This window comes from Alicyclobacillus mali NBRC 102425, from assembly GCF_001570745.1.
Classification (GTDB): Bacteria; Bacillota; Bacilli; order Alicyclobacillales; family Alicyclobacillaceae; genus Alicyclobacillus; species Alicyclobacillus mali.
In genome coordinates, this window is record NZ_BCSG01000001.1 from 57,672 (window position 1) to 113,408 (window position 55,737).

Consider the following 55,737-nt stretch of genomic DNA (forward strand, 5'->3'; position numbering starts at 1 on the left):
TGCCTTCCGCCGCCCGCTTGAATTCGCCTGCCTCCTTGCTCTTTGGCGAATAGGCGATGACAAGCTGATCGGTTGCGAGCGTCGCGTACCACTTGGCGGCGTAGCCGTTGGACGCGCCCATCAGGTCGTTGACGTCGACGGACGGCGATGCGCTGATCAACACGTCGGGATTGGCGAGCTTAGACGTGATCATGTGCGCAAGCTCTGCGGAGCCGGCGCCTTCTCCTTGAAAATCGACGTGAAGCGCCTGATCCACCTTGGGGCGGATCACCTGCTCCATCACATGGGTCATGGAGCCTGCGTACAGCACGGAGAGAGGTACAGCTTTTGTTTCGGCTGTGGAGGCAGCTCCGCCTGTCGCGGCGTTTTGTGTGGTCTGTGTGTTGGACGGCGTCGTGCAACCCGTGGCTGTGACCGCGAGCGCCGCGAGTGCCCCGCTTAACCAGATACGTTTGGAAACACGCATGTTTATCCCCCTAGGTTTCGCGATTTCCGCGCCTGAATGCGGGCGCCGGTCTGAGAAACGTCGTACGGTCCAAATGCGGCGAGATCGCGTCGGAACGCATCTGACGCCAACAGTTCGAAGACCTGTTGAACACCAGGATGTCTAGCGACACCGCGTGGAATGACAAGCCAGGTCATCTCTTCGCGAATCGGCAAGAAATCCACATCGCGCGTCGCCACAGCTTCATGGGCAATCCCGACATCCGCCCCTCCAAACGCGACCGCCTCCACCACCTCGCGGTGCGTGCGCGCTTCAAGTGTGTACCCCTCAATTTCACCCGGACTCAACCCTTCGCTTCGGATAGCCTCATCGACGAGGGCCCGGGCTCCTGCGCCAGGCGGTCGATTGACAAGGCGGGGTCGCGCGTCGCGAAAGCCCGCTTCGATCTGCCAGCGCTTTGGATTTCGGCGGGGCACCACCCAACCCATGCGCCATTGGCCAAGCGCTACGAGAAAGCAGTCCTTTCCTTCTGCGAGTGCGAGAAGGTCCTCTTCCGTGCCATGGACGCTCGCGATGTGGGTCTGTCTCGCCTCAAGTTCATCCATCGCATCCTGGTTTGTCGCGAAGAAATGGACCGCTTCCCAGGTGCGGCTCCGGCGATTCACCCAGGCGGCTAGCAGCGAGAGCGCTGGATCGCATCCCGACAAAAAGACGCGCGCCATCCCAATGTCGGGCATGTTCATCCAGTCAGTGCGCCCGCTCTCGTCGCGCAAGCCGTCTGCAGGAACAGGTGAAGAAGAGTCCTCGAGCGATCTCGCCACGCGCGCGCCCGCGACCTCCGCGACCGCCACGCGTTCCACGCGCAAGCGACTCGGCCTCGCGGTGCAAGCCGCATTTTGCTCCGGATCAAAGAGCGACTCAACCGTGGTTCCGAGCACTTTGGCGAGGCGAAGGGCGACATGCGTCGAAGGGCTGACTTTTCCCTGTTCAATGAGGCCCAATGCCTGGGGCGTAATGCCCACCTGGCGCGCGAGTTCCGACTTTGTCCATCCGGCGTGTTCTCGCAGGGCCTTCACGGCATTTGGGAATTTCACGGGCATCGCCTGCCTCACGGATGAATGGATGAAAGGATATTTTCAAGATAGATCATATTGAGCCAAAACGAAAGGATATTTTCGAACTGCGTCGTCGATCGCACGGTATAAAAGCGATATCGAATGAAAATCATTTGGTTCATCAATGAAAGCGTTGACATGGCGCGCGTGTTCACGTATCATGGCGGTGTTCAAGTTTGTGTAACCGTTTTATGAAACTGTTGCACAAGGAGGTGACGCAGCTTGCGAGCGACCATCCGCGACGTCGCCAGGGCGGCGGGGGTGTCTGCCGCGACCGTGTCTCGTGCCTTGAATCGGCCGGATTTGGTCGATCCGGAGACCCTCGAGCGCGTGCGAAAGGCAATGGAAGAGATGTCGTATCAGCCGAACGCCATTGCTCGGGGGCTTTCTTTCAGGCGAAGCGACACGCTGGGGCTCATCGTGCCCGGCATCACGGACTTCTTCTTCAATGAGCTCTACAAGGGCATTGACCGCGCCAGCCAGCATCACGGGATGAAGGTTTTGCTGTACGACTCTGAGCATTCCCGCGAACGGGCGTTTGAGGGCTTTTCCATCCTCAGCGGCTATCAGGTTTCGGGCATCATCTTCACCAGCAAACTGGTGACGGAGGACTACGATCCCATTCTTCAGCGGCTGGACATCCCGGTCGTCCTGACGCTGACGCAGAGCGCCGCGAAAACGCCTCTGACCGCTTTTCGCATCGATGAAGTGCGCGCCATGTTTGACGTCGTGGCATACCTGGTGTCCAGGGGGCATCGGCAAATTGCGATGATCGCTGGCAAGCTATGGGACGACCGGACAGGCGAATTGCGCTTGGAAGGATACCGCGAGGGGCTTCGACATTTCGGAATCGAGTATTGGGATGCGCGCGTGGAATTCGGTCAATATCGCTTTGACGACGGCTATCAGGCCATGCAGCGTTTGCTGGACCGCATGCACGACGCACCCTTCACGGCTGTGTGCACCGCCTCGGATGAGATGGCGCTCGGTGCGATACGCTGCTTGAACGATCACGGCTACCGCGTTCCCGAGGACATTTCGGTGATGGGTTTTGACGATTTACCCATTGCACGCATGGTGACGCCAAGGCTCACCACGGTCGCTCAGCCGTTTCTCGAAATCGGTGCAGAGGCTGTCAAATGGCTCATCCGGGCGTCGTCACAAGCTCCATCGCCTTCCGACATTGGGGATTACCTTTTGCCTCATCGCCTGGTGGAGCGCGAATCCGTGCGTTCCATTTCGTGAACATTCAACGCAACATTTTGGGGGTATGTGCAGATGAAGAACAAGGTCAAGCGTTGGACAAGTGTGGGACTGGCGAGTTCGGCAGTTGCGGCGTTGGTGGTTGGGTGCGGGCAGGCAAACAACGCGGCAGGCACGGCGAACGCGAATGGTAGCGCGTCCACCGTGGCGTCGTCGGGGGCCACGGTGAGTGTGGCAGGCGTGCGGATTGCGAAGCCGGCGCATCTCGTGAATTATAAGGACGCCTCTGGCACGATTGTCTGGGCGGAGTCATTCACCACGGGTCCGACGGCGAGCGAGCTGGTTTCGGCTTTTGAGAAGAAGTATCCGAAGATCAAAGTGAAGTTGCAGGTTCAGCCCTCGAACACAGATACGAACCGCGCGGATCTGACGGCGTCCATCAGCGGTGGCTCGTCGACGCCCGACGTGTACATGGGAGATGTGATTTGGCCTGCGCAGTTTGCTCACAGCCAGCTCGCGGCGCCTCTCTCGGATTACCTGCCTACGTCCTTCTGGACGCGGTTTTCGAACGGGTTGGTTGCCGGAGCCACTTACAATGGCAAGGTCTACGCTGAGCCGTTGTTTGCGGACACCGCGTTCCTGTACTACCGCAAAGACCTGTTGGCGAAATATCACCTGCCAGTTCCAAAGACTTGGCAGCAGCTGCAGACGGACGCCTCTTATATCGTGAAGCACGGTGGAGCGAAATATGGGTTCGTATGGCAGGGCGCCGACTACGAAGGTCTGACGTGCGACTTCGACGAATACTTGGCCGACGCAGGCGGCAGCGTGTTGACCAACGGCAAGGCCTCCTTGAATACGGCCGCTGCCAAACAGGCTCTCAGTTTCATGAGGGGACTCATCACGTCCGGTGTGTCGCCCCAATCGGTGGACACTTTCCAAGAACCGCAGTCTGAAAACGTCTTCACACAAGGGAATGCTGTATTCCTTCGCAACTGGTCCTATGCGTGGTCCGACTCTCAGAACCCAACAAGCTCCAAGGTCGTGGGCAAAGTCGGTGTGGTGCCCCTTCCGACTTTTGCTGGGCACGGCTCGAGTGGCTACAGCACAGTTGGTGGCTGGGATCTGTATCTGAACCCGCACACCAAAAATCTGGCCGCTGCGCTGCAGTTCATTGATTGGATGACGAGTCCGCAGGCTCAGGAAATCTTGGCGGCCAATTCGGAGATGCCCACCATCAAGGCCGTGGCGGACAGCCCATCGCTGGCGAAGTACAGCCCGGTGTTTGCGCTGTTGCCGAAGGTGAAATTTGTTTCGCGGCCCGCTCAGACGCCGAACTATCCGTCTGTCTCCAGGGCGATTTACGACAACGTCAACGCGGCTCTGGCGGGCAGCGTATCCGTATCTCAAGCGCTGCAAAATGCGAATCAGCAGATCCAACAGGCGCTGAATGGCAGTGGTTCGGGCGGACTCTAATCGGGATCATGGCGGGCGGCTAACCGCCCGCCGCCTTGTTTCGCTTCAAGGCGTGCAGCTGTTCGGAGGCAAGGGATCCGGTGGACTTTGTACAACGACCGAGAAGGGGGGCGCGAGCGCATGTCTAAGGCAATGGAAGAACATGTATCATTTCGAGCTGACCACGGTGGAGCGAGCGTCGTACGCCACGACGTTCGAGCGGGCTTTGGGATGTTGACGCCAGCCGGCATCGTCATCCTGGCGGTGACCATTTTCCCCATTCTGTACTCGGTCTGGATGAGTTTCAACAACATTCAGCTGACCGAGAACGGGTTTCAGTTCACGTTCAACGGCGTACAAAACTACGCCGACGTCTACTCGGCGCCCCTGTTCTGGCACAGTGTGTGGTTCACCGTGTATTACTCCATCGTCACGGTTGCCATCGAACTGTTCTTAGGGTTGCTGATTGCACTGGCCATCCAGAACGTGGAAAAGCTCAAGAGCGTCTCCATTGTGGTCATGCTCATTCCTTGGTCGCTCATCACGGTCATCTCGGCTGAGATGTGGAGTTACATCTATAACGGCGTGTACGGCGTTCTGAATGCCATCCTGCAAGGGATGGGCTTCATCCACAATTCCATCAACTGGACCGGCGAACCGTTCACGGCTGTGATTGCACTCATGGCAGCTGATATTTGGAAGACAACGCCGTTTGTGGTCATCATCCTGTTGAGCGGGCTGCAGATGATTCCGAAGGACTACTATGAAGCGGCGCGCATCGATGGTGCGAATGGGTGGCAGACCTTTTGGAATGTCACCTTTCCACAGTTGCGCGGCAGCATCGCCATCGCAGGCCTGTTCCGGATTCTGCAAGCGTTCGGCATCTTCGATCTGCCATTTGTCCTCACACAGGGCGGGCCTGGTTCGACGACGACGTCTCTCGCCATGCTCGGCGAGGAGACGCTGTTCACAAACCTTCACTTTGGCCTCGGAGCAGCTGTGGCCGTGAGTACGGTGATTCTTATCTTGGGGGCTTGTGTGATATTCCTGTCCGCCTTTCGCGGGATGGTCGGGGAGGAAGCGCAATGAAAAAGCCACTCTATCAGCGCGTCATTGGCTATGTCGTGCTCGTCTTCTTTCTCGTCGTGATCCTGCTGCCATTTTACTGGATGTTCGTCACGTCGTTCGAGCCCAACTCTGACATCAGCGCCTATCCGCCGGCGTATTTTCCGCACCAATGGACGCTGTCCCATTATGCAGAGGCTTTTGGGCAATTTCACTTTGGGCGATATATTCTGAACAGCGTCATTGTAGCCATCACATCGACCTTCTTTGTCCTTCTTTTCGGATCGATGGCCGGATTTTCTATCGCGCGTTTGCCCATCAAAGGCAAGCAGCCCATGCTCATCTTCCTGCTCATCATCTCGGTGTTTCCGCCCCTCGTCGTGATCACGCCGCTGTACATGTTGCTTCGCGACGTGGGCTGGCTCGACTCGTACCAGGCGCTCATCATTCCATACACCGCCTTCAACTTGCCGTTTGCCATCTGGATTTTGCGCAACTACTTTCTGCAGGTGCCGGGCGCGTTGTTTGAGGCTGCCAAAATGGACGGGGCGTCCGTCTTCATGTCGTATTGGCGAATTTTCCTTCCCCTTACCACGCCAGGGCTCTTTACCGCGGCCGTGTTCACGTTTGTCGCATGTTGGACCGAGTTTTTCATGGCGCTCGTCTTCAATCCCGATAACACCATGCGCACCATTCCGGTTGGCATTGCGCTGTTCAGCGGGCAGTACACGGTGCCGTACGGCACCATCTTCGCGGGCTCCGTGGTGTCAATTGTGCCGATTGTCATTCTTGTGGTCATCTTCCGCCGCTGGATTGTGTCGGGCTTGACGCAGGGCGCTGTCAAGGGATAAGTTGACCTCATTCATCATGCATCATGGCGGTGGGGGATTTCCGATGTACGATGTCGTCGCCGTTGGAGAAGTGTTGATCGATTTCAGCGTGGTGTCGTCGGGAGGCATGCCTCAGATGTTCGGCTCCGCGGGCGGCGCGCCCGCCAATGTCCTTGCCGCTGTGTGCAAGCTCGGCGGCCGATGCAGGATGGTGGCGGGCGTCGGCGATGACCCGTTCGGCGACTTCGTCCGCCGTGCGCTCAAGGCTGTCGGCATCGACGACAGTGGCGTGATACAGGTTGGGGCTCGGACCACGCTTGCGTTTGTCCACATTGCGCCCGACGGCGAGCGCTCGTTTTCTTTCGAGCGCGATCCCGGCGCAGACACACAGATCCAAGCTGAACACATGCGTTCCTCGTGGTTTGACGATGCGAAAGTTGTCCATTTCGGCTCCCTCGCGCTTTCGCACGAGCCCGCGCGTTCCGCCGCCTACCGCGCGCTTGAACTCGCCCGGCAACACCAGAGAGTCGTCACGTTCGACGTCAATTACCGACCGGCGCTGTGGGCGGATCCCCGCGCAGCCGTGAACCAGGCCCTCCGAGTGATCGCGCTTTCCGATGTCGTGAAGTGCTCTGAGGAGGAACTCCACCTGCTCACCGGGCTTCGTCACCCCGACGAGGCCCTGCTTCAGTTGGCACGGGAGTTTCCGGGCACGCGCTTTTTGGGCACGCTGGGTCGCGATGGTTCCCTGGCCGTGATGCAAGGCCAATGCCGCCACATTCCCAGCATTTCGGTCGAAGCGGTCGACACAACCGCCGCCGGTGACGCGTTTTTTGGCGCTCTCTTGTACCAACTGACGAGAGAGGCGGACCCTGACGACGTGCGCGCGCGCCTGCAGGACGATGTTTTCTGGACGAAAGCACTCCGGTTCGCGAACACCGCGGGTGCGCTTGCAGCGACGCGCCGAGGCGCCATCGATGCCCTTCCCACGCTTTCCGACATTCTGGAACATATGCCTGCTTGACACGTCGTCGCAAGAGAAGGTATAAAGGAGCAAAATGTCCAGAAACGTCAGGCGAGGCTCCTCTGGGGCACCGGCGACAGAGTCAGGGAGGATGCGTGGCAAATGCGGATACCCATTGGCCTCTTGGGCTGTGGCACCGTTGGCGCAGGCGTGGTATCGCTGGTGCGCAGAAGGGCGGATCGCGTCGCGGACATGACCGGTCTTTGCCCTGTGGTTCAGAAAATTCTCGTGCGCGATCCGCACAAGGATCGCGGCGTGCATTTTGAGCATGAGCAGCTCACGACGTCCGCTGAGGACATCCTGGGCGATCCCGACATTCAGATTGTGGTGGAGACCATCGGCGGAATCGAGCCCGCGCGCACCTATATCCTCGAGGCGCTGACGCGCAAGAAGCACGTCGTCACGGCGAACAAGGACCTCATTGCGCTGCATGGTCCGGAAATCCTGCAGACGGCGGCGGCGAACGGCGTGAGCATCCTGTTCGAAGCGTCGGTCGGGGGCGCCATCCCTTTGCTCGGACCGCTGCAGGAAAACCTTACGGCGAACGAGGTCACGGATCTCAAGGGCATCATCAATGGGACGACGAACTTCATTCTGTCGAAAATGACGGAAGAGGGCCTCGACTTCGACGAGGCGCTGGCGCTGGCACAGGGGTTGGGCTACGCGGAGGCGGATCCGTCGAGCGATGTCGACGGGCTTGATGCCGCCCGCAAACTCGTCATTCTGGCCTCGATTGCGTTCCACACCGAGGTGCATCTGTCGGACGTGCGCGTCGAAGGCATTCGACACGTGACGGCGAGCGACGTGCGATACGCAGACGAGGCAGGGTATGTCATCAAGCTCTTGGCCGATGGGCGAGATCGGAATGGGCGACTCTCGCTGTCCGTCCGCCCGACGCTCATCCCCAAGAGCCATCCGCTGGCCCATGTGTCGGACGCGTTCAACGCGCTCTTCGTTCGCGGAGACGCGGCGGGGGACCTCATGTTTTTCGGGCGCGGCGCTGGTCGCATGCCCACGGCGAGTGCCGTCGTAGGCGATATCATCGCGCTCGTGCGGAACCTGAAGCTCGGCGTCGTTACCAGTTGGCCGTACGCGCTCGCGGGCAGCCGCAAGCCGGTGGTCGATTTCGAGGACGATCTCTACAAGTTCTACTTCCGGCTCCTCGCCGCCGATCAGCCAGGTGTGTTTGCGCAGGTGGCGCACCTGTTCGGCGAACTGCGGGTGAGCATGGAGACGGTGCTGCAGAAGCGCGTCGCAGGCGGGCAGGCCGAGATTGTCATCGTGTCGCATGAAATCCCGGGCAGACTAGCGCACGATTTGGCGACGCGGCTGCGGTCGATGCCGCATATTGCGGTGGAGGCCGTCATGCCTGTCGAGCCGGTGAATGAGTAGCGGGTGCTTTCGCACCCGCTTTTTTTCGAGGGCCCGCCGTATCAGCGTTGCTACCCTTTTCAAAATCTATTTGCAAGCGGTTTCATTTGTTGGGCAGGGCGCTCGGCAATTGACAGCGCGGGCCAGGCGTACTACAATGACGAGCAAGTCATCCAATTCGCGTGACAATTCGAGTGCTTCAGGCACTTGAGTTGGCGGTTTTATTTTGACGGAATATTTCGTCAATCGATCTTTGCCAACCGAAGGACACGCGAGAGAGAAACTCGCCGTTCGGGCGAGAGAGGGGCGTTGGACGTGGCATCACAGGTGTTTCTTGACGGCGAATTTATTTCCAGCGACGCTGCCAGCGTCTCAGTGTTCGATCACGGCCTCCTTTACGGCGATGGCGTGTTCGAAGGGATCCGCGCATATGACGGGACGGTATTCCGTCTCAAACAGCACATGGACCGGCTGTATCGCTCGGCCAAGTCCATTCTCCTCGACATTCCCTACGCGAAGGACGAACTGACGGATCTCGTATGTGAGACGGTACGGCGCAATCATCTGACCTCAGCGTACATCCGCCTCGTGGTCACCCGCGGCAGTGGAGACCTGGGGTTGAATCCATACAACTGCGCGAAGGCCCGCGTCTTTATTATTGCGGAACAGCTCTCGATGTTTCCGAAGGCGCTGTATGAACAGGGGATTCAGGCCATCACGGCAGCGACCAGGCGCATGCGCAGCGACGTGCTGAATCCGAAAATCAAGTCGCTCAATTATCTCAACAATATTCTGATTAAAATGGAAGCCATGAACGCGGGCGCGAACGAAGCGATTGTGCTGAATCACGAAGGCTATGTGGTGGAGGGCTCGGGAGAGAACATCTTTATCGTGCGCGATGGGGTGCTGTTCACCCCGCCGGCTTACCTCGGTGCTCTCGAAGGCATCACGCGCCAAGCGGTCATCGATTTGGCCCCGTCCCTTGGCCTTGAGGTGAAGGAGGAGCCGTTTACGCAGCACGACGTGTATGTCGCGGACGAGGTGTTCTTGACGGGCACCGCCGCGGAAATCGTGCCCGTCGTAGGAGTGGATCGGCGCGTCGTCGGCGAGGGCGTTCCCGGCCCTCTGACGAAGCGGGTGCACGCGGCGTTTCAGGACATCGTGCGCGCTGATGGCGTGCGCATTGAAGGAGCTCACGTCTGACCGCCGCGGCCGTTTCAGCGGGGCGCCCGTGGCGGAAGGTGTTCACCTGATGTTTCGAGCGTGTAGCGTGTCGAGAAAAGATAGAAAACGAGGTCTTTTGAAAGAGATAGACAAGGTTTTGCGAGGAGTGGCAAACTCATGCGAAGCGACATGATCAAAAAGGGCGTGGACCGGGCGCCGCACCGCGCCCTGCTCTACGCCACGGGCGTCAAGCCCAGGGATTTGACCAAACCGTTCATCGGCGTGTGCAACTCGTACGTCGACATTGTCCCGGGCCACGTTCATCTCCGCGAATTTTCGGAAGTCGTGAAAGACGCCATCCGTCAGGCAGGTGGCGTCCCGTTCGAATTCAACACCATCGGCGTGGATGACGGGATCGCCATGGGGCACATCGGTATGCGGTATTCGCTCGCAAGCCGCGAGCTCATCGCCGATTCAGCCGAGACGATGATCAACGCCCACTGGTTCGACGGCGTCTTTTTCATCCCGAACTGCGACAAGATCACGCCTGGCATGCTGATGGCAGCCGTGCGCTGCAACGTGCCGGCCGTGTTCGTCTCGGGTGGCCCCATGGAAGCCGGCAGATCGCGCTCGGGACGTCCGCTCTCTCTCAGTTCGGTCTTCGAAGGCGTGGGCCAGTACATGAGCGGGCAGATTTCCGAGGATGACCTGCTGGATCTGGAGCGGAACGCGTGTCCCACGTGCGGCTCGTGTTCCGGCATGTTCACCGCGAACTCCATGAACTGCATCATGGAAATGTTGGGCATCGCACTCCCCGGCAACGGCACGCTCGTCGCCACGTCCAAGGAGCGGCACGAGCTCATCTATGAAGCCGCCAGACACCTCATTCGCATGGTCGAACAGGACATTCGGCCGCGCGACATCATCACCCGCGAAGCCATTGACGACGCGTTTGCGCTTGATATGGCAATGGGCGGATCAACCAACACGGTTCTGCACCTGATGGCCATCGCACACGAGGCGGGTATCGACTATTCCCTGAGTGATATCAACGAAATTGCCAAAAGAGTGCCCTATCTCGCGAAAATCAGCCCTGCGTCGGAGTACAGCATCCAGGACGTGCACCGCGCTGGGGGCGTCTCGGCCATCATCCGGGAGCTGTGCGAACACACCGAGGCAGTCCACCGAGATCGCATCACGGTGACGGGCAAGACGCTGTACGAGCAGGTCAAGGACGCGAAGATCCTCGACGAGCGAGTCATCCGCCCGGCGTCCAACCCGTACAGCCGGGAAGGCGGACTGTCCATCCTGTTTGGCAATCTCGCTCCGGACGGCGCGGTGCTGAAAGTCGGTGCGGTCGATCCCGACATTCAGCGGTTCGTCGGGCGGGCCATCTGCTTCAATTCGCAGGACGAGGCGATGGAGGGCATCAACAGCGGCAAGGTGCAACCGGGTCATGTCGTGGTCATTCGCTATGAAGGACCGAAGGGCGGGCCGGGCATGCCCGAGATGCTCGCGCCCACGTCGTCCATCGTGGGCCGGGGCCTCGGCCGCGAGGTGGCCCTCATCACGGATGGGAGGTTTTCGGGAGCCACGCGAGGGATTTGCGTCGGCCACATCTCGCCCGAGGCCGGCGTGGGTGGCCCGATTTCGCTCATCGAGGACGGGGACGAGATCGAGATCGATATTCCGAATCGCACCATCACCCTGAAGGTTTCGGACGAGGAACTGGCGGCGCGCAGGGAGCGTTATCAGCCCCCCGCGAAAGAAAAGCTCACCGGCTACCTCGCTCGATATCAGAAGCTGGTCACGTCGGCGAACACCGGTGCCGTTCTGACTGTGGATGCATGAGAACCCTTGTGGAGAGGAGGAGACGCGATGCCTGGAATGTCGAAACCGGCAGATGACGAGACGCTGACGCGCTCGGGAGAAGGCGGAGCCATGTGGATGAAAGGTGCCGACATGGTCGTAGAGGCGCTGCGCAGGGAACAGGTCGAGGTCATCTTCGGGTATCCCGGTGGGGCGGTGCTGCCGCTGTACGACGCGCTCTACCAATGTGGTATTCGCCACGTGTTGACACGCCATGAGCAAGGCGCCATTCACGCTGCGGAGGGCTACGCTCGCGTAACGGGAAAGCCGGGCGTCGTGATTGCCACAAGCGGGCCAGGGGCCACCAACCTTGTCACCGGCTTGGCCGACGCGATGATGGACAGCATTCCGCTCGTCGCCATCACGGGTCAGGTGGCAAAGACGGTGATTGGCACCGACGCGTTTCAGGAGACGTCCATCATCGGGATCTCGACGCCCATCACCAAGCACAATTATCAAATTCGGCACGCGTCGGAGATTCCGAAGGTCTTCAAAGAAGCGTTCCACATCGCAAACTCGGGCCGCAAAGGGCCTGTGCTGATCGATATTCCCAAGGATGTTTCGGGGGAAGAGGCGTGGTTCGCGTATGACGATCCGCCGCAGCTGCCGGGTTATCAGCCGACGGTCGTGCCTCACCACATGCAGATTCGGAAGCTGATGCACGGCCTGCAACACGCGAAGCGGCCGGTGGTGCTGGCGGGAGCGGGCATATTGCATGCCAGGGCGACCGACAAACTGCTGGCCTTCGTCGAAAAGTACCAGCTTCCCGTCGTGCAGACGCTGCTGGGACTCGGCGGCTTTCCGGCGTCTCACGCGCTCTGCCTCGGCATGGGCGGTATGCACGGAAGCGCAGCAGCCAACAAGGCGCTGTACGAGACGGACTTTCTCATCAATCTCGGCGCCCGATTCGATGATCGGCTGACGGGCAAGTTGGAGCACTTCGCGCCACACGCAGTGGTGGCGCACATCGACATCGATCCGGCCGAGATCGGCAAAAACGTCCCGACCGACATACCGGTGGTGGGCGACGTCGGTGAGGCGCTCGCCATGATGCTCAGCATCGACGTTCCGGCGCCGGACGCCGCCGCGTGGCGCGAGGAACTGCTGCGGGTGAAGCGGGAGCTTCCGTTTTGGTGGGTGCAAGATGGAGACCGGATCAAGCCGCAGCGGCTCATCGCCGAGATCGCGCGGATTACCAAAGGGGACGCGGTGGTCACGACGGACGTCGGTCAACACCAGATGTGGGCCGCGCAGTTCTTTCCGTTGAACCGGCCGGATCGGTGGGTGACATCCGGTGGTTTGGGCACGATGGGCTTCGGGTTGCCGGCCGCCATCGGTGCGCACTTCGGACGGCCGGATAAGCTCGTGGTGGCCATTCTGGGCGACGCGGGGTTCCAGATGACATTGCAGGAGCTTGCCGTGATCGGCGAATACCAGTTGCCCATCAAGGTCGTGATCGTCAACAACAGCGCACTCGGCATGGTGAGGCAGTGGCAGGAGATGTTCCACGGCGAGCGGTACTCGGAGTCGCTGTTGCCGTGGCAGCCTGACTTCGTCAAGTTGGGCGAGGCGTATCGCATCCCCTCGGCGCGCGTCGAGCGTGACGAGGAGCTGGCCTCTGCGCTTGAGGCGTTTCTCAGCGAGCCGGGTCCGGGTCTGTTGGAGTGCGTGGTGGATCCCAACGAGAACGTGTATCCGATGGTCGCGCCAGGCACCGGAATCCACCAGATGGTGGGGGTGAAACCATGACGCCCGTTCTGTCGGTGCTTGTGCACAACAAACCCGGGGTTCTCAACCGCATCACCGCGCTGTTCATGCGCAAGGGGTTCAACATCCAGAGCCTCACCGTCTGCATTACGGAAAACCCGGAGATTTCGCGCATGACGATTGTCATGAGCGACATGGACGAGGCTGCGCTGGAGCAGGTGATGAAGCAGCTTCACAAGCAGATCGACGTGCTGAAGGTGACCGATCTCACGGATCAGGCGATGGTCGCGCGAGATCTGGCGCTCATCCGCGTGTCGAGTCCCATCGCCGAGCGGGCGATCATCCATTCGCTCATTGAGCCGTTCCGGGCGAACGTCGTCGACGTCGGGCGCGAGACGGTGACGGTGCAGGTGACCGGGGACGCGGAGAAGATCGACGCGCTCATCGCGCTGCTCCGTCCGTATGGGATTCGCGAACTTGCGCGCACGGGGCTGACGGCACTGCAGCGCGAGGCGGCGTCTTCAGCGGATCCGAAGCGCGCCGGAGAGGCGCAGGTCCTCCACATCTGATTTGACTCCCTGGAGGTAGGCGGGGCGCTGAGCCCCGCCAGAAAATTCAATGGCAGCGTGATGCTTTGCCACAATCCCTACATAGGTGAGGAGTGAATGTTCATGGAAAAAATCTACTATGATGCGGACATCTCGATTCAGCCGCTGGCGGACAAGCGCATTGCCGTCATTGGCTACGGCTCTCAAGGACACGCGCACGCGCAAAACCTCCGGGACAGCGGTTTTGACGTCGTGATCGGGCTTCGGCCTGGTTCGTCCTGGGCCAAAGCGGAGGCCGATGGGTTTCGGGTCATGGCGGTCGGCGAGGCGGTGGAAGAATCGGATGTCATCATGATCCTGTTGCCGGACGAGCGGCAGCCGGCCGTCTATGAGCGGGAAATCCGCCCGTATCTCACAGCGGGCAAGGCGCTCGCGTTTGCCCACGGGTTCAACATTCACTTCTCTCAGATTCAGCCGCCGAAAGACGTGGACGTGTTCATGGTGGCGCCGAAGGGCCCGGGACATCTCGTGCGCCGCGTGTATGAAGCAGGGGGCGGTGTGCCGGCACTCATCGCTGTGCATCAGGATGCGAGCGGTCAAGCGAAGGACCTCGCGCTCGCGTATGCGCGCGGCATCGGCGCGGGGCGGGCCGGAATCCTCACTACCAGCTTCCGCGAGGAGACCGAGACGGATCTGTTCGGCGAGCAGGCGGTTCTCTGCGGAGGGCTGTCCGCGCTCATCAAGGCGGGCTTCGAGACGCTGGTGGAGGCCGGATACCAGCCGGAGATTGCGTACTTTGAGTGCCTGCACGAGATGAAGCTCATCGTCGACCTCATCTACGAAGGCGGCTTGGAGTACATGCGGTATTCCATCTCGGACACGGCCCAGTGGGGCGACTTCACATCCGGCCCGCGCGTCATCAATGAGGAGACGAAGAAGGAGATGCGCCGCATCCTCGCCGACATTCAAAGCGGCGCTTTCGCGAAGAGCTGGATTCTTGAGAACCAGGCCAACCGGCCGATGTTCAACGCCATCAACCGGCGCGAACTGGAGCATCCCATTGAGGTGGTGGGACGCAAGCTGCGCAGCATGATGCCGTTCATCAAAGCGAAGCGCCCAGGGGACGATCGCGTCCCGGCCACCGCGGATCGGGCGTGATCGCGCGGCGTCTCAAGACAGGGCGGGCGCAGCGTGTGCCCGCCTCTGCACTCTGCAAGACCGGATGAAAGGGACGGATGGCATGACAAAGAACATCGCGATCTTGCCTGGAGATGGCATTGGACGGGAAGTGACGGCGGAGGCGGTCAAGCTGGTCCAAATCGTTGCCGCGAGCCGGGGAGAGACGTGGAATCTCGAGGAGGGACTGATCGGCGGCGCCGCGTTGGACCAGACCGGCTCGCCCTTGCCGGACGAGACCTTGCGGCTCTGCCAGGCCGCGGACGCCGTTTTGCTCGGCGCAGTGGGCGGACCGAAGTGGGACCATCTGCCCGGCGACAAGCGCCCGGAGGCAGGTCTGCTCGGCATTCGCAAGGCGCTTGAAGTGTACGCAAATCTTCGACCCATTCAGACGTGGCCGGGGTTGTTGCTCGCTTCGCCGCTCAAGCCGGAGCTTGTCGAGGGCGTGGACTTCATCATCGTCCGCGAGTTGACGGGAGGGCTCTATTTCGGCCAGCCAAAGGCGCGCCTCGATGGCGGCGAGGCGGTGGTGGACACGCTTCATTACACCCGCGCCGAGATTCGCCGCGTGGTAAAGATGGCCTTTGAACTCGCCAAAGGCAGGCGGGGGCGCCTGACATCGGTCGACAAGGCGAACGTGCTCGAGTCAAGCCGCGTGTGGCGCGAGGTGGTCGAGGAGGTCGCGGCAGCGTATCCCGGCGTTTCGGTGGAGCACCTGCTGGTGGACAATGCCGCGATGCAGATCATCACGCGGCCGAAGACGTTCGACGTCATCGTGACGGAGAACATGTTCGGCGACATCTTGAGCGACGAGGCGGCCGTCATCACGGGATCCATCGGCATGCTGCCGTCGGCGAGCCTGGGTGAAGCGGGGCCCGGCCTGTACGAGCCGGTGCACGGGTCTGCGCCGGATATCGCCGGACAGGGCCTCGCCAATCCGTTGGCGACGTTCCTTTCCGTGGCGCTCATGATGCGCCATTCTCTGCACTTTCCCGAGGCTGCGGACGCCATCGAGCAGGCGGTGCATGGCGTCATTGAGCAGGGCATTCGCACGCGCGATCTCGCCCGGAGTGGCGAAGCATTTGTCAGGACGGCGGAAGTGAGCGCTATGGTTTGCGAAGACGTGAAAAGGAGGCTCGCTTGATGGGGAAGACGTTGTTCGAAAAAGTCTGGGACGCGCACGTGGTCAAGGAACTGCCCGATGGACAGACGCTTCTCTACATTGACCTGCATCTCGTCCACGAGGTGACGTCGCCTCAAGCGTTTGCCGGACTTCGCTTCGCGGGGCGCAAGGTGCGCGGGCCCGAGTTGACGTTTGCGACCATGGATCACAACGTGCCGACGGTGAATCCGAAGGATGTCCGGGACGCCATCGCGCGCAAGCAGATTGAGACGCTGGAACAGAACTGCCGCGAATTTGGCGTTCAACTCGCGGGGCTCGACAGTCCTTTCCAGGGAATTGTGCACGTCATCGGTCCGGAGCTTGGGCTCACCATGCCGGGGAAGACGATTGTCTGCGGCGACAGCCACACGTCGACGCATGGCGCGTTCGGCGCGCTTGCCTTTGGTATTGGCACGAGCGAGGTAGAACACGTGCTGGCCACGCAGTGCCTCTGGCAGAGCCGGCCGAAGACCATGCGCATTCAGCTGAATGGCTCGCTTCAACCGGGCGTCACCGCCAAGGACGTGATCTTGGGCCTCATTGCGAAATATGGCGTGAATTTCGGCACAGGTCACGTCGTGGAGTACGCGGGAAGCCTGATCCCCGAGCTCAGCATGGAGCAGCGGATGACCATCTGCAACATGTCCATCGAGTTCGGCGCCCGTGCGGGCATGATGGCGCCGGACGAGACCACCATCGCCTATGTGCAGGGCCGGCGCTATGCGCCGAAGGGCGCGGATTGGGAGGCGTGCGTCGCCGCGTGGCGGGACCTAAAGTCCGATCCCGACGCCGTCTTTGACGTCGACGTTGTCTTGGATGTGAATGATCTCGAGCCGCAGGTGACATGGGGAACCAATCCCGGGCAGGGGGTCGGCATCAGCGGCGCCGTGCCGGATCCGAAGGACGCGAAGTCCGAGGAGGAGGCGCTGGCCATCCGCCAGGCGCTTGAGTACATGGACCTGAAGCCGGGAACCAAAATCTCGGAGATCCCCATCCAGCACGTGTTCATCGGGTCGTGCACCAATGCACGCATCGAGGATCTGCGCTTGGCCGCGAGCATCGTCAAGGGCAGGCGCGTCGCGGATGGCGTGCGCGCGGTGGTGGTGCCGGGATCGAAGCAGGTGAAGCAGCAGGCAGAGGCTGAGGGACTTCACGAGATCTTCCTCGAAGCAGGCTTCGAATGGCGTGAGCCTGGCTGCAGCGCATGCCTCGGCATGAATCCCGACATCATCCCGGCCGGTGAGCGGTGCGCATCGACGTCCAACCGCAACTTCGAAGGCAGGCAGGGCAAGGGCGCCCGCACGCATCTCGTCAGCCCAGCCATGGCGGCCGCCGCGGCCCTCGCCGGGCACTTCGTCGACGTGCGCGAGTTGACCTCGGAAGGAGTGACGGCGTGATGGAGCCCATGGTCAAGCACGAAGGTCTCGTGGCCTGCATGAACCGCGTCAACGTGGACACGGACCAAATCATCCCCAAGCAATTTCTCAAGCGGATCGAGCGCGACGGGTTCGGCGAGTTTCTGTTCTTTGACTGGCGGTACCTGCCGGACGGATCGCCCAATCCTGAGTTTGAACTGAACCGGCCGGAAGCCCAGGGCGCGACCATCCTGCTCGTCGACGACAACTTCGGCTGCGGATCGTCCCGCGAACACGCGGTATGGGCGCTTCGCGACTACGGGTTTCGGGTCATCCTCGCCCCGTCGTTCGCCGACATCTTCTACAACAACTGCTTCAAAAACGGGCTTCTTCCCATTCGCATCCCGCGCGATCTCTACAAGCAACTCTCGGAGGCCCACGCGCGCGGCGAATGGCGGCGGATGACGGTGGATCTGGAGCAGCAGACGGTCGCGACCGAGCACGGCGTGAACCTCTCCTTCGAGATCGATCCGCACAAGCGGCACATGCTGCTGCATGGACTGGACGACATCGGCATCACGCTTCAGTACGAGGCCGAGATCGCCGCGTACGAGACTTCGCGCCGTCCGTATCAGCTCGTCTACGCGTAAACAAGGAATGCCTCGTCGGCCGCCGGGTATCGCCGCCCGGCGGCCGTCTGTTTGCGCGCGCCTCGCCCTGTGATACACTACCCGCGGAGAGCGAGGGACGTTCGTTCATGACGCCAATTGCGGAACAAGTGACCGAAATGATTCGCTGGATCTTTTCCTCTTATAGCCGCGTGCCGCGCGAGCTTAGGCAGGGGTTCGATCGCGACGTGCGCCACCCCGAGTGGACGAGGCGGCTGCTCGACGCGATGGGCCGGCCGGACGAGCGCGTATACAACGTCGCCGTGACCGGAAGCAAAGGGAAGGGCTCACACGCCATCCTCACCGCCGCCATTCTTCAGCAGATGGGCGTGCGCGTCGGACTCTTCACGAGCCCTCACTTGATCGATTTTCTCGAGCGAATTCGGCTGCAGGGCATGCCGATTGCGGAAGAGGACTTTGTCCGCGTCGGCGGAATGGTCCGTGAGGCTGCGTCGGCGCTTCCCGTGCCGGAGGATCAATATATCGGCCCCGTGGGGCTCGTGGCCGCCATGGCCGCCAGATGGTACGAGGAACAGGGCGTCGAGGCCGCCGTGTACGAACTCGGCCGCGGCGCGCGCCACGACGACGTCAACCAGGTGGTGCATCGCGGGGCCATCATCGCGCCCATCTTCGGCGAACACCTGGACAGGCTGGGGCCCAGTTGGGAAGATGTCGTGATCGCCAAAATGGGCATCCTGACAGAACACGCGGCGTGGGCGTCGTTAAGTTTGCAGCCGCCGCTGTCGCGCAAGGTGATGGCGCCCTTTTTGACGGCGTTTCGCGCCAAAGGCGGCGAGGTGTATGAAGTCGGCAACGACCTCGAGTGGTCCCTCGACGACGCCCGCACGCGCGTGCAGGTCCGCGGCCCCGGCTTCATCGCGGACATCCAGGTGGATGAGCGTCTCGTGCCGTACGCAGACAACCTTGCCGCTTCCGCCGCTGCGGCGCATCGGGTGTTGCGCGATCTCGGCCGACCGGTGCAGGACATCGCCGTGGATCTGCGCGGCCTCGTGCTGATTGGGCGGCTGCAGCGCGTGCGGCGCGAGCCGGACGTCGTGATCGACGGAGCCATCCACAGCCTGAGCGCGGCGTACGTGCGCCGATTCGCCGAAGCCTGGCGCGCGCGGCGAGGTGAGGGCGGCCGCATTCATCTCGTCCTGTCCCTGCCCGACGACAAGGACGCCGAAGGCGTGATACGCGAACTCGGGCCCATCGCGCATCGCATCCTGTTCACCGAGACCACGAACCCAGCGCTCCATTTCACGCGGGATCTGGTTTCGCTCGCGGCGGCGCTCGGCTATGCCGCGTCCCGCGAAGCCAATCCAGACGACGCCATTCGCTCAGCCCTTGGGGCGGCGTCGCGGGACGATCTCGTCCTCCTCGTCGGCACCCAGTCGTTCGTGGGGGATGCGCTGCGCCACTTCGATGTGCCCACGGGACCCATCTGGACGCGGGCTGGAGAGGATGGCCCACCGTGTTGACGCAACTGCTTTTTATTGGCCTCGGAATCGGACTCGACAACGGACTGGCCGCCGTCGGGCTTGGCGCGTCTGGGCTCACCCGCCGCGCGCAGTGGCGCGTCGCCATCCTCTTTGCCATCTTCGAGGCGTGGATGCCCGTCCTTGGCATCTGGGTGGGGCGCGAGGTGGCGAGCGTGCTCGGCCGAAGCGCGCACATCGCAGGCATCGCCATCTTGGCGCTGCTCGGCCTGTACAGCCTGTTCAAGCGGCGCGAGGAAGAGGACGAACTGGAGGCCGTAGAGCGTGCCCGCGGTCTGCAGATCATTCTGCTCGCCATCGCGCTGTCCATCGACAACCTCACGGTTGGCTTCAGCCTCGGCATGATGCGCGCTCCGCTCGCCGTCGCCGGGATCGTGTTTGGCACCGTGAGCTTTCTTCTCACCGTCGCTGGGCTCGAGGCGGGGCGCTTCCTCGCCTCACGCCTGGAGAAGCTGCCGGCGGAGCGGTTGACGGGCCTTGTGCTCCTCGCCGTCGCTGGATGGATGGCCGCCATGGCATGACAGCCCGCGTATCCTTGTCTTGCCGAAACTTGACGGTTTTTGAGCGCACCGACGGATGTAGTATAATGACCGAGTACAAAATACGGCATTGGGCGATCTCGCTGAGACCCAGGGGATGCGGGCGAGATCGCGAGGGACGAGGAGGTTCTGCTGATGGCAGCGGAAACGACATTCAAAGCCGGGTTGGAAGACGTGGTGTCCAACACGTCCGAAATCTGCTTCTTGGATGGAAAACAGGGGCGCCTTCTGTACTACGGGTATGATATTCACGATCTCGTCGACGGCGGCGCGTCCTTCGAAGAGGTCGTGTACCTTCTATGGCACGGCGAACTGCCGAATCAGTCGCAGCTGAAAGCGTTCACCGAGGAGCTCGCAGGGGAGCGGGCGCTCGCGGAGCCCGTGCTCGACCTTTTGAAACGGTTGCCGAAGGACGCGAATGCAATGGCGGTCCTTCGCACGGCGGTTTCGTTCCTCGGTTTGTACGATCCCGATGACGGAGACGAAAGCCTTGAGGCCAACTACCGGAAAGCGGCGCGTCTCGTCGCGAAAATCCCGACCATCGTCACCTCGTTCGAGCGCATCCGTCAGGGGCTGGATCCCGTGCAGCCGGATCCTTCGCTGAGCGCCGCTGCGAACTTCTTCTATCTCCTCCGCGGCACCAAGCCCTCGGAATTCGAGGAGAAAGCCTTCAATACTGCACTTATCCTGCACGCAGATCACGAATTGAATGCCTCGACGTTCTCGGCGCGCGTCACGGCCGGCACACTGTCCGACATGTATTCCGCCATCACGTCGGCCATCGGGACGCTCAAGGGGCCTCTGCACGGCGGCGCCAACGAGCAGGTGATGCGCATGTTGCTTGAAATTGGCGATCCCGCCAAGGCCATTGCCTGGATCGACGAGGCGCTCGCGCAGAAGAAGAAAATCATGGGCTTTGGCCATCGCGTGTACCGGACGGAAGATCCGCGCGCGACACATCTTCGGCAGCTCAGCAGGCAGTCGGGCGAGCTGAAGGGCGAAACCAAATGGTTCGAGATGTCACAGTCCATCGAGAACCACATTCTTGAAGTCAAGGGCCTGCATGCGAATGTGGACTTTTACTCCGCGTCACTGTATTATTCGCTCGGCATTCCGACACACCTGTACACGCCCATTTTCGCGTGCAGTCGCATCTCGGGATGGACGGCACACGTTCTTGAGCAGTACAAGAACAATCGACTCATCCGTCCCCGGGCCGAGTACGTCGGGCCGACGGATCGCAAGTTTGTTCCGCTCAGCGAGCGCTGATGGGGTCTCTTCAAGGCCTGGTCTGCGGCGCGCCCCCCTCAGGGGTGCGCCGTTTTCGGTGCGCCCGGCATGGCGCCGCATTTTGGAACGCCGGGAGCCGTGCCATCGCTTTCGCTCCTTGGCTCGAATTCGCAGCGGGCGCCCCGCTCTCCCGGGGCATGCTATTGCCAGGGAGGGATGCATCATGGCGAGAAGCAATCGCCTGTTGCTTGGGCAAGCTTCGCGAGCGCTGCAGGACATGAAGTATGAGATTGCCGGAGAACTCGGCATCACGCCGCCTGCGGACGGCTACTGGGGGTTCGTCTCTTCATACGAGAACGGTTCCATCGGTGGAAGTATTACCAAAAAACTTGTCCGCTATGCGCAGGAGCGTTTGGCGCAGGGCGGATCAGATGCCGTCTGAGGCAATTCTCGCGCAAAGGGCTGGGGCGCAGACTCCAGCCCTTTTCATCGTGCTCGGCCTTCGCAAAAACAACACCCCGCGCGTGCGGGGTGTTGGCGAACCGATGCGGTTCATCAGTGGACGATGTTGTTCTGGGCCTCGGTTGGCGCGGAAATTTTGCTGAGCGCCGCGCCAGCCTCGTTGACGTGAATGTCGACTGTGGCGAGATCGCCAATGGAAAGGATTCCGCACAGATCGCCGCGCTCGTCCACGATGGGCAGGCGCCGGATCTGGTGTTGCGCCATGAGATCCGCGGCTTCGTGCGCATCCATATCGGGCCGCCCAGTGATGACGGATTTGGTCATACAATCCTCAACTCGGCAGTCGAACTTGCCCTGTGCCACGGCCTTCAGCACGATGTCGCGATCTGTCACAATGCCCACCACGCGCCGATGTTCGCACACGGGAACGGATCCGCAGTTTTCCCGTTTCATGGCCTGCGCGGCCTTCTGGATGGAGTCCGTGGCCTCGCAGCACGCGACGTCGGTGGTCATGATCTGCTGAACCTTCATGCCCAATCCCTCCTCGGTGTCATCGGTTCACACGCGGTAGTATGTCCCGTGATCGGCGCCGACGAAGGATCATGAGGTGGTGGATCGATGGGACGAGCGCCAGTCCAGCACGGCCTTGACCGCCGTACCGATGCCCCAAATGGCCACGAGTTCCCGAATCAGCAAATCCAGCGGTTGCTGAGATCCCATGGTGCGGAGGACGGCATGCGGAAGCCCCATCCACGGCGACAGGGACCAAGCGAAGGAGAGAATCCCGATGCAGAGAAGTGCAAGCACGCTGGTGCGCGTGCGGCGGCGGGCGGCCCAGACGGCCCAGACACCCAGCGCGAGATACAGGTACGCTTCCACGGACGTAAAGCGAAAGTAAGCGCCGATGTCCCGACTCAAGGTGCCTGCCGCGCCAAGCGCCGCGTAAAGCCACCCGACGATTCGACAAACCCATCTCGGTTTCAACGAGGGGCACCTCACTTCACCCGTTTGTCCCATGTGTATGCCGGCGCGAAACCTGCCATGTCCTTCGATGTCGGTTCAAGGGCCCATGTGGTATCTTAACTACGTGACTTGCTCGGGAGGGGTTGTCGTTGGCCATCACGTCGGAAAAGCGGACAGGCCGACGCGTCGGCGTCGTGGTGGGCATCGCGTGCGTTCTCGCGGCGATTCTGGTGTTTGCGCTCGCCGTGTGGCGATCGCGCAGTTCCATGCCTGTGGTGCAAACGGCGCCCGTTGCGCTTCAGCGCATTCAGCGGGTCACGCTCGCCTCGGGCACGGTCCGCCCGGTGGCCCGTCAGATCGTGAATTTGGACAATCTGCCGGCTCCCGTCGAGCGCGTGCTGGTGCACGTGGGGCAGCGCGTTCAAACCGGACAGCCGCTTCTTCAGTTGAGCACCGCTTCCGCGGCGGCCAGCGTGCAGGCTGCGCAATCGGCGCTCCAAGACGCTGAATCGGCGTACCAACGTGTGCTGGCGCAGTACAACCAGGCGCCGACGGCGCTGAAGGCGCTCTTTCTTCCGCAGCTGAACGCCGCGGAGGCTTCTGTGGCATCCGCCAGAAGTCAACTCGCTCAGGCAGAGGCCAGCAAGGCGCAGTTGACCATCACCGCGACGCTCGCTGGCGTTGTGCTCATCGCGAATCCGAACGGCGTGGACGCGGACGGGAATCAGACGCCCGTCGTCGAGGTGGCTTCCCCAGCGAAGGACGTCGTCATGGACCTCTCGGAAGTCGACGCGGCCCAGATCAAGCTCGGCATGACGGCCACCATGCAAACGGATGCCTATCCCAACCAGACGTTTACAGGTACCGTGACGTCCATCGCGCCGTATGCTGAACTCTCCTCAAGCGGAGCGCCGATCGTGGAGGTCACCGTGCAGCCGCGCGGATCGTTCCCGGTGCCTTACGGGTACCAACTCACGTGCCGCATCCTCAGCCGCTCGCCGTCGCCCGTGCCCACGGTGCCCTACAGCGCCATTGTGCAGAACGGCACCGGCTATGCGGTGTACCAGTGGCGAAATGGGCGCGTGTACTTGGTATCGGTCAAGCTTGGTCTTACGAGCGATACCGCGGTGCAGGTTCTGTCCGGGGTAACGACTGGCGATCGCGTCGTGATCAACCCGCCAGACAATTTGGTGAACGGAGAGGCAGTGCGCACATCATGATTCGCCTCTTGGGTGTGACGAAATCATATACGGTGGGTGACCAGGTCGTTCCTGTGCTGAAGGGCATCGACCTCGAGGTCCACAAAGGCGAGTTTGTCGCGGTCATGGGTCCCTCTGGCAGTGGAAAATCGACCCTCATGCACATCGTCGGACTCCTGGACCGGCCCACGGCAGGCGAATATGAATTGAACGGCGCGTCGGTGCTTCAACTGCCGCCGAACCATCTTGCACGCCTGCGCAATCAGAACATCGGATTTGTGTTTCAGAATTTTCATCTCATCCCGCGCATGTCCGCCTTGCGAAACGTGGAGCTGCCCATGGTTTACGCCGGCGTTCCTCGCGCGAAGCGGCGAGCGCGAGCCATGGAATTGCTCGAGATGGTCGGCATGGTCAATCGCGCGCACCACCTTCCCAATGAGCTGTCGGGCGGGCAGCGGCAGCGCGTCGCCATCGCCCGGGCGCTCGCGAACGATCCCGCCATTTTGCTCGCCGATGAACCCACCGGCGCGCTTGACCAGCAGACGGGTGGCGAGATCCTTCGTATTCTCCGGGATCTCAACGCGGCTGGCCGAACGGTGATGGTCATCACGCATGACCGGAACGTGGCGCAAGCCGGCCAGCGGATTGTTCACATCGTGGACGGCGAGATGGTTCGTGAGGAGGTGCTTCATGAACCTCGATGAGACGCTTCGCATGGCTTTTGCATCGCTGGCGTCCAACAAGACCAGAGCGTTCCTCACGATGCTCGGCATCTGGATCGGCGTGGCATCCATCCTCGCCATCGTGGCAATCGGCAACGGGGGCAAGGCGCTCGTCATCGGGGCCATCTCAAGCGGAAGCCAGCGGAACGTCATTCAAATTGTGCCGCGCGAGCTCGTGGCGCCGGGCCTGCCACAGCCAGGGCAGGTTCTGTCCATCGACGATTCTGATCTCGCCATCGCCGCGTCGTTCTCCGGTGTGGAGAGCGTGAATGAGACTTTTTATGGCACGGCCATCGTGCAGAGTGGGGACAAGTCAGACAATGTGACCCTGTTCGCGGGCCCTGCCGACTTGGACAGTCTCGCCCGTTTTGTCGTGGTGCGTGGCCGTATGTTCACGCCGGAGGATGTCTTGTCCCACCGGAACGTCGCGGTCATCAGTCAGTCGCTCGCGAATAAGCTGTTTGGGAGCGGAAATCCGCTCGGCGCCGTCATCACACTGTCAGGTGTGCCGCTCGAGGTCATCGGCGTGGCGCAGCCGGAGCAGGCGAGCCTGTACTCGCTTGTGATGGGGAGTGACAATTTGTACATACCCGATACCACGTGCGAGGATATCTTCCCCAACTGGACGGCGTCCGAGATGGATGTGGTCGCAAAGCCGGGGATCAATGTCCAGAGTCTGGCGAATCGAATCGTGCTTGCGCTCAATATTCATGCAGGAGACCCCTCCGCGTTCGCCGATTCATCCGGCCTCCTTGCGAGTGTCGCCGCTTTGATCGGAAAGGTGACCACGATTCTGACCGCCGTGATCGGCGCGGTGGCAGGTATTGCGCTGCTGGTCGGCGGGGTGGGCGTCATGAATATCATGCTGGTCTCGGTCACAGAGCGAACGCAGGAGATTGGCATTCGCGTCTCGCTCGGTGCTAAAAAACGTGACATCGTATTTCAGTTTCTGGTCGAGTCGATGGCCATCACGTCGTTGGGAGGCGTCGCCGGCATTGCCACCGGACTCGCCGTGGGCGTTCTCGTGCGCGTGTTCACAGGCATCCCTGCTTCTGTACCTTGGCCAGTCGGCGTGTTGGCATTTGTCTTTTCGGCGTCCATTGGCATCGTCTGCGGGCTGTATCCGGCTTTGAAGGCCGCAAACCTGAATCCGATCGACGCCCTCAGGTACGAATAAGTTGCGCGCTGTTTGTACCTATCTGGGCTGTCCAGTATACTGGTTGCAGAGAGTGTGAAGATAGGCGACATCGAGGTTCTGCTTGATAAGGATGGTTGCGGATGCGCTTGGGGTTGAACATCGAGTACGACGGAAAGAATTACGATGTGTTGGAACTGCCCAACGAGGCGTTTGTCTGCCTCCTGCCGTGCATGACGCCGGAGCAGTACAATCGGATCAACCGGCGTTTTGAAGACGTTTGGCCGGATGTGACGGTTCGCAGAAATCACATTCTCGCGTTCACGGCGGAGCGTGTCCATACGCCCGTGGACTACGTCTTTCTGTATCGAGGGCCGTTCTGGTTCGACGACGAGGATTTGGACCGGTACATTCAGGCGCACACCATGCAGGGTTACCGCCCCTGTTGATAGAGTTGGGGGAAATCGGTTGGCTTCGGAGCGCACCGTGATTGTATTTTTTGCGGGGAATGAGGTCGGCGGCGCAGCGACGCACCTTGTGACTTGGGCGAAGGCGCTGAAGGGTGCGGATCTGGATTACCGCTACCGCTTTGTCAGCCTGGGCGACGGGCCGCTCGCGGAGGAATTGCGCCAGTTGGGCATGTGGCACGGCGCGGTGGCAGGGACGGCTGGGGCAGTGCGCGATTTGGCTCGTGAGCTTCGACGTGAGCGAGCGTGGATTCTCCACTCGCACGGACCGCGCATGAACATTCTCGCTTCGTTTGCCGCTTCACGCGGAGGTGCGCTTTGGACGGCCACGATTCACAGCCATCCGCGCTACGACTTTGAGGGGCATCGCTTGAAAGCGTCTCTGTTCCCCACCCTCCATCTTTGGCGGCTCGCGCATGCGCGCGGCCTCTTCGTTGTGCAGCCTGCCCTCGGGGACGTTCTTCCTTGCAAAACCATCCTAGAGGTACCGAATGCGTTTTTTCCGCGATCACCCCGGGTTTCTCGGGAGATGTGCGCAGCCGAGTGGCGAAACCGGCTAGGCCTGGCGCCGGAATCTAGGCTCATCGGCATTGCCGCGCGACTGGACCCGGTGAAACAGATTGACGTGGCCATCGCCGCAGTGGCGCGCCTGGCAGAGTTAGACGTCCATCTTCTTATCGCCGGCGAGGGGCGAGATCGCGCGAGATTAGAAGCTGCGGCGGAGCGCTTTGGGGTGCGCAATCGGGTGCACTTCCTGGGACATTTGCAGGATGTGCGCCAGCTGTATTGCGGAGTTGACGTGCACGTTCTACCCTCGAAAAGCGAGGGAGCTCCCACCTCCATCTTGGAGGCTGGTTACTACGGGGCTGCGAACATCGGGGCGGACGTGCCGGGTATTCGCCGAATGTTGCTCGACGGAGAAGCCGGGGTGTTGGTGCCCTCCGGCGATGCTGAGGCTCTGGCGCACGCGCTGCGAGGACTTCTCGCCGATCCCGCCGCACGAGCGTCCTATGTGGAACGTTTTCAGCGGCTCGTGCTTCCGAACTACACGCCGGAGCGCATGGTGGTCGCATATGAGCGCGGGTACACAGTCCTTGAGGAAGATGCGGTGCGAAGCGGCTGGAGGCTTCCGGCGAACTTTGAACAGACGAGGTGACATGCACGATGTGGCGACGTCAGCGCGTGTGGCGCGTTCGCTTCTTACCTCCGACGCCATACGGCGATCCCGCTCCGGCCGGCTGGTCCTTTCTGCTCGTCACGGTGTTTTGGTATCTCATCGTCGAGACCATCACGGGCAAGTCGACGTTTGGACTCCTGCGCGCGGGCGCGCTATTCCCGCCGCTCGTGACACATGGCCAGTGGTTTCGCATCCTGAGCACGATGTTTGTCCATTTGAGCCTTTGGCACATTCTTGTGAATATGATCTCGCTGTGGACCTTGTTCGTTGTGGAGCGGGCGTTGTCCACACCTGTGTTCATCTCGTTGTACGTCATCTCGGGGGCCGTTGGGAGTCTTCTGACGCTGCCCATTACTCCTGATCAGGTGTCGGCTGGCGCGTCGGGCGCCATTTTTGGCCTGTTTGGCGCGATGCTGACGCTCGCACTCATGGGCATGTTCCCGCCATATGTCCGCAACCAGTTGCTGATGGTGCTCGCGGTCAATGTCGTGATCGATATCTTGAATCTGGGGACCATTGGCTGGATGGCGCACTTGGGCGGGCTTGCGACTGGAATGGCCTTGACGTATGGATTTGCGAAGTGGCTCCGAAACCCACGGTTTTGGACGGTGCTCGCCTGGATATGCAGCTTGGCCTGTGGACTCAGCCTGGTGTGGGATCTGGTCACGCCGTTGCCACTGTCCTGGTGAGGCATTCAATTCCTGATTGCAAATTGTCTAGGGAGGCCGTATACTACTCATCGTAATGTTGACCTGGCGGACGGCGCATGATGTCCACGTGCGCCATGGCGAGTGCAGTCAACTGCAAATGGAAGAGGACTTACACTTAAAGGGTTAGGACCTCTGAGGACTAACTTTCCCCCGTGGTGTAAGTGCGATTCCACATGCCTTTTTCTCAAGAACGGCATGGCCGATTTGTCTGTAAAGGGGGACTTTTTTCATGGACACGATGGGGCGTCACGTCATTGCAGAGCTTTGGGAGTGTGATCCGGAGCGTCTGAACGACGTTCACGGGATCGAGCGCGCCATGGTGACCGCGGCGTTGGAGGCGGGCGCGGAGGTTCGCGAAGTCGCGTTCCATAAGTTCGCGCCGCAGGGCGTCAGCGGCGTCGTCATCATTTCGGAGTCGCATCTTACGATTCACAGTTTTCCCGAGCATGGCTACGCGAGTATCGATGTGTATACCTGCGGGGACCGCATCGATCCGAATGTGGCGTGCGACTACATCACGAAGTACCTGGGCGCGAAGCGCCTTGAAGCAATAGAGCTTCCTCGCGGCGTAGGCCAGATACAGGTGCACGATGTAAAGGTGCGCGCGTTTTAAGGCAGGGGAGTCCGCTCGGAACGAGGGGCGCCGGTAAATGCAACCGGCGCCCCTGTACGTTTTTCGGCTACGTGCACCAATTATTCATTTCGGCTGGGCACGGGGGAGTCTGCAAACACGCGCTCGTGATGCGTCGGAATGCGTCGATCCAGCAGGATGTTCCCGTTGCCCGCGTCCACAATGACCAAGTACTTATCCTCGTCGTCGCGCGCGATGGCCATATAGACTAAGTTTGTGCGGATGTTGCGGAGCTGGATGTCCTCGATCTTGCAGCCGGGGTGTTCGGATGCCACGGCCTTGCGCGCCTGCGCTTCCGTGCACTTGGCGTACTTCTGCAGCTTTTTCGTGTAGGCATCGTGGCTGGCCTCATATGCCTCTCGCAGGATCTCGCGCGAGACCTGAACGCTTGAGTGAATTTCGAACTGATGGGAAGGCCCGTTGACCGGCGCGTTCGGCTCAGAGGATTCGATTGCCGGAGCGGCGAGCACATGGGCGGGCACTTGCCACCAACCCGCCGAAATGAGGCAAGCGGCCGCAGTTGCGGTCAGTATCCATCGCTTCAACACGATCCACTCCTCCGTCTGTGGGTGACGAGCATAGGATATCCAGTTTGATTTAATTCATGCATAAATGGAATTTTTATATTGGTTGGTGTGCGCTTCCCGCAACAGAAGGCCTGAAATATGACTTGCGTGATGGCACGAAGCACTGTATAATCAATCTCGTGCGTTGCGGGGCCGTAGCTCAAAGGGAGAGCACTACGCTGGCAGCGTAGGGGTTGTGGGTTCGAGTCCCATCGGCTCCACCATCTGGTGTACGGCGGCTCGGTAGCTCAGTCGGTAGAGCAGAGGACTGAAAATCCTCGTGTCGGCGGTTCGATTCCGTCCCGAGCCACCAGGTGTGCGGAAGTAGCTCAGGGGTAGAGCATCGCCTTGCCAAGGCGAGGGCCGCGGGTTCGAATCCCGTCTTCCGCTCCAGGGCATTCGCTGCAAAAACCCGGGCGGGGCGAGTCTCTGTCCGGGTTGTGCAGCCTCAAGGCGCCGTAGCCAAGTGGTAAGGCAGAGGTCTGCAAAACCTTCACCGCCGGTTCGAATCCGGCCGGCGCCTCCAGTTGAAAAAGCTTGTTGTGACGCGGCTCGCGAGGTTTTCGCGGCCGCGTCTTTTGCTGTTGGCGATGGTCTCACAGTTCGGATCCGGGACGGATATGTGCTATACTCTTTTCAGTGATTTCCGAATCCTTGAGGTAAGTAGAAAGGGCGGGCGCCGGTTGCGGAGGCATCAATGGACGATCCTATCGGAGCGAATCGCATATCGCAATCCGTGGATTCAGGTGGTCGAGTACGATGTGCTTCGGCCGGATGGACAGCCTGGCCTGTATGGCGTGATGGACGCCGGGCACAACGCTGGCGTCGTGGCGGTGGATGAGCAGAATCGCGTGGCGCTCCTCCGCGAATTCGTGTTTCCGGTAAATCAATTTCTTTGGCAGATTCCAAGTGGTCAATTTCGGGACGAAGCTCCTGAGGAGGCTGCGGCCCGCGAATTGCGTGAAGAAACGGGTATCGTCGCTGGCTCGTGGATGGCTCTGGGCATGGCGCATCTAAGCGCAGGCATCTCGACGCAGGAGACCCATCTGTTTCTCGCTCGGGACTTATCCGTGGGAGAATCGGACCGCGAACCGACGGAAACGATGACGCTCTCATGGGTTCCGTTGCTCGACGCAGTTCAGATGTGTCTGCGTGGGGACATCACGGACGCCGTAAGCGTGATGGCTCTCCTGAAGGCGTTCCTGTGCATGAACCCAAATGGCTTGGAACGGAGGTGAGAGGATGAGGTTGCCGCACGACGAGATCGAACGACGGTTGGCGGGATTGCCCGGTTGGCAGCACGAGGATCAGTTCATCCGCAAGCGATTTGGATTCTCGTCGTTTGCGGATGCGGTGTCGTTCGTCAACCGAGTGGCGGAGATCGCCGAGCGTCGAAACCACCATCCCTTTATTTCAATCGACTACAAGTATGTCACACTGCGTTTCACGACCTGGCATGCGGGCGGTCTGACGTCTGAGGATTTTGACGAGGCCGAAGAAATCGAGCGCCTCTACGCCTCGAAGGAGACGACGTGAGAGCGCGGAGCGCCGTCACGTCGCCGCGTCACTTGAGCCTGAGGATCTTTCCGCTGTCGTTCTGGGGAGCGGGGGTCTTCGGCGCAAGGGCACTTGCCATGTCATCCGTGACGTCCTTGAGCGCTTCATAGCACTGCTCCATGGGGACAGAGGAATCCCACATGACGTCGCAATGGCCGTCGTCGTAGACAATCACGCTAATCACGTATTGAATGTCGCTCATGACGTGATAACGCTCCTTTCTTCGTTGGGGCGAGATCGCCTGCAATCATTGTACCCCGGGATGAGAGGAAATGAAACCAGCGCATGCAGAGCCAGCTAGACTTGTGCCACGGGCAAGCGCTTTCGAACAAGGAGGGAACTGGCGTGCTCCTGGGTTGTTATGTGGGGCCTCGAGAGCTTCGCTTTATCCGCGAGGCCGGTTTTGACTATGCCGAACTGAATGCGAAGGTGACGAAACCGTCGATGCCTGACGCGGAATGGCAGGCCGTGCGCGATGAACTCCTGCGCAACCAGGTTCCGCTTCTCGCGTTCAATCGCCTGTTCCCGCCGGACATGGCCATCGTGGGCCCGAACGTGGACATGGACGAGATCGCGCGGTACTTGGCCATCGCCTTTGCGCGAATGGCCGATCTCGGTGGTCAACACGTCGGCTTTGGGGCAGGCAAGAATCGCCGTGTGCCGGACGGTTTTCCGCCGGACGAGGCGCGCGCGCAACTGGCTCATGTGGTGCGGATGGCGGGCGATCTCGCCGCAGCGCACGGGATGTGGGTGCATTTCGAATTTTTCAATCGCGCCGAGACCAATCTCATGAACACGGTGGAAGAAGCGCTGACGTTTATTCGTGATCTCGCGCACCATCGCGTCGATCTGCTCGTCGATTTCTATCATCTCGTGCAAAATGGCGAGCCTGTGAGTGAGCTGGCCAAGGCTCGCGGTTGCATCGGCTACGTGCACGTCGCGGACGAGCAGCGGAGGTGGCCGGGCAGTGGCTCGCTGCCGGTGCGAGAATGGTTCGCGGCGCTGCGGGACATGGACTATCGGGGCCCCATCTCCATTGAGTGCAATTTTGCAGATCCAATTCCTGAGCTGAGGCAAGCGGGCGAGGCCATCCGGAGACTCAGCTATTCGGGGGGCTCAGTGCGCTAGATGTCGGGCGGGCGGCCTTCGGGAGGGCCTGCCCGCTGTGTATGAACTCGAGGACGGATGAAGGAACGGACACAGAGGAGGATGGTTTAGATGCGAACCATGACACTTGGTTGCACTCACCTGGAGGTTCCGGTCGTCGGTATCGGCTGCATGCGCATCAATGGCCTCAGTCAAGCGGAAGCGGAGCGATACATCCAGACCGCGCTTGAACTCGGCGCGAATTTTTTCGATCACGCCGACATCTATGGAGGCGGCGAATGTGAAGCGAGATTCGCCGAGGCGATTCACATGAACGACGACGTCCGCGAGCGCATCATTCTGCAATCGAAGTGTGGCATCCGCAAAGGGATGTACGACTTTTCAAAGGAGCACATTCTTGAGGCGGTGGACGGGAGCCTGCGCCGCCTGCGCACGGATTACCTTGACGTGCTCCTGTTGCATCGGCCGGATGCGCTGGTGGAGCCGGAGGAGGTTGCGGAGGCGTTCGAAATCCTGCAGACGACAGGCAAGGTTCGTTATTTCGGAGTCTCCAATCACAAACCGATGCAAATTGAGTTGCTGAAAAAGTTTGTCCATCAACCTATTGTGGCCAATCAATTGCAGCTCAGCATTACGAACGCCACCATGATCGCGCAGGGCATGAACCTCAACATGGGAAACGAATGGGCGGTCGATCGCGACGAAAGTGTGCTCGACTACTGCAGAATCCACGACATCACGATTCAGCCTTGGTCTCCGTTTCTGCATGGTTTCTTCGAAGGCGTCTTTTTGGACAATCCAAAGTTTCCGGAGTTGAACCGGAAGCTGGACGAGGTGGCATTGCGCCACGGCGTGTCGAACGTAACCATTGCCATCGCTTGGTTGCTCCGCCATCCGGCGAAGATGCAGCCCATTGTCGGCACCATGAACGTGGATCGTCTGCGCGCGTCGTGTCAAGCGGCAGACATCCAGCTCACAAGGCAGGAGTGGTACGAAATTTACCTCGCTGCGGGGTACCAATTGCCTTGAAGGGTGAGTTGCAAGACGCGGGACCGGGTGAAAGCGCCGGTCCCTTTTCATTTGCGCTACTAACTATCTTGGTTTGCCTCATCGAGACCCAGCGCCCGCGGCTCCACTTGTCACGTCCTTTCAAACGTGTTCAAAGTCGCGTCGTCGCTTGTCTTTCTTTGTTCAAATTGCTATATTCGGAGGCGGTCGCGCGATGGCAATGTCGCTGTCGAGGTGTTCACAAGGATAGCGATGAGCACGCACATGGGCTGCCATGGCCGGGCGCATACTGACATGTGTGGACCCGACGATGAGGTGTGGTCACGAGTCCATGGAGGCGACTTGAAATCGCTATCTGAACAAAGTCAGTTTTAGGAGGTGCATCGGGTGCACGCGCTATTTCATGCGAACGCCGTGGACTACATCATCATTCTGGTCTACTTCGCTTTTGTCCTCGGCGTCGGATTCGTCCTTCGTAACCGCGTTCGCACTGGAGAGGATTTCTTTTTGTCTGGCCGCTCCATCCCGGCCTGGATTACCGGTTTGGCGTTTCTATCCGCCAACCTCGGGGCGCTCGAGATTCTCGGCATGACCGCGAGCGGCGCCGAATATGGCATGCTCACGACTCACTTTTACTGGATCGGCGCGATCCCGGCCATGCTGTTTCTCGGCCTGTACATGATGCCGTTTTACTATGTCTCGAAGGTGCGCTCGGTACCTGAGTTCTTGAAACTCCGGTACAATGAGGCGACTCGCGCGCTGAATGCCATCGCGTTTGCCGTGATGACCGTTTTGACTTCGGGCATCAGTCTGTATTCCATGGCATTGATCTTCCAAATCCTGATTGGTTGGTCCTTTGACACCAGCGTTCTCGTGTCGGCGCTTGTGGTCCTGATTTACGTGGGCTTGGGCGGTCTGACGTCTTCCATCTTCAACGAAGTCGTGCAGTTCTTCTTAATCTGGGCTGGTCTGCTGCCGATTCCGCTCATCGGATTGCACAATCTGGGCGGATGGCAGGGAATGATGTCCCGGCTGCCAGCAGGGTTCGGGCATCTGTGGGCAAACCTCGGTTCTCCTTCGCACAACCCGATGGGAATTGGCTGGCTCGGTGTGGTGCTCGGCCTCGGCTTCGTGCTCTCATTTGGGTACTGGACGACAGACTTTCTGGTCGTTCAGCGAACGCTCGCGGCAAAAGACTTGCGTGCGGCTCAATTGACGCCGATTTACGCAGCCTTTTTCAAGATGATCGTGCCGATTCTCGTCATCATTCCAGGGTTGATCGCGCTTGCGCTGTTCCCGAAGATCGGGCACACGCCAAACATGAGCTACAATCTGGCGTTACCGTTGCTCATCGCCAAATACTATCCGCCTGGCATGCTCGGCCTCGGTCTGACCGCGATGTTGGCCAGTTTTATGAGCGGAATGGCTGGTAACGTCACCGCGTTTACGACGGTTTGGACGTATGACATTTACCAGGCATACATTAAGAAGGATGCGCCGGACAAGCACTATGTGAACATGGGTCGCTGGGCCGTCATTGTTGGCGTTATCATCAGTATTGGCACCGCCTACTTTGCGGCCGGTTTTCCGAGCGTTATGGACTACATGCAGACCCTGTTCTCGTTCTTCAACGCGCCGCTGTTCGCGACGTTCTTGTTGGGGATGTTCTGGAAAAAGGCCACGCCCTGGGGCGGCTTCTGGGGACTGCTCGCAGGTATCGCCAGTGCGTTTGCCATGTACTTCTTCCTTCCAGCGCATATGTTCTCGAGTCCGGATGCAGGAAACTTCTGGCGTGCATGGTGGGCTTGGGTGATCACGGTGGCCGTGACAGTGCTGGTCAGCCTCGTAACCAAGAGCAAGCGCCCGGAAGAGCTGGAGGGCCTGGTGTATGGTCTCAGCAAGCGCCCCGACTACAGCGGCTATCCGTGGTATAAGCGCCCGGGCTACCTGGCGGCCATCGTGTTCGTGATCCTGGTGGGCCTGAATATCGCGTTCTGGTGATCCATCCCGGGGGAGATGATGATGAAATGAATCGCTTCTTGGACCTACGGTTCATGATCGGCATCCTGTTCATCGTGTACGGCGTCGTGCTCGGCGTGTATGGCGCCGTGGCCGACCCGCACACGCCTAGCTTGCACACGAACATCGATCTCTGGTGGGGCGTACTTTGTTTGCTGTTTGGCATCGTGTTTCTCATCGCCTCATTGGCGAAGCCGAGCGAGTGATCGCTCTGTGCGAGCGTTTGGGACAGCCTGGTTTGGGCCGGCTGTCCTTTTTATTTTCGCTCGCCGCAGTTGCTGCTGGGACTTCGTGGCTTTGTCCGGAGATCCGGGTTTTTGTATCATGGGGAGGGTATGCTTCAAGGGAGGGCTTCCAAATTGAACGAGATTCGAGTGACCGTCTGGAATGAGTTCCGCCATGAGCAGAGAGATGAGGTCGTCCGCGAGGTGTACCCGGATGGGATTCACGCGGCCATTGCGAAACCGCTATCCGACGCCGGAATGCAAGTTCGCACCGCGACGCTGGATGAGCCGGATCACGGCCTGACAGAGGATGTGCTGAATGATACCGACGTGCTCGTGTGGTGGGGGCATGTAGCGCATCACGAGGTGCAAGACGCCGTCGTGGATCGCGTGATCCGCCGCGTGCAAGCCGGGATGGGACTTGTCGTGTTGCACTCTGGGCACTTTTCGAAGGTGTTCCGAGGACTGATGGGCACGTCCTGTGACCTCCGCTGGCGCGAAGAAGACGAGAAGGAGCGCCTGTTCATCATCGATCCGACGCATCCCATCGCCGATGGATTGCCGCCGTATTTCGAACTTCCTCGCGAGGAAACGTACGGTGAACACTTCGACGTTCCGGTGCCTGACGAGATCGTGTTCCTGTCGTGGTTTTCGGGAGGAGACGTGTTTCGCTCAGGCGTTACGTACCGGAGAGGCCGTGGGAAAATCTTTTACTTCCGACCTGGCCACGAGACCTATCCGACCTATCACGATGCGAACATTCAGCGGGTGATTGTAAACGCTTGTCGCTGGGCTGCACCCACACGCGGGCCTGTCCCGGTCTATGGTCATGCGCCAAGCCTCGAGGGCGCACGCTAAGGAGTTGATGGATACACGTGGTGGTCATGGCACTGGCGATTTTTCTCCTGACCTTGGTGCTGGTGGTGTGGCGCCCCTGGGGCCTTCCTGTCGGGTGGAGCGCGCTTATTGGCGCGCTCTTGGCCCTGGCCGCTGGGGTGGTTGGGCTGCACGACGTGTGGACCGTGTGGAACATCGTCTGGGACGCCACGCTCACGTTCGTAGGCATTCTGGTGGTGTCCAGCGTGCTAGACGCCTCGGGATTCTTCGAGTGGGCCGCCTTGACCATCGCGCACAGGGCCGGGGGCCGGGGGCGTCTCGCATTTGTTTTGATTCTGGCACTTGGATTCATGGTTTCGGCATTCTTTTCGAACGACGGCGCCGCGCTGATTTTGACGCCCATCGTCCTGGAGAAAATGAAGAGATTGCAATTTTCCGCTCGGCAAATGGTTCCGTTTTTGCTCGCAGGAGGCTTCATCGCGGACTCCACGTCCATCCCGCTTGTCATCAGCAATCTCGTCAATATTATCTCTGCCGATTACTATCACCTGGGCTTCTTGCGGTACGCGCTGCGTATGGTTGTCCCGGACCTGGTGTCGTTCGGGGCGAGTCTTGCTGTCACGTATCTGTATTTTCGCCGCCAAATCCCAGATACGTACGATGCAGATGTTCTGCCTGCCCCTTCCACAGCGATCCGCGATCGGTCTATGTTTATCTTTTCCTGGTGCATGCTAGCTGTGATGACGCTGGGCTACGTTGCAAGCGAAATTGCGCACGTGCCGGTGTCGGCCGTCGAAGGCACCGTAGCGATTGCGTTTCTCGTCGCGGGTTGGCGAACGCGGACGGCGAACCCACGGCGCGTCCTGCGGGAAGCGCCGTGGTCGATCGTCGTGTTCTCCGTCGGCATGTATCTGGTGGTGTACGGGCTGGAACGCGCCCATCTAATTAATTGGCTGACCCACCTTGTGCAGTTCACGGTACACGCGGGACTTTTCTGGGGCGTGATGGCCATGGGTGTGCTGTCGGCCTGTTTGTCCTGTGTGACCAACAATTTGCCCAGCGTGATGCTCGGCCTGCTCGCCATCCAACACACTGGTTTACCCACTTCCGATCAGGTGGCGCTTGCACTCGCGAACGTGGTCGGGTGCGATCTCGGGCCGAAGATGACGCCCATCGGTTCGCTGGCCACATTGCTCTGGCTACACGTCCTGGAGTCTCGCGGTGTACGGGTCACCGTGCCCGACTTCATGCGGGCGGGACTTGCGTTCACGTGGCCCACGCTCCTGTCGGTGTTGGCGAGCATGTATGGATGGCTTTGGCTGGTCCGCCACCTAGCGTGAGTTCTCGGTCGGTCCGTCGATGTGAGCCAACACGCTGCGACTCACGTCGTCCAGCTCGCGCAGCTCGTCTTCGCTCAGGCCGAGGTCGACGGCTCGCACGTTTTCCTCGAGATGTGCGATGTTTTGCGTCCCGACGATTGCGCTCGTGATGCCGGGTTGTTGAAGAATCCACGCGATGGCCACCTCGGCCGGCTTCACCCCATGGCGATCCGCGATTCGTTTGACGCAACAGACAAGAGGTGTCTCTGCTTCGAGGTGCTCAGGCTTGAACAGGCGGCGTCCCTGGCGAAAATCGTTCGGCGAAAGCGCCACGCCATCGAGATGATAAGCCCCCGTCAGGATGCCCTTTGCCACGGACGAGTACGTGAGCACCCCAATGCCGTGATCGAGACAATACGGGAGCACGTCGGCTTCGATGCGGCGCTCCAAGAGACTGTATTCTGGCTGAATGCAGTCGACGGTGGTGTAGCTCATCGCAGCTTCGAGCAGGTCGCGCGAGAAATTTGACACCGCGACACTGCGGATCACGCCCTCGTCTCGCAACTCGGCGAAGGTGGACATGGTTTCCGACAGAGGAATGTCGTGATTCGGCCAATGAACGTAATAAATATCGATGTAGTCTGTTCGCAAACGTTTGAGGCTTTGTTCGGCGACGCGGAGAATGTCGTCTCTACGGAGGTGGCTGGGAGAAACCTTGGTAGCGATCACGCACTCCTTTCGCACCCCTTCGAGCGCCAGTCCCACCAGTTCTTCAGAGTGTCCCTGCCCATATCCTTCTGCTGTGTCGAACGACTGGATGCCGAGCTCAAACGCGCGCTGCAGAGCTTGAATGTTGACCTCATCATCCTTTTTCTCCCACTGACCACCACCCAGTTCCCAGCAGCCGAACGTGATCTCAGAGATTCGAATGCCATTGGACAATTGACGGTATTTCATGTGCTTCGGATCCTCCTCTCATGGTCATCACGATTAAAACGTTTTCAACAAAAACGGTTAGAATCCTTCTACGTTATGCACATAACGTTCGCCGGAGCCTCGAATGACTCTTGGTTCTAGCAATTTTCAAGGAAGACGGTTTAGACTGAAGCTGAAGGAACCAACGAACTGATGACAATGTTTCGAGGGAGATGTGAACCATGGGGGCAAAGAAAGGCGCTTCTCGGAGGCCGCGCCGGTGGCGGTGGATGGGGGCCCTCGTGATTTTCGGGGGCGTCGGCGCGGCTTGGACGCACGCCCATGTGGTCCACGGCGCAACTGCACAGTCTGGGGACGTGGTGCTCGCGACGGAGACGACTTTGCCGACGGGCACGCAGACCTCGGAAAACTGGGGTGGTTACATTGACACGCCGGCCGGATCGCAGCCATACACGAGCGTGACGGGAAGCTGGACGGTCCCGAGCCTCACAGGCCGCGACGGCGCGATGGCCGCACAGTGGATTGGCCTCGGAGGTGTGCAGACGCAGGATTTGTTGCAGATTGGGACGTTGGAACAGATCGAAAATGGTCAGACGCAGGTGCAAGTCTTCTGGGAGAAGCTACCTGCTGCTGCAAATACGGTGATGACCGTGCCGACCGGGTCCCAAATCTCCGCGTCCATTCGAGCGGAAAGCGGCTCCACCTGGGTGTTGAGCTTGCAAGCGTTGACGCCATCAGGCCAAACGCTTTCCAAGAGCATCTCGGTGAATCTATCCAACGTGTACGCGGAAAACATCGGCACTTCGGCTGAATGGATCAGCGAAGATCCTTCCACCATGCGGGGAGGGTTGTACCCGCTCGCCGATTCCAGTGCGGTGCAGTTCACAAACGCGACAGTGAATGGGCAGCCTCTGAACGCGTCTTCGAATGAGGTTCAGCCGGTTGCCATGGTGGACGTCAATGGGGATATTCGCATCGCGCCATCGTCCATCGGGTCGGACGGCGAATCCTTTACGACCACAACTTATGCCGAAGCGTCATCCCAGACTTGGCCCGGTGCGAGCGGTGGCTGGACGACTTCGACGGGCACGTCCACGCCATTTCCCGGGGCATCGGGATTCCCGTTCCCAGCCGGGCAGAATTGGAGCGTGGGGAGTGGGGGCGGCGGTTTGCCCAGCCAGACCACCTGGTCGATTTCGATTCCGGGCGATTCATCTGGGTGGACTCAGTTCGTGTGGCCGCAGGGGCACCATCGTTGGTCCATCGACATTCCGATGGGAAACGGCACGAGCATCGCGGTTCAACTGTCTTGGGGCTGGTAATGAGAACAGGCGGCTGGGTGCAGCCGCCTGTTTGTATCTGAGCGCAGTGCTTTAGGACGCTTGCTCGCGCATGTCGAAAAAGACCGCAATGGTCGCTGCGATGAAGAACACAATCCCGGGAGGAATATACGACCACTTCGCAAAGAGAAACCCGAGCACGCCGCACGCGTAAAGCAGGGCGCCTGCGCTTTTCGGGTGACGCCTGGCAAACAGCGAAATCACGATGCCGACCGCAGATACCGCGATGGCGCCGTACGCATGCCAATCGGCGCTGGGTGTGTAACCTTGCTGAGAGACCACATCGAGCAGTGTTTCTAACACGCCGATCATGCCGGCCACAATGCCGAGCAACATCGTGATCATCGGCTCATTCTCCTCACTTCTCGCATCGGGGCGAGTCTCCTGTCCGATGCCAAAATGATGACATAAAAAAAGCCCATGTCGCAACATGGGCTTTTGAGCCGTTGATTAATATTTCACGACATTCGCTGCCTGAGGACCCTTGGGCCCCTCAACGATGTCGAACGTCACGCGTTGCCCTTCGTCCAGCGTCTTAAAGCCATGGCCTTGGATGGCGCTGTAGTGAACGAACACGTCGTCCCCGTTCTCCACCTGAATGAAACCGTAGCCCTTCTCCGAATTGAACCACTTGACTGTACCTTCGTACATCCGAAATTCCTCCATGGTGCTTACCAGAAGCACTTGCTTTAGATTCCGAACTCCCGTGCGTTGACGCTGAACGAAAAAACCAACCGCTCGACCCGTTGAGGCCGCACGATCGGCTTCAAAGATCCAGACTTCCATCGTATGGAGTTCGGTGTTGAGGCTATTATACACCCTGCAGTCGGCATGTCAAGCGTCCTGATCCGAAAAGTTTTGAACGCCTCATTTTCGCGGCGAAGGCGTTGAAGTGGAACGCCTGTAAATCACTTTTCGGATGATACCCCGGCCAGACGCCCCAGACTACGTGTGAAATCCACTGGGAGGGATGAAACATGAAGATCGATGTGAAATGCACCGTGTCAAACTGCCTGTTTTGGCACGAAGGCGACGAGTGCGCGGCTCCATCCATCATGGTTTCTGTGGGGCAAGCTGAAAAATCGTCGTTTCGAGAAGAATTCGGCCAGGATTTTGCCGTCGCCGAGCGGTTGAGCCAAGCTCGATCGTCCAGTGAGACCTGCTGCGAGACCTTTAAACCAAGACGGCGCTTGGACCCATGAGACGATAGGCGACATGTGCATGAGGGCTCCTGTATAATGTAGACCAGAGACTGGCTAAACCTCCCTCGCGCTGCGAGGGAGGGTGGAGGCTGACTGGGTGACTCGCCTATACGAGCTGTGCGAACGTTTGGTCGCGGAGATGCGCGCGTGGCAGGTGGGATATGCACTGGTTTTTGCCGCATTCTCGACGTTCGCCAATCTGTTTGACGGAGGACAGGTGCTGTGGATTGCCGAGACATATCTCGGGCTCAGCGCCTTGAGTTTGTTGGTGCTATTGCCCTCCCTTCGCCGTGCGCTGTTTCACACGTGGGATCCTCTGCGCTCCCGCATCCTCATGCGGCGTCCTCTTGCACGTATGGCCACGCGATGCTACTTGTACGTTTGGACTCCTTTTGCATTCATGGGCTGTTTAGAATTGACTGCGGATGCGGCGAGCGTGGCCCTGCGTTTCAACCAGACCAACGTGGCGTCGCATGTGACATGGGTTGACTACGCCGTGAGCGTGGTGGCTGGTCTTGAAGAGATGTGGCGTTGGAGCTGCGTGATTGCCGTGATCGCCATTCTCCGCATGATCCTGCGGCGTTGGTGGAACGTGCCAGCCGTGCGGCTCGGGACGCTGTTTGTGGCCATTCTGCTCAGCGCTCTGGCCTTTGGCAGCGGGCATATCCTGGAATTCGCTCATGAGCGCCTGCAAGCGTGGTATATGTTCAGCTGCTTGGGCCTCGTTCTGGCGATCATGGCCATCCTCACCGGGCGCATCCTGCTCGTGATGGCCGTGCATACGCTATACGATGCTTGGGTGACGTGGCTGTCTACCCAGAACACCTTCATCGCCGGCGTGCTGACGGTGGCATCGTTCGTCGCATTGCTGTGCTGGATAGGACTCGCGCTCATTCGCAGACAATTCGGCTTTCGCCCGCCCCGCGCATGTCGCGTACCCGTTTCGCTCACGGAAGTCAGTACGCGCCACCTTCTGGCATTTGAACGCGAACGAGAGCAAATTTCGAGAGTGTTTCACCGGCGGGTGTACTGTTCGATCCGACACATCGGCACAACCACCATCGAGGGCGCGATCGCCAACGATGCGATTGACATCTTGGTATTGTTGCGGCGGTCTGCCTTGCACCATGAGGAGTGGCATGATTTGGAGAATTTCGGATACCAGTTCTGCGGCACCGCCGGCGTGAAGGGTCGCCTGCTTTGGATGCGCTCGGCGGACGAAGCTTGGCCCGCGGTCCATTTGCAGATCGTGAAATCAGGAAATCGTTATAGTCGAAGTGCCATTGCGTGGACACAGCGGCTGCAGAGCCAGCAAGATGTGTTGCAGTACTGGGAGTCTGAGAAAGAGCGGTGGGTCCGACAGTTGCATCGCAAGACGCTTGATCAATATATGGAGGGCAAGCGGACACTTTATGCTCCATGGCGCCGCAAGGTGCGGTCGCAAAGATGGAGGTGAGGCGCATGGCCAAGCGGTACTATTACGTGTACTCGGGATCGGACGACGAGGATACGACCAATCTCGAGGGGTTTGATATTCCGATTAACGAAGGTGACGCAAAGCGGATCGCTCGATTGGTCAATCTATATGAAGAGCACATCCTCTCCATGTTGGATGAGGAGTATCAGCGCAAGACCAAGTGGTCGGACAAGCTGGCGGATCGGATGGCGGCGTTCGGAGGCAGTTGGGCTTTCATCATCATGTTCGCGACGCTACTTGTTGCATGGATGGTGTGGAATGCCGTACCGGGCACGAGATCACTTCACTTCGATCCGCCGCCGTTTATTCTCTTGAACTTGTGCCTATCGTTTCTCGCCGCCTTTCAGGCGCCCATCATCATGATGAGTCAGAACCGTCAGGCTGCGCGAGACAAGCATGAAGCCATCATCGACTTCGCGATTAACTACAAGGCTGAACAGGAAATCGACGATATGCAGAGCCACCTTCACCGCATTGAGGGGAAGCTGCTGCAGCTTGAGCGGCTGATCAAGCGCTTGGATGCGGCCATTTCAGAGCAGCACGAGCAGAAGGAACGGGACGTAAGCGACGGCTCGCGGGAAGAAGGAACTGATTAAAAAGTGGAGAATTCAGAACAAGAAGACACGTCGGCCCAAGGAGCGGGATGGGCATGGAACCTTCCGCAGACCGTCGAGCATTTGACGAAGCCGTGTGGGACTTGTTGACGGTTCTTGAACCTGTGTTCGAGTGCCGCCGCGAGGTGGAGGCCACCCTGCAAGACCTCTGGTCCGTGTGGGAAAGGCTCGCTCCTCTCGCTGTCTCCGTGCGAGAAGGTGGCCAAACCGTTTCCAGCGCATCGAGCGCTCTGCGGAAAATGGCGGTCGCGGTGAGTGTGGAAATTAGCCGTCATCATCTTGACGACGACATGCTCGCCTCGGTCGCTCGAGAGCTGTGGACCTGGTCTGAGCGGATGGCCGAGTCGTCGCGTTGGATGTCCAATGTGTTGGCGAAAGTGCAGCAGACCGTAGCTCAAATGCAGGATGTGCTGAGGGTGCTGCGGGAACAGAGCGAGCAGGAGTTGGAGGCGGTGGACGAACTTCTGCTTCACGCGGAACGCCTTCAGGCGATGTTTGAAAAACAACGAGGACCATCCGGTTCTCAGACGCATCGCGACTCGCCTTTCAGAAGTTGAGGGCATGTGATATCGGTGATCCACAGGTAGGGGAGGGCTTTTGCTGTGCAAACGCGCACGGTGACCATGTGCGTTCAAAGGATCATGTGAGCCGAAACGGGCTTGCGCATTTTGGCCGAGCGTCGGATAATGGATACGCATTCTGCATGCGTCGGGATGGCGGAACAGGCAGACGCAGCAGACTTAAAATCTGCTGGGGGTATCCCCGTGCGGGTTCGAGTCCCGCTCCCGGCATCTCTTATGCAGCGCGGGTTTCCGGGTATTCCGGGAACCCGCGTTGATTTCTTTCAAAGCGCTAATTTCTTTCAAAACTCTTTCGATCATCGCCTAAAATGCCGCGTCCCCCGCCGTACCTGGGTCTTCGCGTTCCTTGCGACGGCGCTCCAGCCGCTCTCGCACCATTTGCATGGCGATCGCGTCATCCAAATACCCTGCAGGAAACAAATAATCCGGAATCGCGTCCGTGGCGAGAAGAAAGTACAGGATGCCGCTCGCCAGAATTCGCCGTTCATCTTCGGGTGTTTCGGGGTGAGAAAACAGGTCGTAGATGTCGTCGAGATCGCGCAGGAAATCTCCAATCCCCTGAATTTGCCCCCGTTTTACGTGGTATTTTTCCGCAATCAGTTGTCGACCCTCGTCGGTTTGTGCGTATGCCTCATATTTCTCCAGTTCGCGCTCGATCTCTTCACGCAACACATCCCAGTGCGCCAGCCCAAGATACTCGAAGAATGTGTTCATCGCCGTCTGCCTCGCCTCACCTTCGGGAATGGCCAGCGGCTCAGGGGTCATTGGCAGACCAGCGGCTTCCGCCAAGGTGATGGGCGAGACCCCCAGAGCGTCCGCGATGCGCCGCAGATAATCCACATTCACCCGCTGTTTTCCCGCAATCATCTTCGAAATGGTGCTGACGCTGATGCCAGTGACCGCGGCGAGTTGACGCATCGACATAGAGCGGAGTTTCAGCAGAGACTTCACGGTTTCTTCTAACTGCCCCACCTGTCTCACCTTCCCGCGCGTATCGAACGGTGCGGCCGTGATGTTTCACCTGTTTCGAAATTCGCAACGGATCGCGGCACGCGCTGTTGCTGCTGTGCATACGATACGTCGGCGAGCATTTCGATGAACCCTTTTGATGCAGTGTATGCGGGGCCACGAACGGGGGTTGACCATCATGGATATGAGCTCTGCAACTTCTCGCGCAGAGGCGAGATCGGGGAGTGACGCGAAACACCAGCATGTGGCGTCGGCGAGTTCAAAACGAGGACTGCGTCGATACTTGTGGACGTTCTGGGTGCTGTTGGGGCCTGGCTTTCTCGCGGCTCTGGCCGATAATGACGCGGGTGGTGTCATTTCGTACACGGCAACGGGTGTTCAGTTTGGTGTCGGATTCTTTGTGCCACTGGTCCTGTGCCTTGCTGTGCTCACGTTCACGGTTCAAGAAATGAGCATGCGCCTGAGCGCCGTCACACAACAGGGATTTTCCCGGCTTGCGCATCAGCGATACGGAAGGTTCTGGGGCGTGTATCACGTGGCGACCCTCGCCTTCGAAAACTTGTTGACCCTCATCACCGAATTCATTGGCATGACCGAGGGGCTTGTGATGATAGGAATTCCCATGTGGATCGCTGACATCCTGTGCTTGCTGTTTGTGCTCACGTTTGTCGTTTTCACCGGCTACTTTACCAAGGAACGCATCGCGCTCATTATCGGGGCGCTGAACATCGTGTTCTTAGTGGTCGCCTTCATGACGCATCCAAGTTTGCAAGCTCTCGGGCAGGCATTTACCACGTGGAATGTCCCGACATCACTCAGAGGAGACGTCATTTGGTTTGCCATCGCGACCGTCGGAAATGCAATCGCACCTTGGATGATTTTCTTCCAGGGGAGTGGCGCGATCGACAAGGGCGTCAGTGCACGCGAGTTGCGGCTTGGTCGGATCGATACGGCGTTCGGCTGTCTGGTTCAGGTGGTCATCGCGGCGGCAATCATTGTATGTGGTGCATCTTTGTATGGCCACATTCACGATGTGAGCAGCCTTGGCCCTTCGGACATCGTCCGCGGTTTGCAGCACACGGTGGGACGGGTGGGCGCCTTCCTGTTTGGCATTGGCCTGTTTGACGCGGGCTTCCTGGCTTCCATCACGGTTTCGCTATCGTCATCCTGGAGCATTGCGGAACTGTTTGGCTGGTCCAAGAGCCTCAATGACAGGGTACGGCAAGCGCCCAGATTCTATGCCATCTATGCCGGGAGTCTGGTGATCGCGGCGCTGGCGATATTGATTCCGCACCTGCCGCTCAATTGGATTTCCATCGTTACGCAAGTCATCGGAGGAGTTCTGATGACGCCTCTCCTCATCTTTCTCGTTCTCATGACGAGCGACAAGAGGCTCATGGGGCCATACCGAACGAGGCTGTGGGGGAGAATTTGGGGATGGTCCATGGTGGCGCTGCTCGTTGCATTGACGCTCGCGACACTCGTGCAGACCTTCGTTCCGTGGTGATCCCGCCCGAGAACCTCCGTCGATTTCGTCCGGCTGGTATGGCATGTTTCGGCCACTTGAGCATAGAACGTTTTCTTGTCTCTCGACGCTCTTGACAGTTGCCGTGGTGAGTGGTACAAAGACATAGGAACTGAGGAAGCGGGCATTTGTACGATGAACCGCTTCGCGCGAGCAGCATACGATACGAGTGAAAATGCGTTCCTCGTTAGGCGAGGCTACTATACGAACATAAGCCACTGCCCGGAAACGTGGAGACACGCCAATGGGTAGAACAGGTATGGCCGGCTTAAGGCTTTACCTAACGTGGCTGGGACATCCCTACGTCGTATAGTGCCAAAGCTCAACTAGGGGGATGAGCATAGGGTTGTGCCCATGCCCCCTGGTGAGCCAGGGGGCATTTTGTTGAAGCCGTGATGTTAACCGTGGGGAGGTGATGGGTATGGACAGTCCGTCGAGTAGTCGCTCCATGTGTGCGATGATTCCGCAGGAAACGGGCAGTCGTACGGGTTTCTATCGACTTCAATATCTTGGGGCGTGGGGACTTCCTGCCCATCGCCCGTCCAGGGGTGATGATCATGGCTCGCAACGCCAACGTGTACGCAACCAAGAATCTGCATGAACTGGAGCGCGAGCTTCGCGCTAAGGATATGGCCCGTGTGGCCCGCCTATACAACAAGCGGGGCGTCTGGGCTCGGCTTCGCCTCCTTTTGGTTCTGATTGGCCCCGGCGTCTTGACAATGATTGCCGACAACGACGCGGGCGGCGTCATTACGTATGCACAGACCGGGGCTACGTACGGAATCGGATTTTTCATTCCCTCGCTCATCATCGCCGGCTTCATCGCCTATGTCGTTCAAGAAATGACGGTTCGACTGGGCGCCGTGACGCGACGTGGTCATGCCGAGATGATCTGGGGCAGGTATGGCGCGTTTTGGGGCTGGTTCTCGCTGGTCGATCTCGTCGTGGCGAACGTGCTCACGCTCGTGACCGAATTCATCGGTATCAAAATCGGGATGGGCGTGTTTGGCGTACCGGGGTGGATCAGCGAGCCCATCGCGCTGGCCGTTGACGTCTTCGCGCTGCTGGTGCTGCGGTACTACACGTGGGAGCGCATCGCGCTGTGGATTGCAGCTGGGAACCTCATCTTCATTCCGCTGATGTTCATGGCGAAGCCGCATTGGTCGGCCGTGGCCGATGCGTTTGTGAACTGGAAGGTTCCCGGAGGCTTCACCGCATCGTTCTTGTTCATCGTACTTGCGAACTTTGGAACGACCATTGCACCTTGGATGTTGTTCTTCCAACAGTCGTCCGTCGTGGACAAGGGCTTGACCGAGCGGGACATCCGTCACGGCCAGTTGGATACGGCGCTTGGTACGTTGGCGATGATCGTGGTGGCCTGTGCTATCATCGTTCTCACGGGCACGGTCATGCATGGCTCTCATGGCGTGAATCTGGATATCACAGGGATTCTGACCCTGCTGGGCGCGAAAATCGGGCCGATCGGCGAGCGCCTGTTTGCTCTCGGACTCGTCGAAGCAGGTCTCATCGCGGCCATTGCGCTCACGGCAAGCACATCGTGGGCCATGGGTGAAGCCTTCCACTGGCCCAAGAGCATCAACATGCCGGCGAGACTGGCCTGGAAGTTTTATGTTCCCGGTATCGCGAGCGCTGTGATTGCGGCGGGCATCGTGCTGATTCCGCACGCCCCGCTCGGCTTCTTGAACATGATTGTGCAGGTCATCGCGTCCATCTTTATGCCTGCGGCCCTGATGTTCCTGATGCTTCTGCTCAATGACCGCGAAGTGATGGGCGATCACGTCAATCGCACATGGCAGAACGTATCTGGCTTCGCAATCATCGGCCTCTTGGTGGTGCTGAACGGCTTGTATGGGCTCACGGTGATCTTTCCGAATCTGTTCTGAGCAAGGAGGGATGAGCGATGAAGCGGAAGCACGGTGTCGTTGTCAACCTCACATCTGGCGCGCCAATCTCGCCATCGGAACCGCTGCCGCGCGCTCAGGTGAAGGGATGGGTCAAGGCGGTCTTTTGGGGGCTGCGTGTCTACATCGCCATCATGCTGGTGCTTGTGGTGATTGGTTTGGCCAAAGGCAGTTTCTGAAGCGCGCGTTGCACATGCGGCAAAGGAGCGGAGCGCTCATGTCACCACACAGTCGATAGGCCTGCTTCCCAGCTTGAGATGCTTGGAAGCAGGCCTTTCGTATGTTTCATCGGCTCTTGTGCCGTAGGCGTTCGTGACGGCCGCGTTCGTGGGCTCGCGGCCCGTTGCCGTGCAAGACGGCGGAGCGGGTAGCGAGTAAGGCACCGACGGCAGCTGCGCCCAAGATCCATTTCATCGCTGGGACCTCCCCGCATTGATACCCTTACAACTTTCCCAGGAGACACTTAGTTTCCTTGATGCAAAACTTTGCTTCAACATATGCGCTCGGTATGCGCATGGTGTTGGGGAGCAGGCCACCCGTCATCTGGCATGGGATTTTCGGTGGTCTGCAAGCGCCGGTTTTCGAGGCTTCTTCAAGCTGAGCCTGGTATCGTTAGAACTGCGGAACCCCCCTGAAACCCCCTGAACATTCTTCACCACCGCGCAGGCGGTGGCACTTTTTTTCTTCAGGAACCTCACGCGCTTGTCTTGCTCTGCTGTGTCACGTCAAAAAATTTCAATGGACTTTCAAGCAAAATTGCGTATGATACATTTTGAACCCTTCCATTCCCCCTGGGTTTCATTGTGGGCCGCCGTGGCGATACGGCGGTTTTTTCTGTTTCAAGAGGTGGTGCGGTCGGGCAGCAGCCAATAGATGAGGAGACCCGCAACGGTTGCGATGGCGATTCCGTTTTGGGGCGCGCCAATTCCGATGATGAAAATCACCGCAACCACGATGAGATTTTTCGTCTTCGTCAAGTCCACCTTGGCCTCAATCATGTGTCGGATGCCCATCGCGGCAATCATGCCGTACAAGAGGATTCCGACGCCACCCACGACGGCCGGCGGGATGGATTGAATCACCGCACTCACCTTTCCGATAAGCCCGAGAAGGATGGCGATCACGGCTGCTCCTTGGATAATCCGGCTTGAGAAGTTGCGCGTCATCGCGAGTACGCCGAGATTCTCGGCGTACGTGGTTTCCGCAGGGCCGCCGAGGAGCGCCGAAATGAGGGTTGCGAGCCCGTTGCCGAAAAGAATGGACCCAAACCCAGGATCGCGCGTCACGTCACGTTCGATGATCTCGTTCAACACGAACATGTGTCCAAGGTCCTCGACCATGGTCACAAGCGCGATGGGCGCCATGCTCGCAATGGCAGCCAGACTCCACTCTGGCGCATGGAAGGTCGGCAATTGAATCCACATCGTGTGAGCGGCGGCTTGTCCAAGGTGGACAAAGCCGCGGGCGAGGGCGTACACGTATCCGATGACGATCCCGACGAGGATGGGAATGATCCGCAGGGAGCGCGGTCCTGCAATTGCACACGCGACGGCAGCGGCCAAGGTCACGATGGCCACGTCCCAGTGGGTCGACGCATCCACCGTGACCGCTGTGGTGGCCAGGGACAGGCCGATGATCGACACGACGGGCCCCACCACCACCGAGGGGATGGCGCGCCGGACGCGATCGAACCCAACGATGCGAACGATGAGGGCAAAGAGGAAGTATACCACGGACACGCTCACGAGTCCCGTGACCGCTTGTCCGGGCGCGTGATGACGCGTGACGTACAGCGTGAGCGGCGCGATGAAGGCGAAGGAAGACCCCAGGTATGCAGGAACTTTGCCGCGCGTGATGGCGTGGAACAGCAGCGTGCCCAAGCCGCTCGCCACGAGTGTGGCCCCAGGGCTCAACCCCGTCAGAATCGGCACGAGCACCGTCGCGCCAAACATGGCAAACACGTGTTGCACGGACAATGGAAGCTTTCGCAGGAAAGCGTTCAACGGAATGACCCCCTGTTCCATAGATGGATGAGTTCGCATGTACTGCGCGGTCCGTGGCAAGTATAACCACGATCTCGCCAAAACTCAAAGGAGCGTGATGGGGTGCGCTTTGGCGTCACGGCGGTGTCCATGTTGGCAGTCGTCGTTCTCACAGGCTGCGATACCATCAGTGAGCACGGTGGGAACTTCCTCGGGGAGAGCGCCAACCAGTCGGTGAATGGCTCCGCGGTCGCATCCGGTTCGAACCGGACCGATCTCGGCAACCGCATGCTGGGAAGCGACAATGGGGAGACGGGTAACGCGATCGGAGGGAGCCAGCATCAGCCCACAAGCGACAGCGGTACATCGCGTGGTTAGGTGACGGAAGACAGAACCCCCGCCCAAAGACTTCGTCCGGGCGGGGGTTCTGTCTTCGAACTTACTGCGGGTTGGTCATGATGAGCGTGGCAGACTTCAGAAGCACGCGGTTCGGCAAACGGAGTGCGTCGACCACGAGTTCGGCCACATCTTCCGGCTGCATCTGATGGTCTTCGTCTCCCAACTTGAGCCCAACGTTTCTGGCGAGCTCTGTGTTCACCGTGCTCGGCAACAGGGCCATGACGCGGATGTTGTGCTTGCGTACCTCATACATGAGCGATTCCGTGAAGCCGAGCAGGCCGAACTTTGATGCGGAATACGCCGATGTCGTGGCGGAGCCCTTCTCGCCCGCCGTCGAGCTGACGTTGACGATGTGGCCACGATTGCGCTGTATCATATGCGGCAAAATGGCGTGCGTCGCGTAATACGTGCCAAGAAGGTTGACGCGGACGATGCGCTCCCATTCTTCCACGGGCATGTCCACGACGGTGCCGAAGCTTGCGATGCCCGCATTGTTGATGAGAACATCGACTTGGCCCAGTTGGTTCTGCAGGTGTTGGACGGCCGATTCAATGGACGGCCGATCGGCAATGTCTGCCGCCTGCGTGTAGACCGAGACCCCGTACGTGTTGCGGATGCTGTCCGCGACACGATCCAAATCGCTTTCCGTGCGAGCGATGAGCCCGAGGCTCACGCCTTCCTTCGCCAAGTGTTCCGCGATGGCCTTGCCGATTCCTTTGCCAGCGCCCGTGACGATGGCAGTCCATCCCCTGAGCGATTGTGCCATGCCTGATTCCCTCCTAGGTGTGTCTCGTATGTCTTTCGGTGCGACCTCATTATAGAAGATGCGTAAGCCTCTTTCAAAAAGGGAGCGGCCTGCAGATGTGCCTTCGCCTCGTGTCAACGCCTGCACCGTGAACGCGCATGTGACATACACGAGAACATGGCGAAGGAGGTGATACGGGATGAAGCTATGGAACACCTTGGTCCAATTGGCTCAGACGAAGCGGCTCACCACCCTGATCATCGGTCTACTGGCGTCGGCCAAGCTCATCACGGACGCTCTCGGCCTTCCTTTTATCAGCGACCCTGAGATCAACGCCATCGCCAACGCGGTGGCATCGGTCATCACCGTGATCGCCATCTTTATGACGCACAGCAAATCGACGTCATCGTCGAGCGGCAGCGCATCCGGCGGGAGTTCAGGCACTTCCACAACTGTCTCCGAGGCGGGAGCTTCTGGGACTGCCGCAGGGGACGAAATCTCGCATCCTGTTCAGTCGCCGCAACAGGCGTCCGACGGGTTCGCGCGGCCCCCGGAATCCTGACGTGGAGCCCGCGGCGCGCGTCTGGTAGAATCGAAGGGCACCGATAGCCTGGAGGAATGTCAAATGCCAGAGCGCGTCGTCACCACGCTTGAAGTTCGCTGGGGAGAGTGCGATCCGGCCGGGATCGTGTATCATCCGTCGTACATCGACTGGTTCTCCATCGCTCGCATGCATTTTCTGAAGGAAAATGGCATTCGCTACATGGCCGACTTTCACGATCGCGGCGTCACCGTCGTGGTGACCGATGTCGCGTGCCACTATCAAAAGGCGTTGCGCGCTGAAGATACGGCGCACGTGACCGCGAGGCTGGTGGAAATAAGCCGAACGAGGCTTACCTTCCGGTACGAGGTCACAGATGGGTGTGGCGACCTGTGTGCGCAAGGTGAGACGCGGCACGCGTTTGTCGATCGAGACACGCTGCGCCCCGTGAACCTTGCGAAGTTTGCGCCGGAGCTTTGGGGGCGGTTGGCGGACCTTCCGGTGACGTCGGTCGATTCGACAGCGTGATCACCAAGGGCATGGAATCCGTGAGCGGGGTTCCATGCCCTTAACATTCTTCAGAGCGCCATCATGTCTTCGTGCAGTTCTTCGTACATTCTGGCCTCGGAGAGCGCAATGTATTGGCCTGTCTCGTACATATCTTCGAGATCGCCCGGAGATGTGTAGGTCTCTAGAATTTGTTTGCACAGCTGATAATGTCGCGGCTCGTGCTCGTCCGCGTGAACCTCCCAGAACAAGGTGTTCACGGGTCCGCTGCGCTGGTAGTGGGGATGGCGAAAGCCTTCGCCGATGCGAGCCATCACCTGGCCCGCGAACAACTCGGAGCCGAGCCCCACCGCGGCCATGGCCTGCAGCGGTGAAGCCTGCCGGAAGAACTGAATGAACGTATCAACGGCAGTTTCCACGGCTTTTGACATGGGCACGTCCGGGATGCCGTGATGGTCCAACTGGGCGTCCGGTGCAACCGAGCGAAGAAAGGTGAGGTAAAGCTTCTCGTGTGCTCGGCCCGGCTGACCACGCCCGGCCTCGTCCCACAGGTTGTCCGCGATGGGGACCCACCACGCGTCGATCGGCGGCATGGCCGCGATGGCAGCGCCCAGTACGCGCGGGAAATGGCGGCTGTAATATCCGTATTGGAGCGCGAAGTATCGAATTTGGGCTTCACTGTATCCGCCGCTGCAGAGGGTCTGCAGAAAGCGCCCTTGAAAGAAATGCTGCTCCACGAGGTCGAGCATCGCCTGTTCCACATCAGCGTACGAAGACAACTTGAGGTGCGGTGCCACAAACATTCTCCTTCCCAGAAATTCCGTGCGGCGCGTTGCCTATCGTCGCGCCAAGTCGCCTCGATAGCATACGAGAATCGAGCAAATGCGATCAACTCGCTCGCGGATTGACACTCCAATTCGGGGGTTGTTACAATGAGGGGGCTTCTTGCGGTTGTAGCTCAGAGGGAGAGCACTACCTTGACACGGTAGGGGTCACAGGTTCGATTCCTGTCAGCCGCATTCCACGAAGGCCGCTCGACTTGACGTCGGCGGCCTTTTGCTGTGTATGCCCTCCAAGCTAGCCGTATCGCACAGAATTCAAGCTGGTTTTGAACTTTCTTTGAGATGAATAAGAGGTGGAGCGGCAATGCGCGTCGAATTCGGTGAAACGGGCTACTCGTCGGCGCGCGAGTGGCGCCTGGCATCGGAGGCGTATACACTGTGCGAAGACAGACTTTTCCTCGTGCTGGAGGGACGCTTCCGATGTGGACGTGGGCGGCCGCTTTTGTTGTGGCTGTTGGCGGGTTCGGGTATGCGACCACCGTGCTTCCCACGCGGTGGCTCAAGGTGGAGCGGGTGAATTGGCAGCTCGGGCTGCAGCGCACCATTCTTCAGGTAAGTGATCTTCACGTGGAGCGAAATCGCGTCTCTCCGGAGCAGCTTCTCACCGTCTGCCGCTCGGAGCGGCCAGATTACATCTGCCTCACTGGGGATTATGTGGATTCGCAACGGGCCATCGGGCGTCTCGTGCCGTATCTCGGCGCCCTGCAGACGACGGGAGTGCCGATGTACGCTGTGCTCGGCAACCACGACTACAAGCTCCGCGGCCGGATTGGCGCGCTGACCGATTGTCTTCAGGCGCACGGCGTGACGGTGCTGCGCAACGAATCGGTTGTGCTCGATGGATTCAATCTGGTCGGCATCGACGACTTTCAGACGAAAAAGAGCGATGAGTGCAAGGCGTACCGAAACGTCAGGGCGAATCTGCCCGTCATCGTCATGACGCACGATCCGACCTTTGTCCTGACGGCCACGCAGCGCTTTGACGCCCTGATGGCCGGGCATCTGCACGGCAAGCAGTTCCAACTTCCGTTCTTTTACTATCTGAAGCCGATGGGTCCGCTGGCCAAACGCGGCATTTATGCCGGTATGCATCGCGCCGAGGCAGGGCCTTACTACATCTCGAAAGGTGTGGGTCAGTCGGGCATCAATCTGCGCTTTTTGGTGCGCAGCGAAGTCACGGTCCACCGGTTCTGACGACGGCAGTGCCGAGGAGGGACAAGCATGGCAAACTTTCGTGACGTAAATCTCCTGACCAGGCTGGATCGTCTGCCGATCACGCCGCGCGTGGTGGGAATCATCGCGCTTCTCTCGCTCGTTTGGCTTGCGGAGGCGTTTGACATCGGCATCGTGGGGCCTGTGCTGACGACGCTCGAGAAGGCGTGGCATCTCACCACGTGGCAGACCGGGCTTTTGGCCATCGCCTCCACGATTGGCATCGTGATTGGCATGATCCCTGCGGGCATGATGGCGGATCGATTTGGAAGGCGGCGCGTCATCCTGATGGGCATCGCGTGGTTTTCGGTGGTCACGATGCTCGGCGCACTCACGCGGAATGTGGCGGATCTCTTTCTCGTGCGGCTGGTGGCGGGCATCGGCGAGGGCGCTGTGTTGCCCATGCCGTATCTCATCCTGTCCGAATTCACCAATCACCGTCGGCGTGCTGTGAGCGTGGGGTATGCCAACGGCATTCTGACAGCCGCGTACGTCGTCCCCAGTCTGGTGTCCGTCTGGGCGCTTCATCTCTACGCGCAGGACGTGGCGTGGCGTGTCCCATTCCTTCTCGGCGGCGTTCCACTTCTGATGCTCATCCCAATCGCCCTTTGGCTTCCGGAATCGCCCCGCTTCTTGTTGGATCGAGGTCGACAAGCTCCTGTGGCTCAGTTGGTCGAGACCTTGGAGCAGGAGGCCGCTTTGCCGCACGACGAATCGCTGTATGACGAAGTGATTGCGGAGACGCTGGACGAGACGCCACACGACATGCTTCGCACGCTTCGAGCCATCTTTCGGCCGCCACTTTTGGCCCGCAGTGCCGTGGTCATTCTGCATCTCACGGCTGCCCTCATCCTGTTCTACATTCTGCAGGTGTTTGGACCGGCACTCTTGGCGAAGCGGGGGCTCGGCGTGTCCAATTCCATTCTGGACACCGGCCTCATGATGCTCCTCGCGGGTTTCGGCTCTGTCTGTCAAGGGTACCTGTCGGATCGATTCGGGCGAAAGCGGGTGCTCGCCGTCTACGCTGCGCTGGCCACGGCGGGCTGCCTGATTTTCGCGTGGGTGCAGACGAGAGACGCGACGCTGGTAGCCGGGTTCCTTACTGCTTTCTTCGGACTGGGGATTTTCCCCGTGTCCAAGCTGTCCGTCGCCGAACAGTATCCGACCGAGGTGCGCGGACGAGGCGTCTATGTGGCCGAGATGATCGCGCGCGGCATGAGCGGCATTGTCACCACCTACTTCATCCCGTTCGTGTTGTCAGTGGGCGGCGATCACGTCGTGTTCTTGGGCATCGGGGTCGTATTGGTGGCCTTCACTGTTCCGTTCGTCGCGTTTGGGCGAGAGACTGCACAATTGCAATTGGAGTACGCGACGAGCGTCCTGCCCCTCAAGCAGGTTCGGCCGAGGTTGTCGCG

General features: G+C 59.7%; 59 protein-coding genes, 6 tRNA genes and 1 riboswitch (2 of these 66 running past the window's edge). Of the genes, 52 read left to right on the forward strand and 13 right to left on the reverse strand.

The features are described 5' to 3' along the window. Together AMA01_RS00270 and AMA01_RS00275 are read right to left on the reverse strand one after the other, a co-directional pair. Positions 1-466, reverse strand: the 5' portion of a protein-coding gene (locus AMA01_RS00270) for an extracellular solute-binding protein (protein ID WP_067845584.1). 572 nt of this gene lie to the left of the window's left edge; only the first 466 of its 1,038 coding nucleotides appear in the window; the start codon lies at positions 464-466; its stop codon lies beyond the left edge, outside the window. A 2-nt stretch (positions 467-468) separates the two neighbouring features. Continuing rightward, a complete protein-coding gene (locus AMA01_RS00275; protein WP_197459961.1) occupies positions 469-1,545 on the reverse strand; it encodes a substrate-binding domain-containing protein in 1,077 nt (358 codons plus the stop codon). A 237-nt stretch (positions 1,546-1,782) separates the two neighbouring features. Here AMA01_RS00275 and AMA01_RS00280 point away from each other — a divergent pair, with 237 nt between their 5' ends. The 18 genes from AMA01_RS00280 (at position 1,783) to AMA01_RS00365 (ending at position 21,867) form a co-directional block, all read left to right on the forward strand. Then, complete coding sequence (locus AMA01_RS00280) at positions 1,783-2,805, forward strand: LacI family DNA-binding transcriptional regulator (RefSeq protein ID WP_067845586.1); 1,023 nt, start codon at positions 1,783-1,785, stop codon at positions 2,803-2,805. A 33-nt stretch (positions 2,806-2,838) separates the two neighbouring features. Continuing rightward, a complete protein-coding gene (locus AMA01_RS00285; RefSeq protein ID WP_067845589.1) occupies positions 2,839-4,239 on the forward strand; it encodes an ABC transporter substrate-binding protein in 1,401 nt (466 codons plus the stop codon). 120 nt (positions 4,240-4,359) lie between these two features. After that, entirely contained in the window at positions 4,360-5,307 is a 948-nt protein-coding gene (locus tag AMA01_RS00290) for a carbohydrate ABC transporter permease (protein WP_082743836.1), read from the forward strand. Then, on the forward strand, positions 5,304-6,134 hold the full coding sequence (locus AMA01_RS00295; protein WP_067845593.1) for a carbohydrate ABC transporter permease: 831 nt from the start codon (positions 5,304-5,306) through the stop codon (positions 6,132-6,134). The genes AMA01_RS00290 and AMA01_RS00295 overlap by 4 nt, the downstream gene beginning before the upstream one ends. Positions 6,135-6,177: 43 nt before the next feature. Next, positions 6,178-7,137 (forward strand): carbohydrate kinase family protein, encoded by a 960-nt coding sequence (locus AMA01_RS00300; protein WP_067845596.1) that lies wholly within the window; start codon positions 6,178-6,180, stop codon positions 7,135-7,137. 102 nt (positions 7,138-7,239) lie between these two features. Then, entirely contained in the window at positions 7,240-8,529 is a 1,290-nt protein-coding gene (locus tag AMA01_RS00305) for a homoserine dehydrogenase (RefSeq protein ID WP_067845599.1), read from the forward strand. Positions 8,530-8,823: 294 nt separating this feature from the next. After that, complete coding sequence (gene ilvE / locus AMA01_RS00310) at positions 8,824-9,711, forward strand: branched-chain-amino-acid transaminase (RefSeq protein WP_067846077.1); 888 nt, start codon at positions 8,824-8,826, stop codon at positions 9,709-9,711. A 138-nt stretch (positions 9,712-9,849) separates the two neighbouring features. Then, a complete protein-coding gene (gene ilvD, locus AMA01_RS00315; protein ID WP_067845605.1) occupies positions 9,850-11,523 on the forward strand; it encodes a dihydroxy-acid dehydratase in 1,674 nt (557 codons plus the stop codon). Positions 11,524-11,559: 36 nt separating this feature from the next. Next, on the forward strand, positions 11,560-13,290 hold the full coding sequence (gene ilvB / locus AMA01_RS00320) for a biosynthetic-type acetolactate synthase large subunit (protein ID WP_067846080.1): 1,731 nt from the start codon (positions 11,560-11,562) through the stop codon (positions 13,288-13,290). Next, a complete protein-coding gene (ilvN, locus tag AMA01_RS00325) occupies positions 13,287-13,817 on the forward strand; it encodes an acetolactate synthase small subunit (protein ID WP_067845607.1) in 531 nt (176 codons plus the stop codon). Before ilvB ends, ilvN begins: the two co-directional genes overlap by 4 nt. 102 nt (positions 13,818-13,919) lie before the next feature. Next, a complete protein-coding gene (gene ilvC, locus AMA01_RS00330) occupies positions 13,920-14,954 on the forward strand; it encodes a ketol-acid reductoisomerase (protein WP_067845609.1) in 1,035 nt (344 codons plus the stop codon). 82 nt (positions 14,955-15,036) lie between these two features. Next, a complete protein-coding gene (gene leuB / locus AMA01_RS00335) occupies positions 15,037-16,116 on the forward strand; it encodes a 3-isopropylmalate dehydrogenase (RefSeq protein ID WP_067845611.1) in 1,080 nt (359 codons plus the stop codon). Continuing rightward, positions 16,116-17,531 carry a 3-isopropylmalate dehydratase large subunit gene (gene leuC / locus AMA01_RS00340; protein ID WP_067845614.1) on the forward strand — a complete coding sequence of 472 codons (1,416 nt, stop codon included), beginning with the start codon at positions 16,116-16,118 and terminating at the stop codon, positions 17,529-17,531. Before leuB ends, leuC begins: the two co-directional genes overlap by 1 nt. Continuing rightward, a complete protein-coding gene (leuD, locus tag AMA01_RS00345; protein ID WP_067845616.1) occupies positions 17,531-18,139 on the forward strand; it encodes a 3-isopropylmalate dehydratase small subunit in 609 nt (202 codons plus the stop codon). Before leuC ends, leuD begins: the two co-directional genes overlap by 1 nt. Positions 18,140-18,246: 107 nt before the next feature. Then, complete coding sequence (locus AMA01_RS00350; RefSeq protein WP_067845617.1) at positions 18,247-19,638, forward strand: glutamate ligase domain-containing protein; 1,392 nt, start codon at positions 18,247-18,249, stop codon at positions 19,636-19,638. Further along, complete coding sequence (locus AMA01_RS00355) at positions 19,632-20,177, forward strand: manganese efflux pump MntP (RefSeq protein ID WP_067845622.1); 546 nt, start codon at positions 19,632-19,634, stop codon at positions 20,175-20,177. The genes AMA01_RS00350 and AMA01_RS00355 overlap by 7 nt, the downstream gene beginning before the upstream one ends. A gap of 153 nt (positions 20,178-20,330) precedes the next feature. Next, positions 20,331-21,464, forward strand: coding sequence for a citrate synthase (locus AMA01_RS00360; protein WP_067845630.1), 1,134 nt, complete (start codon positions 20,331-20,333; stop codon positions 21,462-21,464). Positions 21,465-21,648: 184 nt separating this feature from the next. Continuing rightward, positions 21,649-21,867, forward strand: coding sequence for an alpha/beta-type small acid-soluble spore protein (locus AMA01_RS00365; RefSeq protein ID WP_067845636.1), 219 nt, complete (start codon positions 21,649-21,651; stop codon positions 21,865-21,867). Between the two features lie 113 nt (positions 21,868-21,980). Here the strand turns inward: AMA01_RS00365 and AMA01_RS00370 are convergent, their stop codons facing one another. Beyond that, positions 21,981-22,418 carry a CBS domain-containing protein gene (locus AMA01_RS00370; RefSeq protein WP_067845639.1) on the reverse strand — a complete coding sequence of 146 codons (438 nt, stop codon included), beginning with the start codon at positions 22,416-22,418 and terminating at the stop codon, positions 21,981-21,983. A gap of 69 nt (positions 22,419-22,487) precedes the next feature. After that, complete coding sequence (locus AMA01_RS00375; RefSeq protein ID WP_067845642.1) at positions 22,488-22,871, reverse strand: hypothetical protein; 384 nt, start codon at positions 22,869-22,871, stop codon at positions 22,488-22,490. A 128-nt stretch (positions 22,872-22,999) separates the two neighbouring features. On the opposite strand from AMA01_RS00375, the gene AMA01_RS00380 reads away from it, so the two are divergent. The 7 genes from AMA01_RS00380 (at position 23,000) to speD (ending at position 28,873) form a co-directional block, all read left to right on the forward strand. Next, on the forward strand, positions 23,000-24,070 hold the full coding sequence (locus AMA01_RS00380; RefSeq protein WP_067845644.1) for an efflux RND transporter periplasmic adaptor subunit: 1,071 nt from the start codon (positions 23,000-23,002) through the stop codon (positions 24,068-24,070). Next, positions 24,067-24,753 (forward strand): ABC transporter ATP-binding protein, encoded by a 687-nt coding sequence (locus AMA01_RS00385; RefSeq protein ID WP_067845647.1) that lies wholly within the window; start codon positions 24,067-24,069, stop codon positions 24,751-24,753. Before AMA01_RS00380 ends, AMA01_RS00385 begins: the two co-directional genes overlap by 4 nt. Next, the gene (locus tag AMA01_RS00390) at positions 24,740-25,948 is read left to right on the forward strand and encodes an ABC transporter permease (RefSeq protein WP_067845650.1); all 1,209 of its coding nucleotides are present in this window, start codon (positions 24,740-24,742) and stop codon (positions 25,946-25,948) included. Before AMA01_RS00385 ends, AMA01_RS00390 begins: the two co-directional genes overlap by 14 nt. Before the next feature lie 101 nt (positions 25,949-26,049). Next, complete coding sequence (locus AMA01_RS00395; RefSeq protein WP_008340235.1) at positions 26,050-26,355, forward strand: hypothetical protein; 306 nt, start codon at positions 26,050-26,052, stop codon at positions 26,353-26,355. 19 nt (positions 26,356-26,374) lie between these two features. Further along, the gene (locus AMA01_RS00400; protein ID WP_067845652.1) at positions 26,375-27,529 is read left to right on the forward strand and encodes a glycosyltransferase family 4 protein; all 1,155 of its coding nucleotides are present in this window, start codon (positions 26,375-26,377) and stop codon (positions 27,527-27,529) included. Between the two features lie 8 nt (positions 27,530-27,537). After that, positions 27,538-28,239 (forward strand): rhomboid family intramembrane serine protease, encoded by a 702-nt coding sequence (locus AMA01_RS00405; RefSeq protein WP_067845655.1) that lies wholly within the window; start codon positions 27,538-27,540, stop codon positions 28,237-28,239. A gap of 250 nt (positions 28,240-28,489) precedes the next feature. Further along, entirely contained in the window at positions 28,490-28,873 is a 384-nt protein-coding gene (gene speD, locus AMA01_RS00410; protein ID WP_008340238.1) for an adenosylmethionine decarboxylase, read from the forward strand. Between the two features lie 80 nt (positions 28,874-28,953). Here speD and AMA01_RS00415 read toward each other — a convergent pair whose 3' ends face one another. Next, a complete protein-coding gene (locus AMA01_RS00415; protein ID WP_231862757.1) occupies positions 28,954-29,439 on the reverse strand; it encodes a PepSY domain-containing protein in 486 nt (161 codons plus the stop codon). A gap of 167 nt (positions 29,440-29,606) precedes the next feature. Here AMA01_RS00415 and AMA01_RS00420 point away from each other — a divergent pair. The 6 genes from AMA01_RS00420 to AMA01_RS00445 all read left to right on the forward strand — a co-directional run bounded on the left by AMA01_RS00420 (position 29,607) and on the right by AMA01_RS00445 (position 30,993). Then, a tRNA-Ala gene (locus tag AMA01_RS00420) sits at positions 29,607-29,681 on the forward strand. A gap of 13 nt (positions 29,682-29,694) precedes the next feature. After that, positions 29,695-29,770, forward strand: a tRNA-Phe gene (locus AMA01_RS00425). Positions 29,771-29,775: 5 nt separating this feature from the next. Next, positions 29,776-29,850: transfer RNA gene (locus AMA01_RS00430), tRNA-Gly, on the forward strand. A 59-nt stretch (positions 29,851-29,909) separates the two neighbouring features. After that, positions 29,910-29,983, forward strand: a tRNA-Cys gene (locus tag AMA01_RS00435). A gap of 157 nt (positions 29,984-30,140) precedes the next feature. Further along, positions 30,141-30,695, forward strand: coding sequence for an NUDIX domain-containing protein (locus tag AMA01_RS00440; RefSeq protein ID WP_067845658.1), 555 nt, complete (start codon positions 30,141-30,143; stop codon positions 30,693-30,695). 4 nt (positions 30,696-30,699) lie between these two features. Beyond that, complete coding sequence (locus tag AMA01_RS00445; protein ID WP_067845662.1) at positions 30,700-30,993, forward strand: 4a-hydroxytetrahydrobiopterin dehydratase; 294 nt, start codon at positions 30,700-30,702, stop codon at positions 30,991-30,993. 28 nt (positions 30,994-31,021) lie between these two features. Here AMA01_RS00445 and AMA01_RS00450 read toward each other — a convergent pair whose 3' ends face one another. Then, entirely contained in the window at positions 31,022-31,216 is a 195-nt protein-coding gene (locus AMA01_RS00450) for a hypothetical protein (RefSeq protein WP_067845665.1), read from the reverse strand. 143 nt (positions 31,217-31,359) lie between these two features. On the opposite strand from AMA01_RS00450, the gene AMA01_RS00455 reads away from it, so the two are divergent. The 6 genes from AMA01_RS00455 (at position 31,360) to AMA01_RS00480 (ending at position 37,549) form a co-directional block, all read left to right on the forward strand. After that, positions 31,360-32,142 (forward strand): sugar phosphate isomerase/epimerase family protein, encoded by a 783-nt coding sequence (locus AMA01_RS00455; RefSeq protein ID WP_067845668.1) that lies wholly within the window; start codon positions 31,360-31,362, stop codon positions 32,140-32,142. Positions 32,143-32,232: 90 nt separating this feature from the next. Further along, positions 32,233-33,150: an aldo/keto reductase gene (locus AMA01_RS00460; RefSeq protein WP_067845671.1), complete on the forward strand. Its 918-nt coding sequence runs from the start codon at positions 32,233-32,235 to the stop codon at positions 33,148-33,150. Between the two features lie 366 nt (positions 33,151-33,516). Continuing rightward, a complete protein-coding gene (locus AMA01_RS00465) occupies positions 33,517-35,130 on the forward strand; it encodes a sodium:solute symporter family protein (RefSeq protein ID WP_067845674.1) in 1,614 nt (537 codons plus the stop codon). A gap of 26 nt (positions 35,131-35,156) precedes the next feature. Continuing rightward, the gene (locus AMA01_RS00470; protein ID WP_067845677.1) at positions 35,157-35,354 is read left to right on the forward strand and encodes a hypothetical protein; all 198 of its coding nucleotides are present in this window, start codon (positions 35,157-35,159) and stop codon (positions 35,352-35,354) included. Positions 35,355-35,507: 153 nt separating this feature from the next. Beyond that, positions 35,508-36,230 (forward strand): ThuA domain-containing protein, encoded by a 723-nt coding sequence (locus AMA01_RS00475; RefSeq protein WP_067845680.1) that lies wholly within the window; start codon positions 35,508-35,510, stop codon positions 36,228-36,230. 26 nt (positions 36,231-36,256) lie between these two features. Then, entirely contained in the window at positions 36,257-37,549 is a 1,293-nt protein-coding gene (locus AMA01_RS00480; protein ID WP_195868223.1) for an arsenic transporter, read from the forward strand. Here the strand turns inward: AMA01_RS00480 and AMA01_RS00485 are convergent. Then, entirely contained in the window at positions 37,541-38,485 is a 945-nt protein-coding gene (locus AMA01_RS00485) for an aldo/keto reductase (RefSeq protein ID WP_067845686.1), read from the reverse strand. The two genes, AMA01_RS00480 and AMA01_RS00485, sit on opposite strands and share 9 nt — an antisense overlap. A 200-nt stretch (positions 38,486-38,685) precedes the next feature. Here AMA01_RS00485 and AMA01_RS00490 point away from each other — a divergent pair, with 200 nt between their 5' ends. After that, positions 38,686-39,786, forward strand: coding sequence for a G1 family glutamic endopeptidase (locus tag AMA01_RS00490; RefSeq protein ID WP_231862758.1), 1,101 nt, complete (start codon positions 38,686-38,688; stop codon positions 39,784-39,786). A 51-nt stretch (positions 39,787-39,837) separates the two neighbouring features. Here AMA01_RS00490 and AMA01_RS00495 read toward each other — a convergent pair whose 3' ends face one another. Continuing rightward, a complete protein-coding gene (locus tag AMA01_RS00495) occupies positions 39,838-40,149 on the reverse strand; it encodes a hypothetical protein (protein WP_067845689.1) in 312 nt (103 codons plus the stop codon). 105 nt (positions 40,150-40,254) lie between these two features. Next, on the reverse strand, positions 40,255-40,455 hold the full coding sequence (locus AMA01_RS00500; RefSeq protein WP_008340254.1) for a cold-shock protein: 201 nt from the start codon (positions 40,453-40,455) through the stop codon (positions 40,255-40,257). A gap of 326 nt (positions 40,456-40,781) precedes the next feature. On the opposite strand from AMA01_RS00500, the gene AMA01_RS00505 reads away from it, so the two are divergent. From AMA01_RS00505 to AMA01_RS00525, 5 genes are all read left to right on the forward strand, one after another. Next, positions 40,782-41,006, forward strand: coding sequence for a DUF1540 domain-containing protein (locus tag AMA01_RS00505; protein WP_067845692.1), 225 nt, complete (start codon positions 40,782-40,784; stop codon positions 41,004-41,006). 97 nt (positions 41,007-41,103) lie between these two features. After that, entirely contained in the window at positions 41,104-42,462 is a 1,359-nt protein-coding gene (locus tag AMA01_RS00510) for a GrpB family protein (RefSeq protein ID WP_067845695.1), read from the forward strand. A 5-nt stretch (positions 42,463-42,467) separates the two neighbouring features. Continuing rightward, on the forward strand, positions 42,468-43,079 hold the full coding sequence (locus AMA01_RS00515) for a DUF1003 domain-containing protein (RefSeq protein WP_067846089.1): 612 nt from the start codon (positions 42,468-42,470) through the stop codon (positions 43,077-43,079). A 53-nt stretch (positions 43,080-43,132) separates the two neighbouring features. Continuing rightward, positions 43,133-43,654: a hypothetical protein gene (locus AMA01_RS00520; RefSeq protein WP_067845698.1), complete on the forward strand. Its 522-nt coding sequence runs from the start codon at positions 43,133-43,135 to the stop codon at positions 43,652-43,654. Between the two features lie 150 nt (positions 43,655-43,804). Next, positions 43,805-43,888, forward strand: a tRNA-Leu gene (locus AMA01_RS00525). Between the two features lie 93 nt (positions 43,889-43,981). Here the strand turns inward: AMA01_RS00525 and AMA01_RS00530 are convergent. After that, on the reverse strand, positions 43,982-44,650 hold the full coding sequence (locus AMA01_RS00530; RefSeq protein WP_067845701.1) for a helix-turn-helix domain-containing protein: 669 nt from the start codon (positions 44,648-44,650) through the stop codon (positions 43,982-43,984). 175 nt (positions 44,651-44,825) lie between these two features. On the opposite strand from AMA01_RS00530, the gene AMA01_RS00535 reads away from it, so the two are divergent. The 3 genes from AMA01_RS00535 to AMA01_RS00545 all read left to right on the forward strand — a co-directional run bounded on the left by AMA01_RS00535 (position 44,826) and on the right by AMA01_RS00545 (position 48,273). Then, positions 44,826-46,154 (forward strand): NRAMP family divalent metal transporter, encoded by a 1,329-nt coding sequence (locus AMA01_RS00535; protein WP_067846092.1) that lies wholly within the window; start codon positions 44,826-44,828, stop codon positions 46,152-46,154. Positions 46,155-46,348: 194 nt separating this feature from the next. Next, a riboswitch (M-box (ykoK) riboswitch) is annotated at positions 46,349-46,512 on the forward strand. A 217-nt stretch (positions 46,513-46,729) separates the two neighbouring features. Continuing rightward, positions 46,730-48,076, forward strand: a complete 1,347-nt coding sequence (locus AMA01_RS00540; RefSeq protein ID WP_067845704.1) for an NRAMP family divalent metal transporter — start codon at positions 46,730-46,732, stop codon at positions 48,074-48,076. 17 nt (positions 48,077-48,093) lie between these two features. Beyond that, positions 48,094-48,273 (forward strand): hypothetical protein, encoded by a 180-nt coding sequence (locus AMA01_RS00545; protein ID WP_067845707.1) that lies wholly within the window; start codon positions 48,094-48,096, stop codon positions 48,271-48,273. A 660-nt stretch (positions 48,274-48,933) separates the two neighbouring features. On the opposite strand, the gene AMA01_RS00550 is transcribed toward AMA01_RS00545, so the two are convergent. Further along, a complete protein-coding gene (locus AMA01_RS00550) occupies positions 48,934-50,097 on the reverse strand; it encodes a uracil-xanthine permease family protein (protein WP_082743838.1) in 1,164 nt (387 codons plus the stop codon). 102 nt (positions 50,098-50,199) lie between these two features. Here AMA01_RS00550 and AMA01_RS00555 point away from each other — a divergent pair, with 102 nt between their 5' ends. Continuing rightward, entirely contained in the window at positions 50,200-50,454 is a 255-nt protein-coding gene (locus AMA01_RS00555; protein ID WP_067845713.1) for a hypothetical protein, read from the forward strand. Between the two features lie 61 nt (positions 50,455-50,515). Here AMA01_RS00555 and AMA01_RS00560 read toward each other — a convergent pair whose 3' ends face one another. Then, entirely contained in the window at positions 50,516-51,241 is a 726-nt protein-coding gene (locus AMA01_RS00560; protein ID WP_067845716.1) for a 3-ketoacyl-ACP reductase, read from the reverse strand. Positions 51,242-51,419: 178 nt separating this feature from the next. Here AMA01_RS00560 and AMA01_RS00565 point away from each other — a divergent pair, with 178 nt between their 5' ends. Both AMA01_RS00565 and AMA01_RS00570 read left to right on the forward strand, forming a co-directional pair. Next, positions 51,420-51,782 carry a hypothetical protein gene (locus AMA01_RS00565; RefSeq protein ID WP_067845719.1) on the forward strand — a complete coding sequence of 121 codons (363 nt, stop codon included), beginning with the start codon at positions 51,420-51,422 and terminating at the stop codon, positions 51,780-51,782. 63 nt (positions 51,783-51,845) lie between these two features. Beyond that, complete coding sequence (locus AMA01_RS00570) at positions 51,846-52,289, forward strand: acyl-CoA thioesterase (RefSeq protein WP_067845722.1); 444 nt, start codon at positions 51,846-51,848, stop codon at positions 52,287-52,289. Between the two features lie 50 nt (positions 52,290-52,339). On the opposite strand, the gene AMA01_RS00575 is transcribed toward AMA01_RS00570, so the two are convergent. Continuing rightward, a complete protein-coding gene (locus tag AMA01_RS00575) occupies positions 52,340-53,065 on the reverse strand; it encodes a TenA family transcriptional regulator (RefSeq protein ID WP_067846095.1) in 726 nt (241 codons plus the stop codon). Positions 53,066-53,215: 150 nt separating this feature from the next. On the opposite strand from AMA01_RS00575, the gene AMA01_RS00580 reads away from it, so the two are divergent. From AMA01_RS00580 to AMA01_RS00590, 3 genes are all read left to right on the forward strand, one after another. Continuing rightward, a tRNA-Val gene (locus tag AMA01_RS00580) sits at positions 53,216-53,287 on the forward strand. Between the two features lie 243 nt (positions 53,288-53,530). Further along, positions 53,531-54,304 carry a metallophosphoesterase gene (locus AMA01_RS00585; RefSeq protein ID WP_067845725.1) on the forward strand — a complete coding sequence of 258 codons (774 nt, stop codon included), beginning with the start codon at positions 53,531-53,533 and terminating at the stop codon, positions 54,302-54,304. A gap of 27 nt (positions 54,305-54,331) precedes the next feature. Further along, a protein-coding gene (locus tag AMA01_RS00590; protein WP_067845728.1) for an MFS transporter crosses the window boundary here: on the forward strand, positions 54,332-55,737 show its 5' portion. It continues 7 nt past the right edge of the window; 1,406 of the gene's 1,413 nt are visible here — the first part of the coding sequence; its start codon is at positions 54,332-54,334; its stop codon lies off the right edge, out of view.

Excerpts from the sequence above, each read along its gene's own strand:
- ilvC (WP_067845609.1), top strand. The coding sequence starts at position 13,920 with ATGGAAAAAATCTACTATGATGCGGACATCTCGATTCAGCCGCTGGCG.
- AMA01_RS00490 (WP_231862758.1), top strand. The coding sequence starts at position 38,686 with ATGGGGGCAAAGAAAGGCGCTTCTCGGAGGCCGCGCCGGTGGCGGTGG.
- AMA01_RS00540 (WP_067845704.1), top strand. The coding sequence starts at position 46,730 with ATGGCTCGCAACGCCAACGTGTACGCAACCAAGAATCTGCATGAACTG.
- AMA01_RS00470 (WP_067845677.1), top strand. The coding sequence starts at position 35,157 with ATGAATCGCTTCTTGGACCTACGGTTCATGATCGGCATCCTGTTCATC.
- AMA01_RS00370 (WP_067845639.1), bottom strand. The coding sequence starts at position 22,418 with ATGAAGGTTCAGCAGATCATGACCACCGACGTCGCGTGCTGCGAGGCC.
- ilvN (WP_067845607.1), top strand. The coding sequence starts at position 13,287 with ATGACGCCCGTTCTGTCGGTGCTTGTGCACAACAAACCCGGGGTTCTC.
- AMA01_RS00585 (WP_067845725.1), top strand. The coding sequence starts at position 53,531 with ATGTGGACGTGGGCGGCCGCTTTTGTTGTGGCTGTTGGCGGGTTCGGG.
- AMA01_RS00405 (WP_067845655.1), top strand. The coding sequence starts at position 27,538 with ATGTGGCGACGTCAGCGCGTGTGGCGCGTTCGCTTCTTACCTCCGACG.
- AMA01_RS00385 (WP_067845647.1), top strand. The coding sequence starts at position 24,067 with ATGATTCGCCTCTTGGGTGTGACGAAATCATATACGGTGGGTGACCAG.
- ilvB (WP_067846080.1), top strand. The coding sequence starts at position 11,560 with ATGTCGAAACCGGCAGATGACGAGACGCTGACGCGCTCGGGAGAAGGC.
- AMA01_RS00495 (WP_067845689.1), bottom strand. The coding sequence starts at position 40,149 with ATGATCACGATGTTGCTCGGCATTGTGGCCGGCATGATCGGCGTGTTA.
- AMA01_RS00505 (WP_067845692.1), top strand. The coding sequence starts at position 40,782 with ATGAAGATCGATGTGAAATGCACCGTGTCAAACTGCCTGTTTTGGCAC.
- ilvD (WP_067845605.1), top strand. The coding sequence starts at position 9,850 with ATGCGAAGCGACATGATCAAAAAGGGCGTGGACCGGGCGCCGCACCGC.
- AMA01_RS00515 (WP_067846089.1), top strand. The coding sequence starts at position 42,468 with ATGGCCAAGCGGTACTATTACGTGTACTCGGGATCGGACGACGAGGAT.
- AMA01_RS00460 (WP_067845671.1), top strand. The coding sequence starts at position 32,233 with ATGCGAACCATGACACTTGGTTGCACTCACCTGGAGGTTCCGGTCGTC.
- AMA01_RS00275 (WP_197459961.1), bottom strand. The coding sequence starts at position 1,545 with ATGCCCGTGAAATTCCCAAATGCCGTGAAGGCCCTGCGAGAACACGCC.
- AMA01_RS00365 (WP_067845636.1), top strand. The coding sequence starts at position 21,649 with ATGGCGAGAAGCAATCGCCTGTTGCTTGGGCAAGCTTCGCGAGCGCTG.
- AMA01_RS00520 (WP_067845698.1), top strand. The coding sequence starts at position 43,133 with ATGGAACCTTCCGCAGACCGTCGAGCATTTGACGAAGCCGTGTGGGAC.
- AMA01_RS00390 (WP_067845650.1), top strand. The coding sequence starts at position 24,740 with ATGAACCTCGATGAGACGCTTCGCATGGCTTTTGCATCGCTGGCGTCC.
- AMA01_RS00305 (WP_067845599.1), top strand. The coding sequence starts at position 7,240 with ATGCGGATACCCATTGGCCTCTTGGGCTGTGGCACCGTTGGCGCAGGC.
- AMA01_RS00295 (WP_067845593.1), top strand. The coding sequence starts at position 5,304 with ATGAAAAAGCCACTCTATCAGCGCGTCATTGGCTATGTCGTGCTCGTC.
- AMA01_RS00480 (WP_195868223.1), top strand. The coding sequence starts at position 36,257 with ATGGCACTGGCGATTTTTCTCCTGACCTTGGTGCTGGTGGTGTGGCGC.
- AMA01_RS00545 (WP_067845707.1), top strand. The coding sequence starts at position 48,094 with ATGAAGCGGAAGCACGGTGTCGTTGTCAACCTCACATCTGGCGCGCCA.
- AMA01_RS00565 (WP_067845719.1), top strand. The coding sequence starts at position 51,420 with ATGAAGCTATGGAACACCTTGGTCCAATTGGCTCAGACGAAGCGGCTC.
- AMA01_RS00570 (WP_067845722.1), top strand. The coding sequence starts at position 51,846 with ATGCCAGAGCGCGTCGTCACCACGCTTGAAGTTCGCTGGGGAGAGTGC.
- speD (WP_008340238.1), top strand. The coding sequence starts at position 28,490 with ATGGACACGATGGGGCGTCACGTCATTGCAGAGCTTTGGGAGTGTGAT.
- AMA01_RS00290 (WP_082743836.1), top strand. The coding sequence starts at position 4,360 with ATGTCTAAGGCAATGGAAGAACATGTATCATTTCGAGCTGACCACGGT.
- AMA01_RS00560 (WP_067845716.1), bottom strand. The coding sequence starts at position 51,241 with ATGGCACAATCGCTCAGGGGATGGACTGCCATCGTCACGGGCGCTGGC.
- AMA01_RS00360 (WP_067845630.1), top strand. The coding sequence starts at position 20,331 with ATGGCAGCGGAAACGACATTCAAAGCCGGGTTGGAAGACGTGGTGTCC.
- leuD (WP_067845616.1), top strand. The coding sequence starts at position 17,531 with ATGGAGCCCATGGTCAAGCACGAAGGTCTCGTGGCCTGCATGAACCGC.
- AMA01_RS00500 (WP_008340254.1), bottom strand. The coding sequence starts at position 40,455 with ATGTACGAAGGTACAGTCAAGTGGTTCAATTCGGAGAAGGGCTACGGT.
- leuC (WP_067845614.1), top strand. The coding sequence starts at position 16,116 with ATGGGGAAGACGTTGTTCGAAAAAGTCTGGGACGCGCACGTGGTCAAG.
- AMA01_RS00450 (WP_067845665.1), bottom strand. The coding sequence starts at position 31,216 with ATGAGCGACATTCAATACGTGATTAGCGTGATTGTCTACGACGACGGC.
- AMA01_RS00300 (WP_067845596.1), top strand. The coding sequence starts at position 6,178 with ATGTACGATGTCGTCGCCGTTGGAGAAGTGTTGATCGATTTCAGCGTG.
- leuB (WP_067845611.1), top strand. The coding sequence starts at position 15,037 with ATGACAAAGAACATCGCGATCTTGCCTGGAGATGGCATTGGACGGGAA.
- AMA01_RS00350 (WP_067845617.1), top strand. The coding sequence starts at position 18,247 with ATGACGCCAATTGCGGAACAAGTGACCGAAATGATTCGCTGGATCTTT.
- AMA01_RS00285 (WP_067845589.1), top strand. The coding sequence starts at position 2,839 with ATGAAGAACAAGGTCAAGCGTTGGACAAGTGTGGGACTGGCGAGTTCG.
- AMA01_RS00535 (WP_067846092.1), top strand. The coding sequence starts at position 44,826 with ATGGATATGAGCTCTGCAACTTCTCGCGCAGAGGCGAGATCGGGGAGT.
- AMA01_RS00445 (WP_067845662.1), top strand. The coding sequence starts at position 30,700 with ATGAGGTTGCCGCACGACGAGATCGAACGACGGTTGGCGGGATTGCCC.
- AMA01_RS00485 (WP_067845686.1), bottom strand. The coding sequence starts at position 38,485 with ATGAAATACCGTCAATTGTCCAATGGCATTCGAATCTCTGAGATCACG.
- AMA01_RS00395 (WP_008340235.1), top strand. The coding sequence starts at position 26,050 with ATGCGCTTGGGGTTGAACATCGAGTACGACGGAAAGAATTACGATGTG.